The 57,671-nt window shown below is 37.9% G+C and carries 57 protein-coding genes and 1 other annotated feature (2 of these 58 running past the window's edge); of the genes, 13 read left to right on the top strand and 44 right to left on the bottom strand.

What is annotated here, in order from left to right; translation table 11 throughout:
• From J3U50_RS00820 to J3U50_RS00790, 7 genes are all read right to left on the bottom strand, one after another.
• Positions 1–544 carry the 5' portion of a methionine ABC transporter permease gene (locus J3U50_RS00820; RefSeq protein ID WP_034532587.1) on the bottom strand. The gene continues 149 nt to the left of window position 1, outside the view, so the window shows 544 of its 693 coding nt (coding positions 1–544); its start codon is at positions 542–544; its stop codon lies off the left edge, out of view.
• A gap of 3 nt (positions 545–547) precedes the next feature.
• Positions 548–1,618 carry a methionine ABC transporter ATP-binding protein gene (locus J3U50_RS00815; protein WP_301945369.1) on the bottom strand — a complete coding sequence of 357 codons (1,071 nt, stop codon included), beginning with the start codon at positions 1,616–1,618 and terminating at the stop codon, positions 548–550.
• A gap of 34 nt (positions 1,619–1,652) precedes the next feature.
• Positions 1,653–2,477, bottom strand: coding sequence for a MetQ/NlpA family ABC transporter substrate-binding protein (locus J3U50_RS00810; RefSeq protein WP_301945368.1), 825 nt, complete (start codon positions 2,475–2,477; stop codon positions 1,653–1,655).
• 81 nt (positions 2,478–2,558) lie between these two features.
• Positions 2,559–2,793, bottom strand: a binding site (T-box leader).
• Positions 2,794–2,923: 130 nt separating this feature from the next.
• Positions 2,924–3,415, bottom strand: a complete 492-nt coding sequence (locus tag J3U50_RS00805; protein WP_301945367.1) for a hypothetical protein — start codon at positions 3,413–3,415, stop codon at positions 2,924–2,926.
• 93 nt (positions 3,416–3,508) lie between these two features.
• Positions 3,509–5,437 carry a S9 family peptidase gene (locus J3U50_RS00800; protein ID WP_301945366.1) on the bottom strand — a complete coding sequence of 643 codons (1,929 nt, stop codon included), beginning with the start codon at positions 5,435–5,437 and terminating at the stop codon, positions 3,509–3,511.
• A 76-nt stretch (positions 5,438–5,513) separates the two neighbouring features.
• Entirely contained in the window at positions 5,514–6,278 is a 765-nt protein-coding gene (locus tag J3U50_RS00795; RefSeq protein ID WP_054608406.1) for a YibE/F family protein, read from the bottom strand.
• The gene (locus J3U50_RS00790) at positions 6,278–7,306 is read right to left on the bottom strand and encodes a YibE/F family protein (protein ID WP_237756987.1); all 1,029 of its coding nucleotides are present in this window, start codon (positions 7,304–7,306) and stop codon (positions 6,278–6,280) included. The genes J3U50_RS00795 and J3U50_RS00790 overlap by 1 nt, the downstream gene beginning before the upstream one ends.
• A 295-nt stretch (positions 7,307–7,601) precedes the next feature.
• Here J3U50_RS00790 and J3U50_RS00785 point away from each other — a divergent pair, with 295 nt between their 5' ends.
• The 4 genes from J3U50_RS00785 to J3U50_RS00770 all read left to right on the top strand — a co-directional run bounded on the left by J3U50_RS00785 (position 7,602) and on the right by J3U50_RS00770 (position 12,590).
• Positions 7,602–8,801 (top strand): glycine betaine/L-proline ABC transporter ATP-binding protein, encoded by a 1,200-nt coding sequence (locus J3U50_RS00785; protein ID WP_041153039.1) that lies wholly within the window; start codon positions 7,602–7,604, stop codon positions 8,799–8,801.
• On the top strand, positions 8,794–9,654 hold the full coding sequence (locus tag J3U50_RS00780; RefSeq protein WP_053792026.1) for a proline/glycine betaine ABC transporter permease: 861 nt from the start codon (positions 8,794–8,796) through the stop codon (positions 9,652–9,654). Before J3U50_RS00785 ends, J3U50_RS00780 begins: the two co-directional genes overlap by 8 nt.
• A gap of 14 nt (positions 9,655–9,668) precedes the next feature.
• Complete coding sequence (locus J3U50_RS00775) at positions 9,669–10,577, top strand: glycine betaine ABC transporter substrate-binding protein (RefSeq protein WP_054608409.1); 909 nt, start codon at positions 9,669–9,671, stop codon at positions 10,575–10,577.
• A gap of 90 nt (positions 10,578–10,667) precedes the next feature.
• Positions 10,668–12,590 (top strand): M13 family metallopeptidase, encoded by a 1,923-nt coding sequence (locus J3U50_RS00770; protein WP_301945365.1) that lies wholly within the window; start codon positions 10,668–10,670, stop codon positions 12,588–12,590.
• Positions 12,591–12,632: 42 nt separating this feature from the next.
• Here the strand turns inward: J3U50_RS00770 and J3U50_RS00765 are convergent, their stop codons facing one another.
• Positions 12,633–14,042, bottom strand: coding sequence for an MFS transporter (locus tag J3U50_RS00765; protein WP_054608422.1), 1,410 nt, complete (start codon positions 14,040–14,042; stop codon positions 12,633–12,635).
• Positions 14,043–14,123: 81 nt separating this feature from the next.
• A complete protein-coding gene (locus J3U50_RS00760) occupies positions 14,124–14,999 on the bottom strand; it encodes an alpha/beta hydrolase (RefSeq protein ID WP_301945364.1) in 876 nt (291 codons plus the stop codon).
• 151 nt (positions 15,000–15,150) lie between these two features.
• Here J3U50_RS00760 and map point away from each other — a divergent pair, with 151 nt between their 5' ends.
• Positions 15,151–15,945: a type I methionyl aminopeptidase gene (gene map, locus J3U50_RS00755; RefSeq protein ID WP_054608424.1), complete on the top strand. Its 795-nt coding sequence runs from the start codon at positions 15,151–15,153 to the stop codon at positions 15,943–15,945.
• A 54-nt stretch (positions 15,946–15,999) separates the two neighbouring features.
• On the opposite strand, the gene J3U50_RS00750 is transcribed toward map, so the two are convergent.
• The 5 genes from J3U50_RS00750 to J3U50_RS00730 form a co-directional block, all read right to left on the bottom strand.
• Positions 16,000–16,938: a phosphoglycerate dehydrogenase gene (locus J3U50_RS00750; RefSeq protein ID WP_034532572.1), complete on the bottom strand. Its 939-nt coding sequence runs from the start codon at positions 16,936–16,938 to the stop codon at positions 16,000–16,002.
• A 97-nt stretch (positions 16,939–17,035) separates the two neighbouring features.
• Positions 17,036–18,625, bottom strand: a complete 1,590-nt coding sequence (locus J3U50_RS00745) for a BCCT family transporter (RefSeq protein ID WP_054605804.1) — start codon at positions 18,623–18,625, stop codon at positions 17,036–17,038.
• A gap of 233 nt (positions 18,626–18,858) precedes the next feature.
• On the bottom strand, positions 18,859–19,410 hold the full coding sequence (locus J3U50_RS00740) for a sugar O-acetyltransferase (protein WP_054608426.1): 552 nt from the start codon (positions 19,408–19,410) through the stop codon (positions 18,859–18,861).
• A 49-nt stretch (positions 19,411–19,459) separates the two neighbouring features.
• Complete coding sequence (locus J3U50_RS00735) at positions 19,460–20,332, bottom strand: ribonuclease H family protein (protein ID WP_301945363.1); 873 nt, start codon at positions 20,330–20,332, stop codon at positions 19,460–19,462.
• A gap of 53 nt (positions 20,333–20,385) precedes the next feature.
• Entirely contained in the window at positions 20,386–20,508 is a 123-nt protein-coding gene (locus tag J3U50_RS00730) for a hypothetical protein (RefSeq protein WP_257719910.1), read from the bottom strand.
• A 167-nt stretch (positions 20,509–20,675) separates the two neighbouring features.
• Here J3U50_RS00730 and thiD point away from each other — a divergent pair, with 167 nt between their 5' ends.
• The gene (gene thiD, locus J3U50_RS00725; protein WP_034532569.1) at positions 20,676–21,476 is read left to right on the top strand and encodes a bifunctional hydroxymethylpyrimidine kinase/phosphomethylpyrimidine kinase; all 801 of its coding nucleotides are present in this window, start codon (positions 20,676–20,678) and stop codon (positions 21,474–21,476) included.
• A 33-nt stretch (positions 21,477–21,509) separates the two neighbouring features.
• Here the strand turns inward: thiD and J3U50_RS00720 are convergent, their stop codons facing one another.
• On the bottom strand, positions 21,510–21,689 hold the full coding sequence (locus J3U50_RS00720) for a hypothetical protein (protein WP_034530555.1): 180 nt from the start codon (positions 21,687–21,689) through the stop codon (positions 21,510–21,512).
• The gene (locus tag J3U50_RS00715; protein ID WP_301945362.1) at positions 21,689–22,393 is read right to left on the bottom strand and encodes an NAD(P)H-dependent oxidoreductase; all 705 of its coding nucleotides are present in this window, start codon (positions 22,391–22,393) and stop codon (positions 21,689–21,691) included. Before J3U50_RS00715 ends, J3U50_RS00720 begins: the two co-directional genes overlap by 1 nt.
• A gap of 411 nt (positions 22,394–22,804) precedes the next feature.
• Between J3U50_RS00715 and J3U50_RS00710 the strand changes: the two genes are divergently transcribed.
• Positions 22,805–23,002 carry a cold-shock protein gene (locus J3U50_RS00710; RefSeq protein ID WP_034530568.1) on the top strand — a complete coding sequence of 66 codons (198 nt, stop codon included), beginning with the start codon at positions 22,805–22,807 and terminating at the stop codon, positions 23,000–23,002.
• Positions 23,003–23,116: 114 nt separating this feature from the next.
• On the opposite strand, the gene J3U50_RS00705 is transcribed toward J3U50_RS00710, so the two are convergent.
• The gene (locus tag J3U50_RS00705; protein WP_034530570.1) at positions 23,117–23,641 is read right to left on the bottom strand and encodes a TetR/AcrR family transcriptional regulator; all 525 of its coding nucleotides are present in this window, start codon (positions 23,639–23,641) and stop codon (positions 23,117–23,119) included.
• 176 nt (positions 23,642–23,817) lie between these two features.
• On the opposite strand from J3U50_RS00705, the gene J3U50_RS00700 reads away from it, so the two are divergent.
• The gene (locus J3U50_RS00700; protein WP_301945441.1) at positions 23,818–24,045 is read left to right on the top strand and encodes a hypothetical protein; all 228 of its coding nucleotides are present in this window, start codon (positions 23,818–23,820) and stop codon (positions 24,043–24,045) included.
• 92 nt (positions 24,046–24,137) lie between these two features.
• Here J3U50_RS00700 and J3U50_RS00695 read toward each other — a convergent pair whose 3' ends face one another.
• Positions 24,138–24,449 carry a hypothetical protein gene (locus tag J3U50_RS00695; protein WP_053792037.1) on the bottom strand — a complete coding sequence of 104 codons (312 nt, stop codon included), beginning with the start codon at positions 24,447–24,449 and terminating at the stop codon, positions 24,138–24,140.
• 253 nt (positions 24,450–24,702) lie between these two features.
• Between J3U50_RS00695 and J3U50_RS00690 the strand changes: the two genes are divergently transcribed.
• Entirely contained in the window at positions 24,703–25,224 is a 522-nt protein-coding gene (locus tag J3U50_RS00690; RefSeq protein WP_301945361.1) for a hypothetical protein, read from the top strand.
• Between the two features lie 15 nt (positions 25,225–25,239).
• Here J3U50_RS00690 and J3U50_RS00685 read toward each other — a convergent pair whose 3' ends face one another.
• From J3U50_RS00685 to J3U50_RS00570, 24 genes are all read right to left on the bottom strand, one after another.
• Positions 25,240–26,979, bottom strand: a complete 1,740-nt coding sequence (locus J3U50_RS00685) for a hypothetical protein (protein WP_301945360.1) — start codon at positions 26,977–26,979, stop codon at positions 25,240–25,242.
• A gap of 102 nt (positions 26,980–27,081) precedes the next feature.
• The gene (locus tag J3U50_RS00680; protein ID WP_301945359.1) at positions 27,082–28,023 is read right to left on the bottom strand and encodes a DMT family transporter; all 942 of its coding nucleotides are present in this window, start codon (positions 28,021–28,023) and stop codon (positions 27,082–27,084) included.
• A 163-nt stretch (positions 28,024–28,186) separates the two neighbouring features.
• On the bottom strand, positions 28,187–29,125 hold the full coding sequence (locus J3U50_RS00675; RefSeq protein WP_301945358.1) for a DMT family transporter: 939 nt from the start codon (positions 29,123–29,125) through the stop codon (positions 28,187–28,189).
• Positions 29,126–29,166: 41 nt separating this feature from the next.
• The gene (locus J3U50_RS00670; protein WP_054483809.1) at positions 29,167–30,558 is read right to left on the bottom strand and encodes an amino acid permease; all 1,392 of its coding nucleotides are present in this window, start codon (positions 30,556–30,558) and stop codon (positions 29,167–29,169) included.
• A gap of 304 nt (positions 30,559–30,862) precedes the next feature.
• A complete protein-coding gene (locus J3U50_RS00665) occupies positions 30,863–31,786 on the bottom strand; it encodes a YitT family protein (protein ID WP_301945357.1) in 924 nt (307 codons plus the stop codon).
• A 141-nt stretch (positions 31,787–31,927) separates the two neighbouring features.
• Entirely contained in the window at positions 31,928–34,618 is a 2,691-nt protein-coding gene (locus J3U50_RS00660; RefSeq protein ID WP_301945356.1) for an MMPL family transporter, read from the bottom strand.
• Between the two features lie 14 nt (positions 34,619–34,632).
• Complete coding sequence (locus J3U50_RS00655) at positions 34,633–35,244, bottom strand: TetR/AcrR family transcriptional regulator (RefSeq protein ID WP_034532431.1); 612 nt, start codon at positions 35,242–35,244, stop codon at positions 34,633–34,635.
• 102 nt (positions 35,245–35,346) lie between these two features.
• Positions 35,347–36,258, bottom strand: coding sequence for a DMT family transporter (locus tag J3U50_RS00650; protein ID WP_301945355.1), 912 nt, complete (start codon positions 36,256–36,258; stop codon positions 35,347–35,349).
• Positions 36,259–36,358: 100 nt separating this feature from the next.
• The gene (locus tag J3U50_RS00645) at positions 36,359–37,267 is read right to left on the bottom strand and encodes an aldo/keto reductase (RefSeq protein ID WP_054608432.1); all 909 of its coding nucleotides are present in this window, start codon (positions 37,265–37,267) and stop codon (positions 36,359–36,361) included.
• Between the two features lie 102 nt (positions 37,268–37,369).
• Positions 37,370–38,359, bottom strand: a complete 990-nt coding sequence (gene galE / locus J3U50_RS00640; RefSeq protein ID WP_301945354.1) for a UDP-glucose 4-epimerase GalE — start codon at positions 38,357–38,359, stop codon at positions 37,370–37,372.
• Between the two features lie 115 nt (positions 38,360–38,474).
• The gene (gene fabF / locus J3U50_RS00635; RefSeq protein ID WP_041153063.1) at positions 38,475–39,713 is read right to left on the bottom strand and encodes a beta-ketoacyl-ACP synthase II; all 1,239 of its coding nucleotides are present in this window, start codon (positions 39,711–39,713) and stop codon (positions 38,475–38,477) included.
• Between the two features lie 13 nt (positions 39,714–39,726).
• On the bottom strand, positions 39,727–40,170 hold the full coding sequence (gene fabZ, locus J3U50_RS00630) for a 3-hydroxyacyl-ACP dehydratase FabZ (RefSeq protein WP_034532426.1): 444 nt from the start codon (positions 40,168–40,170) through the stop codon (positions 39,727–39,729).
• 368 nt (positions 40,171–40,538) lie between these two features.
• Positions 40,539–41,129, bottom strand: a complete 591-nt coding sequence (locus J3U50_RS00625) for a 4'-phosphopantetheinyl transferase superfamily protein (protein ID WP_301945353.1) — start codon at positions 41,127–41,129, stop codon at positions 40,539–40,541.
• Entirely contained in the window at positions 41,122–41,883 is a 762-nt protein-coding gene (fabI, locus tag J3U50_RS00620) for an enoyl-ACP reductase FabI (protein WP_041153065.1), read from the bottom strand. Before fabI ends, J3U50_RS00625 begins: the two co-directional genes overlap by 8 nt.
• A gap of 42 nt (positions 41,884–41,925) precedes the next feature.
• Positions 41,926–42,693, bottom strand: coding sequence for a carboxyltransferase subunit alpha (gene accA, locus J3U50_RS00615; protein ID WP_054605815.1), 768 nt, complete (start codon positions 42,691–42,693; stop codon positions 41,926–41,928).
• 15 nt (positions 42,694–42,708) lie between these two features.
• Positions 42,709–43,527: an acetyl-CoA carboxylase carboxyltransferase subunit beta gene (locus J3U50_RS00610; protein ID WP_191978845.1), complete on the bottom strand. Its 819-nt coding sequence runs from the start codon at positions 43,525–43,527 to the stop codon at positions 42,709–42,711.
• Positions 43,517–44,890, bottom strand: coding sequence for an acetyl/propionyl/methylcrotonyl-CoA carboxylase subunit alpha (locus J3U50_RS00605; protein WP_054608434.1), 1,374 nt, complete (start codon positions 44,888–44,890; stop codon positions 43,517–43,519). The genes J3U50_RS00610 and J3U50_RS00605 overlap by 11 nt, the downstream gene beginning before the upstream one ends.
• Before the next feature lie 20 nt (positions 44,891–44,910).
• On the bottom strand, positions 44,911–45,324 hold the full coding sequence (locus J3U50_RS00600; RefSeq protein ID WP_034534258.1) for a 3-hydroxyacyl-ACP dehydratase FabZ family protein: 414 nt from the start codon (positions 45,322–45,324) through the stop codon (positions 44,911–44,913).
• 2 nt (positions 45,325–45,326) lie between these two features.
• Complete coding sequence (locus J3U50_RS00595) at positions 45,327–45,764, bottom strand: biotin/lipoyl-containing protein (RefSeq protein WP_034532418.1); 438 nt, start codon at positions 45,762–45,764, stop codon at positions 45,327–45,329.
• Between the two features lie 46 nt (positions 45,765–45,810).
• Positions 45,811–46,551 carry an SDR family oxidoreductase gene (locus J3U50_RS00590; protein WP_034532417.1) on the bottom strand — a complete coding sequence of 247 codons (741 nt, stop codon included), beginning with the start codon at positions 46,549–46,551 and terminating at the stop codon, positions 45,811–45,813.
• A 2-nt stretch (positions 46,552–46,553) separates the two neighbouring features.
• Positions 46,554–47,453 carry an ACP S-malonyltransferase gene (gene fabD, locus J3U50_RS00585; RefSeq protein ID WP_034534262.1) on the bottom strand — a complete coding sequence of 300 codons (900 nt, stop codon included), beginning with the start codon at positions 47,451–47,453 and terminating at the stop codon, positions 46,554–46,556.
• A gap of 33 nt (positions 47,454–47,486) precedes the next feature.
• On the bottom strand, positions 47,487–47,729 hold the full coding sequence (locus tag J3U50_RS00580) for an acyl carrier protein (RefSeq protein ID WP_034532415.1): 243 nt from the start codon (positions 47,727–47,729) through the stop codon (positions 47,487–47,489).
• A 38-nt stretch (positions 47,730–47,767) separates the two neighbouring features.
• A complete protein-coding gene (locus tag J3U50_RS00575; RefSeq protein WP_054606926.1) occupies positions 47,768–48,742 on the bottom strand; it encodes a beta-ketoacyl-ACP synthase III in 975 nt (324 codons plus the stop codon).
• A gap of 272 nt (positions 48,743–49,014) precedes the next feature.
• Positions 49,015–49,671, bottom strand: coding sequence for an NAD(P)H-dependent oxidoreductase (locus tag J3U50_RS00570; protein WP_301945352.1), 657 nt, complete (start codon positions 49,669–49,671; stop codon positions 49,015–49,017).
• A 161-nt stretch (positions 49,672–49,832) separates the two neighbouring features.
• On the opposite strand from J3U50_RS00570, the gene J3U50_RS00565 reads away from it, so the two are divergent.
• From J3U50_RS00565 to J3U50_RS00550, 4 genes are all read left to right on the top strand, one after another.
• Positions 49,833–51,566, top strand: coding sequence for a phospho-sugar mutase (locus J3U50_RS00565; RefSeq protein WP_301945351.1), 1,734 nt, complete (start codon positions 49,833–49,835; stop codon positions 51,564–51,566).
• Positions 51,567–51,656: 90 nt separating this feature from the next.
• On the top strand, positions 51,657–52,454 hold the full coding sequence (locus tag J3U50_RS00560) for a methylenetetrahydrofolate reductase (RefSeq protein ID WP_054608438.1): 798 nt from the start codon (positions 51,657–51,659) through the stop codon (positions 52,452–52,454).
• A gap of 14 nt (positions 52,455–52,468) precedes the next feature.
• A complete protein-coding gene (locus tag J3U50_RS00555) occupies positions 52,469–53,680 on the top strand; it encodes a DUF2075 domain-containing protein (protein ID WP_054608439.1) in 1,212 nt (403 codons plus the stop codon).
• Positions 53,681–53,767: 87 nt separating this feature from the next.
• Complete coding sequence (locus J3U50_RS00550) at positions 53,768–55,573, top strand: M3 family oligoendopeptidase (RefSeq protein WP_301945350.1); 1,806 nt, start codon at positions 53,768–53,770, stop codon at positions 55,571–55,573.
• Between the two features lie 37 nt (positions 55,574–55,610).
• Here J3U50_RS00550 and J3U50_RS00545 read toward each other — a convergent pair whose 3' ends face one another.
• Positions 55,611–56,492, bottom strand: a complete 882-nt coding sequence (locus J3U50_RS00545; protein WP_301945349.1) for a C39 family peptidase — start codon at positions 56,490–56,492, stop codon at positions 55,611–55,613.
• 173 nt (positions 56,493–56,665) lie between these two features.
• Positions 56,666–57,671: the 3' portion of an ABC-F family ATP-binding cassette domain-containing protein gene (locus tag J3U50_RS00540; protein ID WP_034532404.1), read on the bottom strand. The gene runs 617 nt beyond the window's last position; 1,006 of the gene's 1,623 nt are visible here — the last part of the coding sequence; its start codon lies beyond the right edge, outside the window; the stop codon is at positions 56,666–56,668.

Below are 57,671 nucleotides of genomic sequence, written 5' to 3'. Positions count from 1 at the left end.
GTCCACCACCGGCAACGGTACCAGCCATTGCAGTTAAACTGATTAGACTAATTAATGTTACCACGGATGAACGGATAATTTTAGGTAATCCTTCCTTTAGATATACTCTAAAAACAATTCCCCATGTTGATGAACCCATGGCTTGGGCTGATTCAACGATTCCACTATCCACGTCTAGTAGTGCGTTTTGCACTTGTCGAGCGTAGAAAGGAATGACGGCGATTACCAATGGAACGATACAAGCGGTGGTACCGATTGCAGTTCCAACGATAATTCTGGTGAATGGAGCAATCACAGCTAATAGAATAATGAAGGGAATGGCACGGAAGAAGTTCACAATCTTATCTAGAACAGTGTAGAAGGGAATATTTTCACTGATTCCTTCTGGTCCAGTTAAGACTAGTAAAACACCGATAAACAAACCGATTATTCCACCAATTAGTGCTGTTACGAATGTCATGTACAATGTTTCGATTGTGGCTTGTTCAAAGTCTGGAATCATTGTCATCACGTTTGGTAAGTAATGTGTTAAAAATGAACTCATCTGCTATCCCTCCTTACTATTTCGGATTTTTTCTTGATCCAAATTGATGTTGGTTAAATGAACATCCTTTGAAGCAAGGTATTCTTTGATTTCTTTGATAGTTGATTCTTCTGCATCGATTGCGATAATCAAGTTACCTAATGGCACGTTTGAAATAAATTCAATGTTTCCATATACGATGTTAGCGACGGCACCAAACTTTTGGTACAAATCAACGATGATTGGTGTTTCAGTAGAAGCACCGATGTAATGCAATCTGAATAGTTGTTGGTTACGTGATAATTCAACGAAACGTTCTTGAGCGCTTAGTGTATCCACTGCTTCCTTGACGTTGTTGGTGGTGTCGATAAAGTCTTTGGTTAGTTGTGTCTTAGGGTTACTGAAAACTTCTAAGATACTTCCCTTTTCGACGACCTTACCAGTATCCATGACAGCTACTTTATTACATAGTGACTTAACTACGTCCATTTCATGGGTAATTAAGACGATGGTAACGCCTAGTTCCTTGTTAATCTTCTTTAGTAATTGCAAGATTGCTTGCGTGGTCTTTGGGTCCAACGCACTGGTTGCTTCATCACTAATTAGGATTTGTGGATTATTTGCCAAAGCTCTGGCAATTGCCACTCTTTGTTTTTGTCCACCAGATAGTTGGGCTGGGTAGAACTTTTCCTTCCCATTTAGACCAACTAGATTGATCAAACGTTGAACACGTTTTCTTCTTTCTTCATTTGAAGTCTTAGTTCCAACCATTGGGTATAGAATGTTGTCTTCAATTGTTCTTGCGTTCATTAAGTTAAAGTGTTGGAAAATAAATCCAATGTTCTTTCTTAATTGACGAATTTGCGCATGGCTGAATTTATCAATATCTTTGTTATCGATAATCACTTTTCCGGCACTTGGTTTTTGCAGGTGGTTAATTACTCGTACTAGAGTACTTTTACCAGCCCCTGAATAACCAACGATACCGTAAGCGTCACCCTTTTCAATTTGTAGCGATACGTCTTGTACCGCCTTTGAAACTTGGTGTTTTTGCTTAAAGGTGACATCGATGTGCTCTAGACTAATTTGTGCCATAGTTTCACCTCTACCTCTATTTTGTTTCTAAACCTTACTTGTTGAAGTTGATGTCCCATGCAGGAATGTCTTCACCCTTGTAAAGTTTCTTTAAAAGATCCTTAGTAGCTTGAGTTTGGTAAGCTTTTACAACCTTCTTGTAGTACTTGTTGTTAGCTTCACTCTTGTTAGCTGAGATGATGTTGATGTATGGGATTGAATCCTTGTTAGTTGGTTCCTTAAATAGAACATCCTTTGAACTTAGGTTTGAATCTAATGCAAAGTTACCGTTAACAACAGCAGCGTCTTCGTCAGATAGAGCTCTTGGAGTTTGGGCAGCATCTAGAGGAACAATCTTTAGGTGCTTCTTGTTTTCAGTAATGTCACTTGGAGTTGGTAGTGAAGTGTTCTTTAGCTTGATTAGACCGGCACTAGCAAGTAGCTTTAATCCACGAGCTTCGTTAGTAACGTCGTTTGCAACAGCAATTGATGCGCCATCTTTAAGATCCTTTAGGCTTGAAACCTTCTTGGAGTATAGAGTTAATGGAGTAAAGATAGTCTTACCAATAGCAACAATCTTAGTGTGGTGAGCAGTGTTCCAGTTGTCTTGGAATGCGTAGTTTTGGAATGCGTTAATGTCTACTTCTTTGTTAGTTAAAGCATTGTTTGGTTGTGAGTAATCAGTAAATTGAACTAATTGTAAATCAACGCCTTCTTTTTTAACACGTTGTTGAACAGCTTTCCAAACACGTGTGTCTCCACCCATGATACCAATCTTAACTGTGTGTCCTGAATCCTTACCACAACTTGCTAAAAGGGTTAGTGGTAATACCAATAAAAATGTAAAAGCCAATAATAATTTCTTGTAATTCTTCTTCATAAGAATAACCTCCTAAAAATATAAATGTATGTAACGGAATTTTTAACTTAGCCAACAAAAAAACTCCGCTCCTAGATTAAATCTAGAAACGGAGTTCCGTGGTACCATTCTAATTCAGTGGAAGCTTGCACTCCCACCCTCAATAACGTCTATATAAACGCGTGCAATTAATAATGGTTGCCACCCCATCATCGCTTAATTATCAGCGATGCCAAATTACAGGCCATATTCATTATCTTCTGATTCATTCACTTTCAGCAAACGTGAACTCTCTGCGCAATCATTGGATAACTACTCTCCTGATCATCTTGTTTTATTCGTATCGGTTAAGTTGTTTTATATACTACACCCATTTTCTAATATTGCAACATATTTTTATCATTATTTTCTAATTTAATATTTTCTTAATAAATAAAAAGGAGCCTAATTAAGGCTCCTTTAGTGTTTTATAGCAATCTTACATTCTGAGAAAATAGTAATTCAATGATTAAAATTAACACATCTACGGCTACGAAGAAACCGATGAATGCGAAAAATGTTAGACGAATTGCTTGTAGACGTTTCTTTAATACATCCCCGGTAAATTCACCATGCTTCTTTTCTAAGCTAGGTAGTTTTAACTCTAGGAAGATGTAAATTGCTTGTAGTACAAATAACACGATGATCAAGTAGTTGTTGGCCATTTCTGGGAAGATGATGCTTAAGATAAACGCAGTAGCGACGATTGCTAGAATCACGTATTGACCAGTAATGACGTTAAGCTTCTTTTCTCCTGACTTAAATGCGTCAATTTGTTTCTTATCTCCGCCAAATGAATCAAGTGTCTTTTGATTGATGGTCTTATTCAACTTGTGAATCTTTGGTAGTGTTTCATACGCACCGAATAGTAATAGAGCGATTACAACAAAAAATAAAATTAAATAAATAACAGTATCCATTATCAGTCCTGCTTTCTTTATGTAATGACTTTATTATGTCATTTTTAATTTAATAAAAAAAGCTGAATGTTTCCATAACAGCTTTTCTTAATACTATCTTAAATATTTATCAAACCATTCATAGATGTCTGATAGACGTTTGATTCGAAGGTTTGGTAATCCATTTCTTGAGAATCCGTGGAATGATTGTGGATAACGAATGTAGTCCACAGGTGTTCCGGTTTGCTTAATCGCTGTGAATAGCGCTTCACTTTGGTTAACCGGACAACGCATGTCAAATTCACCATGTTGAATTCTAGTGGGTGTCTTGACGTTGTGGGCGTACTTCAATGGTGAGCAATCCCAGTAGTATTCCAATCCGCCCTCATCGTATAGATCCTTGCCAAGTTCTTTTCTAATGAAACGAACTCCGATGTCGGATGTTCCATATAATGAGTGCCAATCAGATACAGGTCGTTGCACAATTGCAGCGTTGAAACGGTCGGTGTGACCAATTGCCCAACTAGACATGAATCCACCGTATGATCCACCGGCAATGAAGGTGTTTTGTTCATCTAGGTCGGCGAACTGACTCAAGGCAGCGTCTAGACCAGATTGAACATCGGCAAAGTCTTCCTTACCGTATCTACCGATGACGCCGGTTTCGAATTCTTGACCGTAACTGGTAGAACCACGAGGGTTGACGTAGACGATGGCATAACCACGACTAGCTAGGACTTGGAATTCATGGAAGAAACTTTCACCGTAGTTAGCTTGTGGACCACCGTGGACATATAGAATTACTGGAAGATGGTTAGAACTACCGGTGTACTTCAATACCCATCCCTCAACAGTAGTCTTACCGTCTTTGGATGGTGTTTCAAAAGGTGTCACGTCAGCGTAATCATGTTGGGCTGAGAAGTTGGCGTTAGGGTCAAACTTCACGTCTAGTTGCTGGTCAACTAGTTGGACTAATTGACTTGGTGTATTTGGTGTTGAAAGGCTGAAGTAGATCTCACCATCGATGGCGGTTAGGTCAACGACATGACAGTGGCCTTCAAATAACTTGGTGATATCGTGACCGTTGTATTCAAAGACAACGCTGTGGCCGTGAGTCACGCCACTAAAGACAAAGTTGGTGTCTGACATCCAAACTAAATGACTACCCTCATTTTGAATAAAGTCGGCGGTAATTGAACCGAATACTTCACCCTCGAAGTCCTCGGTAGCATCGGTTAACTTATCGCTTACTTCATCGTAGATGTATAAGTCATTGACGGTTGCGTTTGGATACTTGGCATCATTTCCGACAACGGCGATTTTTTTACCGTCTGGTGAATAACTAGCGTAGCTAAATTCACCCTTGGCGATACTTGTTGTAACTTGTTTTTCCGTATCCTTGGTCAAGTCAACATCGTAGACCGCCCTAGTTTCATCTGATTCGGTTTCTAAGGTTGGATTAGTTGGTTTGATTACCAACAAGCGATTTTGTTTGGCATTGGCATCTTGCAAACTCAAGTCGTACTTGGAGCTGTAGACAGCGTTTCTTTGGTTCATCTTAATGTTGTAACGGTAGATGGTATCAGTAGCTTGATCATCGACCCACCCAATGCCGTCATGACGGTTATCAAAACGGTGGACCCTTCTAGTTTCTGGGAACTTGGCAGTTTCAAACTTAGCGGGCACCTTACTATCTGATGATTGATAGAAAACGGTTTGGCCATCTTTTCCACTAACCAGTTTGGATATATTAGCATCCTTGGTAAGTTGTTCGGCACTACCACCGGATAGTGGCATTCTCATTAAATCACCATTATGTAGATAGACTAGGTAATCGCCCACTTGCACGGGGCTGACGTTCTTGCCACCATCGGTCCATTTCTTTACTTCATTCTTGTTGTTAATGCTGATAATATCAGCAAAATAGGTATTTTCTTGCTTATCGACACGGTTTAAAACAGCGAAAATATTTCCATTAATAGCAGTAACTTGGGTAATGGATTTCAATTCAAATAAGTCATTTGATTCTATTTTTTTATTCATTAACAACGCCTCTTTTCAATTTAAGTCTAGTATTAATTTTTATCGGCATAAATGCAATAAAAAAGCCCTAACAATGTTAGGACTTTGTTTGTTTTTGATTTTTAAATTGCTCGGTAATGACAAACGATGTAATTGGAATCGTGATGATAACACCGATTAGCGAGAATAAGATGATGATGAACTCGGCATCAAAGACCTTGTCGTTTAAGATGTCACCCAGTGAGTAGGATAATCCGTGGAACCAGACAAATAATGATAATGATCCACCGAATAGTCCAAAGAATAAGGTATTCAATGTCGTTCCAATAATTTGTTTTCCGACATAGACCCCATCGAAGAACAAACGGTTAGGTTTGATTTCCGGATGTTGTTCCTTAATTTCATCCAAACCAGACGCAATCGCCATGGTTGCTTCGGCAATCGCACCCAGTGTACTTAGGATGGCTGTGGAAATCGCAATATCGATAAAGCTAATTCCGATTGGTAGAGATAGCCCTTCTAAGTCATCACTATCTTCTAGACCGAATCCTTGCACCTGTGCCCAGTGTTCGACTGGCACAATCAATAAGACAAGCGCTAGTAGCACCAATACGGAAGCGATAAAGGCTAGACGACTGGTTTCATCATTGGTCCCACTCAAGAAGATGGTCAAGGCCAATAGAATCACTCCGGCAATCAAAGTGACGACGATTGGTGGGAAGTGAAATGCCATCAAGACAATCGCGAAGAATAAGAAGCCAAAGTTAAGCACCAAACTTAGAAATGATTGAAAACCCTGTTTACCCCCTACCAATACCATTAGCACTAATAGGACAAGGCCTAACGCGATAATTGCACTCATTATTTACGCCTCTTTTCTGCAAAAAAACTGGTTAATCCACTGGCAACCGGAACTGCTAGGACAATTCCAATCCCACTGATTAGACTTTGCACCATCCCCAACGACATGTTCATTGAAAATGAGTATCCCCAACTATTGCCATTCTTTAAGAATAGAAGAGTCATCGACAAAGTTTCACCCATAAAGATGAAGAATAAGACGTTAATTAGTGGTCCCATGATGGACTTACCGATGTTTCGACCTGACAAGAATAGTTGCTTTCTTGAGACGTCAGGACGTTCCATTTTCAACGCAAATAATGAAGAAATGATATCGGTTGATTCATCCATCACCGCTCCTAATGAACCAATAATGGTTTCAGCTAGGAACAATGGACGTGGTGGCTGAGTGACATATTGCATCGATTCGTAGAAAATCCCCTTTTCATGCGTAAAATGAAAGACAATTAAACTGATTAGAATCGACAAAAAGGTACATGCGACCGTTGAGCCGAGTGTCACAAACATTTGACGGTTCCACCCAATTACTAGCCAAAGAGTTATGGCAGAAAATAGCACCGCTAATATGGAGAAAATCCATAGGACGTTGGATCCGTTGTTAAAACCATCAAAGTATAGTGCCACCATGAACAAGATGGTGTTAATGATGATACTTCCGATGGCCGTAATTCCCGCCATTTTAAGGAAGATAAACATCAGAGCGATTGCTAGATAAATTAAAAAGACGACCGGTGTGTCTCGTTTGGCATCTCTAATTGTGCTTTCACCCTGTCCGTGTAAGACCACAAAGGCTTTTTGGCCGACTTTGTATTTCTTATCCATCGCCTTAGAGTCTGTATATGTATTGTTTAACGTGATGTGTTCACCCTTGTGTTTACCGTTGGTGATTACCCCGCTTAGTTTTTGTACATAGCTGTGATCAACATTTTGAAAAGTATCGACCTCCTTAGTCTTGCTAAGTTCTTCGACTTTTTGAATCTGCATAATTGGTTGAGTATATAAAAAGTCATCGTGACTGACAAAAAACATTAAAATTACCCCAATTAATGCAAAAATCCCCACCATTTTGATGGGGAATTTTTTCAATAAATTACCCAAAATAATTCCTTCTTAATTATCAAATTTTGAACCTAAAAATTCCAGTTTAGGTAATTTTAACACACTTTAATTAAATAAATCTTAAATGGCTCCATCATGCAAGCTTATGCCGTTTAAAGCCGGCAAATCGGCATTTTGCGAATGTAACTTATTTGACACATAACATTTTTCTTTGTAATAATAGTACCTATGCTTTAAACAAACTACAATTTCAAGGAGGAAGATCATGACCAAAAAAGTTGAAGTTAAACATCTAACCAAGATTTTCGGTCGTCATGTTGGTCGTGCCAAAGAAATGATCAACGAAGGAAAATCCAAAGATGAAATTTTAGCTAAAACTAACAGCGTGGTTGGTGTTCACGATGCCAACTTCGATGTTAACGAAAATGAAATCTTTGTTATCATGGGACTTTCCGGTAGTGGTAAGTCTACTTTAATTAGAATGTTGAACCGTTTATACGAACCAACTGATGGTGAAATTCTATTAGACGGGGAAAGCATTACTAAATTCGATAAGAAAGAATTACGTGAATTTAGACGTAAGAAGATGAGTATGGTATTCCAAAACTTTGCTCTATTCCCTAACAGAACCATTATCGAAAACACCGCTTACGGTTTAGAAATCCAAGGAGTCGATAAAGAAACTAGACATCAAAAAGCACATGAATGCTTAGAACTAGTTGGATTACACGGATATGATGATAGATACCCTAATGAATTATCTGGTGGACAACAACAACGTGTCGGATTAGCTCGTGGTTTAGCTAATGACCCAGAAATTCTATTGATGGATGAAGCATTCTCAGCATTGGATCCACTTAACAGAAAAGAAATGCAAGACGAATTGCTAGATTTACAATCACACCTAAAGAAGACTATCATCTTCATCTCACATGACTTAAACGAATCACTACGTATTGGTGACCGTATTATGATCATGCGTGATGGTGAAATTGTTCAAATCGGTTCACCAGAAGACATCTTACAACACCCTAAGAATGATTATGTTGAAAAATTCATCGAAGGTGTGGACAGAACTAAGATTCTTACTGCTAGCCGCGTTATGATTAGACCAGATGTTATCAACATCGAAAAAGACGGTCCAAGAACCGCTCTAAGATTAATGAAGGACAACCACAACTCAAGTGTTTACGTTGTTGATTCAGAACACCACTTCAAGGGATTAATTGATGCTAAGGATGTTATCAAACAAATCGAAGATGACAAGCGTGACTTAGAATCAATCCTTAGAACCGACGTTCCAACAACTACACCTGATACACCTATCAAGTCACTATTAAACGACATTTCCAAGACTTCAGTACCATTCGCGGTATTGGACGACAATGATCGACTACTAGGAATTATCATTAGAAGTTCCGTATTAGGCGCAATTTCTGGAAACGAGGTGCAAAATAATGGCTAATTTATTTTCTTTAACTATGCAACCAATTCCATTTGCGGATTGGATTAACAGTTTCGTTAACTGGTTAACTCAATTCGTTGGTTTCTTCAACGGTATCACTGATTTCATCGGTGCAATCGTTAACTCATTCCAATGGGTATTTGATTTACTACCCGTTTGGTTATTCATCGTCTTAGTTCTAGGTATTACTTACTGGGCATTACATGACAGCAAGCACTGGGGACTAATGATCTTCGAACTTATCGGTCTTGTATTAATTTACAACCAAGGTTACTGGAGAGATATGACTCAAACATTAACACTAGTTCTTACTTCTAGTCTAATTATCGTTGTTATCGGTATTCCTTTGGGAATCTGGATGGCAAAGAGTCACACTGTTAAGGTAATCGTTAAACCAATCCTAGACTTTATGCAAACAATGCCTGCATTCGTTTACCTAATTCCTGCCGTTGCTTTATTCGGTATCGGAATGGTACCCGGGGTTATTGCTTCTGTTATCTTCTCACTACCTCCAGTAGTTAGAATGACTAACCTAGGAATTGAACAAGTTCCTACTGATTTAATTGAAGCTGCCGATTCATTCGGTTCAACTGGTTGGCAAAAGCTAATCAAGGTTGAATTACCAATTGCTAAGAACACATTAATGTCTGGTGTTAACCAAGGTATGATGCTTGCTCTATCAATGGTAGTTATCGCTTCAATGATTGGTGCCGTTGGTCTTGGTTCAGAAGTATACTTCGCCGTAGGTAGAAACAACGCTGGTTCTGGTTTCACTGCTGGTTTTGCAATCGTAATTCTAGCAATCATCCTAGACCGTGTTACTCAAGCCTTTAACAAGAACAAAAAACACTAATTAGGAGGATTTAAATGAGAAAGAAAACTAGATATGTTTTAGCAACATTAACCATGTTTCTTATGGCAACAGTTCTAACTGCTTGTAGTAGTTTAACTTCTCCATACAATCCTCATAAGAAGTTAGGTCCTCAAATCAACTACACCATCACTGGTATTGATGCTGGGGCCGGTATTATGGCTTCTACACAAAATGCGTTAAAGGAATATCCTTTAGCACAAAACAAGTGGCAACTACAAACTAGTTCAACTGCTGCAATGACTTCTACATTAGCTAAAGCAATTAAGTACAAACAACCAATCGTAGTTACCGGATGGCAACCACACTGGATGTTCAAGAAGTTCCCTCTTAAGTTCCTAAAGGATCCTAAGAATGTTTACGGTTCTTCAGAACAAATCCACACAATTGCTAGAAAGGGTCTAGCCAAGGATAATCCTGGTGCTTACAAGATTCTAAAGCAATTCCACTGGACTCCATCTCAAATGTCAGACGTGATGCTACAAACTAATGCTGGTGTTGATCCTAAGGTAGCTGCTGATAACTTCATCAAGAAGAACCCTAAGTTATACCAAGAATGGACTAAAGGTGCTCCAAGAGGTAATGGTAAAGCAGTTAAGTTAACTTATGTTGCTTGGGATTCAGAAATCGCATCAACTAATGTGATGGCTGAAGTTCTAAACAAGATGGGTTACAAGGCAACTATCCAAGCCCTAGAAATGCAACCAATGTGGGCATCAATCGCAACTAACGCTGCCGATGCCTCACTATCAGCTTGGTTACCTAACACTGCCGGTTTATACATGAAACAATACAAGGATAAAATCGACGATGTTGGTCCAAACTTGAATGGTGCTAAGGTTGGATTGGCTGTTCCTAAGTACATGAAGAACATCAACTCAATCGAAGATTTAATCAACAAATAATAATAAAGAAAAGCTATTCTATTAACTTTAGAATAGCTTTTTTATATACTAGGGATATAGCAAAAAAATAAACGTAAATGAGGTGTCAAAATGAGTAATGACAAGATTAACGAATCACTAATCAAAGACGACTTCTATCAAGCCGTTAACGGTGAATGGGTTAAGAATGCAACCATTCCATCAGACCACTCTTCAACCGGTGGTTTCATGGACCTAGTCGATAACATCGACAAAACTTTAATGAATGACTTTGACGCCCTACTTGATGGATCAATGCAACCATCAAATGACGATATGCAAGAATTCAAGAAGTTATACGATTTAGCAATGGACTTTGATAAGCGTGAACAAGATGGTGCTAAACCACTAAAAGCCACCCTTCAAAGAATCGAAGACGTTAAATCATTCGACGATTTAAATCAGCAACTATCTGATTGGACTCTATCTGGTTTGCCCCTACCATTTGGTTTCGGCATTGAAGCAGACATGAAGAACGCCAAGTACAACGCATTGTACGCAAGCGGTGCTTCAACCTTCCTACCAGATAAGACCTACTATGATAAACAAAACCCGGCTGGTGCCAAACTAATGCCAGTGTTCCGTGACATGATGCAAAAGCTATTAACTATGGTTGGCTACGACGAACAACAAGCTAAAAACATCGTCGATGCCGCTGAAGACTTCGATAGAACCATCGCACCACACATCAAGTCAGCCGAAGAAAATGCCGACTTCGCTAAGATGTACAACCCAATGAGCTACAGTGATCTAGCTAGTCAAATTGACAAGTTTGATATGGATGACTACGTTACTGGTCTAATTGGCCAAGTGCCTGATCAAGTCATCGTGACTGAACCAGACTACTTCAAGGCATTCAATGAAATCGTCAACGACGATACATTCTCCAAGATGAAGAACTGGATGATTGTGAAGGTCGTTAAGGGGGCTGCTGGTCTACTATCAGAAGAATTCCGTCAAATCGGTGGAACTTTCTCACGTACCCTTTCAGGTAAGAAGGAAGCTACTAAACCTAAGAAGGCCGCATACTACCTAGCATCCGGATTATTCGACCAAGTCGTTGGTGACTACTACGGTCGTAAGTACTTCGGTGAAAAGGCTAAACAAGATGTTCACGACATGGTCGTTAAGATGATTAACGTTTACGAAAAGCGTCTATCACAAAACGACTGGTTGAGTGAAGACACTAAGAAGATGGCTATCACAAAGTTAAACGCTCTAGCTATTCACGTTGGTTACCCTGATGAAATCAACCCACTTTACCACCAATTCAAGGTAGTTGGTAAGGAAGATGGCGGTGATTTATACACCAACGTTGAAAACATCGACAAGATTATCACTAAGGATAAGTTCAGCAAGTGGAACCAACCAGTAGATAATAGCATCTGGGACATGAGCGCTAACACGGTTAACGCTTACTACTCACCTCTGGAAAACGTGATTGTCTTCCCTGCTGCTATTTTACAAGCACCTTTCTATAGCCTAGAACAATCATCAAGTCAAAACTTTGGTGGTATCGGTGCCGTTATCGCCCATGAGATTTCTCACGCGTTTGATAACAACGGTTGTCAATTCGACCAATACGGTAACCTAAACAACTGGTGGACCGAAGATGATCATAAGCACTTCGATGCCCTAGCCGAAAACATGATTAAGGAATTCGATGGTTTAGACTTCGCCGGACAAAAGGTTAACGGTAAGTTGACCGTTTCAGAAAATATCGCCGATGCTGGTGGTCTAAGCTGCGCCCTAGAAGCTGCCAAGGGAGAAGCAGACGTAGACCTACGTGACTTCTTCATCAACTGGGCAACCATCTGGCGTACCAAATCAACTGAACAATACAAACAATTACTACTATCAATCGATGTGCACGCTCCAACCGAACTAAGAGCACAAGTTCAAGTGAAGAACCTAGAAGACTTCTACAAGACCTTCGACGTTCAACCCGGGGACGGAATGTACTTACCTGAAGATAAGCGAGTAAATATTTGGTAATAAAAAAAGACCTGACAAAAGTCAGGCCTTTTTATTTAGCTTTTATTTTTTAGTGTTCTTAAGCATTAATGCCATTGCTAAACCGAATAGTTCAATCACAAAGAATGTAATGAAGACGACATGGAAACCACCCATTTGGGCAATTGCATGGCTCATTCCCTTAGCAATGTTGTTGTTCATAACGTTAGATAAAATCAAGGTAGCAACCAAGACACCAGTTGATCCAAGAATTTGTCTAAATGTTGAAATAACTGCTGTACCATCTGAGATTAAATCCTTTGGTAATGAGTTAGCACCCATTGTAACGGCCGGCATCATGACAAAGGCGTTTCCACCTTCGATGATTGCAGCAATTACCATCATTGGTACAAGACCCAATGTAGCGCCGGTGATGCTCAATACTAACCATCCGGCTAGAATCATGAACATCCCTGTTAGCATGGTTGATTTGAAACCAATCTTATCTGCTAACTTACCAGTTAATGGGTTTAACAAACTCAATACGATGGCACCAGGAGCTAGTGCTAAACCAGAAACAGTCTTGCTTACTCCCAATACGTCTTGGTAGTAAAGTGGGAAAATGATTGTCACAACAATTAAAGCGATGTATGAAGCACCTGTTAAACCAACTGATAGGTCATAGTTAAAGTCCTTTAACACTCTCAATTGTAGTAGTGGTTGATCCATCTTGAATTGACGAATTGCAAACATCGCAACCATTAAGATACTTACAACCAAGATGATAATGGCTTCAGTCAAATCAATGTTGGTCTTACCAATCATGTTAACCACGTATAGGATACCAATCAAACCAACTGATAGGATGACTGATGGGAAGTCTAGGTGACTTTCCTTTTGTGGCATGACATTCTTAATTGCAAATAGTGAAATTACAAATAGAACTGAAATGATAACGGCAAAGACGATGAATAATCCACGCCATGCTGAGAAGTGTAGAACGATTGCTGAAAGAATTGGACCACAAGCAAGTGCTGAACCCATGATTAGGCCAGCAAATCCCATGGTAGTCCCCCTTTTTTCTTCAGGTGTAATGTATAACAACACTGATTGGTATGATGGGAATAAAATACCAACAGCAATTGCTTCCATTGCACGACCTAACATCATCACTGGGAAGTTAGGTGCAACTACCACAATCAAAGTTCCGATATCAAAAATTGCTAAAATCAATAAGAATAATTGCTTAAACTTAACATTGTTAAGTAACCATGGACTAACCGGCATCATGACACACATGATTAGCATAAATCCGGTAGTTAACCATTGAACAGTCGAAGCATCAATTCCAAATGAGCTCATTAAGGTAGGATAAGCGGTTGAAATTGATGATTGGCTCATTGACATTGTAAAGCTACCCAAAAGTAATACAATGACGAACAAAAAACGATTGTATGGCTTACCATTTAAATCGTAATTCTTCAAAACCTTCATCTCCTAATTTAGAATCATTATAATTTAATACTTTTTCTATTTTATCGATTTAGGTTTAATAAGTAAACTATTTTGCTTTGCTTAATTTTCGTCGAACAAGAACCTTGCGATGATGTGATCAACGAAGATGTTGTGGTGCAAACGACTGTGTTGACCATTGACCCCATTAACTGGGATTTCTTGGTAGTTCTTAGCACGTTTACCAATCAAGTACTTCAATGATCGAGCTGAGGCAACTGAAACGACACCGTCTGATTCTTGTTTGGTATTATCGTTACCATATATATTCAAAACAGAAACATCTTTAGGGAATGTCTTACAATCATTTAAAAGTAATTGATATGATGGGAACCACTTGTTAGCTTGTGAGTAAATCATGGGTTTACCTTGTGCATCAACGTAATTATCATTACCCGTACTGCCTAACTTGATGATACCGTCGTATGGTCCGGCGATTGAAACAAATTTTTGTAATTTTGGCATGTCTTCATCGCTGTTATACCTTGCAGCTGTATCTAAGATAGTAACGGCTCCGGTAGAATGACCGACAGCATTGTAGTAATTAAATCCATAATGGTCTTTTAGTTTTAATAGAATTGCATGTAACCAACTTACTTGTTGATCAACCGGTGTAAACTTTTTCTTGAAAATAACTTGAATAATTGGTTTTCTGGTATTTAGTTCAAGATTACCCTTATATTTTATTTTACCTCGTTTATTAACTAGTATAATTAGAGAACGGTTACCTCCATCACGTGATGCAATTGTTGCCAAGTGATTAGTGGATTTACTAGATCCTCCCAGACCATGAACATACAATGTTGGTGTGTTTTGACCACCTCTAGATGATCGAGACATTAATAGGTTGTCACTTCTAATCGCAAAGAAAACTGCGAAAAACGCAACAATTAATGTCACAATAATCAAAATAATATTGGTCTTAGCTGTTTTACTCAAGATGATTCCCCTCTCTTTTCTTCTACTCTCTATCATACTAGAAAATCACAAAATTTACATCCATAATTATGTGCATTAATTAGCCAAATCTAGTAATTTGTAGTAGATTATAGGTATAGACTAAATATGAACGAATAAAGGAGAATTTATTTTGATTACACTTAAATCACCACGCGAAATCGAAATGATGGCCAAATCCGGTGAAGTCTTAGCTGGCGTTCACCTTGGCTTACGTGACATGATCAAACCAGGTCTAGATACTTGGGAAATCGAAGAATTTGCTGACAAATACATCACCGAACATGGTGCAAAGGCATCAGAAAAAGGTTTTGAAGGCTACAAGTTTGCTACTTGTGTTTCAGTTAACGACGAAGTAGCTCACGGAATTCCACGTAAGGGCCTAAAGCTTAAAGATGGTGACATTGTTAAGGTTGATATGACCGTTAACAAGGATGGCTTTGAAAGTGACTCTTGCTGGACTTATGCAGTTGGAAACATCTCAGAAGAAGACCAAAAGCTAATGGACGTATGTAAGGAAGCTCTATACCGCGGTATCGACCAAGCCGTTGTTGGTAACCGTTTAGGTGATATTGGTTTTGCTTGCCAAGACTTCATTGAAAACCAAAACCACATGGGTGACGTTCGTGAACTAATCGGTCACGGAATTCAACCTACTATGCACGAACAACCAAACGTTCCTGCATACGGTGAACCTGGTAAGGGTCTACGTCTAAAAGAAGGTATGACCATTACCATCGAACCAATGGTTAACCTAGGAACTTGGGAAATCACTGATAGATACGATGCTAAGGACGACTGGACTTACTACGTATCATCAGATGGTACTAACTCAGCTCAATACGAACACACCATTGCTATCACTAAAGATGGTCCAAAGATTCTAACCTCTCAAGGCGACGACATCGACGAAAAGTACAAACTATAATAAACAAAAAAGCCTCGTAAGATAATTCTTACGGGGCTTTTTATTTTGGTTGAATTAGTCCAAACCGTTAACACAGTGTTCAGGCTTTTCACCCTTTAGCACGTGGTTTACTTCACTACTTGCCATGTTAGAAATCTTAGTAAATGATTCTACTGAGAATCCTGAATTATGTGGAGTCATGAAGACGTTTGGTAGTTTTCTTAGTTCACTATCCATTGGAAGTGGTTCTTTTTCGAACACGTCTAGACCTGCTCCGGCGATTTCACCAGACTTCAAGGCTTCAATCATGTCTTGTTCGTTAATCACTGCACCTCTAGCAAAGTTAACGATAAATGCTGAATTCTTCATCATCTTGAATGTGTCTTTATTAACAGAACCGATAGTTCCCTTCACTGCTGGTAGATGTAGTGAAACGAAATCAGAACGTTTAAATAGTTCATCCCATTCAACGAATTCACCGTATTCTGAAGTCTTAGGGCTTCTGTTCCAGATCAATGTCTTAACACCGAAACCTGAAAGCATCTTGGCAGCTTGTTGACCAATGTTTCCATAACCAACAATCCCAATTGTCTTACCCTTAATATCGTGTGATGGGTGATGGAATGCGTATGAGTCATCACCTTCATGCATTTTTTGAGAAACTGTGTATAGGTTCTTAGATAAAATTAAAATATCGGTAACGGCACATTCAGCAACCGCCACTTCGTTTCCACCAGGTGTATTGGTAACGTAAATTCCACGTTCCTTACAGTGGTTTAAATCGACATTATCGTATCCCACACCAAAACGTGCGATAACCTTTAGGTTAGGCATTTGGTCGATAGTGTCATTGCTTAATGGAGTCGCATTAATTACCATTCCATCAGCATCTTTGTGTTGAAGTAGAGAGTCTGCGTATTGATCTTCTAATTCCACTACTTCAAAGCCATAATCCCTAAGTGGTTCGCCTAAATAATGAGCAAATTCTTTAGGAATAATTACTTTTTTAGCCATTTTCTCTTCAACTCCTCATTTTTTATAACATATAAATATTATCACAAAAAAAGCCACTACATGGATTTTTTATATCCATTAGTGGCTTTTAGCGACTTTAATGTCTATTAATTGTGTTTTTTGGCCATAGGATTAATTTACCCTTAATGGCACTCTTTCGTTCAACAGTAACTGGTTTCTTCCCGCGACGTGGCGTCCATCTTGGATTTCTAATTACGGTAGGATCATTTTTAATCATCTTAAAGACTGACATAATGATCAAGATGCAGACGAACATCAATGGGAACCCGGCTAAGGTACAGAAAGTTTGAACTGTCTCAAATCCCCCAACGACAACTAAACTGAATGAGAATAGGATAAATACAACTACCCAGGTCATTCTGTTAACACGACTAGGTTCTTTACCAGGACCAAGTGGCAAACTGGTAAATGAAGAAAGCACGAATGCTGATGATGAAATCGTGGTTGCCAAGAAGATGAAACAGGAAATAAAGTAAAATGCAAACATGACATACTTCATAGGTAAGGTTCCAAGAACGGCTGAAATAACAGCGGCTTGGCCTTGCGTATTTAAGATATGTGTTAAATTCAATGTTCCGGTCTTTTGTAGCCATAGTGAGTAACCACCAAAGACGGCATAAAAACTCATGCATCCCAAAGCACCATAGGTAAGCATCCCCATGACGATTTGTCTGATTGTGCGTCCCTTGGAAATCTTAGCAATGAATAGTCCCATGAATGGCATGTATGATAACCACCAACCCCAATAGAAAATGGTTTCTTGTTGGGCAATTCCGGGACGACCGTTTGGCACGGTATTCATACTCATTGGAATGAATTTTTGAATCAATAATCCGACACTGTTTGTTTCTGAATTTAGAATGTATACGGTTGGACCAACTAGCAAGACGATTGCTAGGAAAATAATAGCGGTCCAGATGTGGGCATTACTTAACTTATCAATTCCACCGTTTAGTCCCTTAAAGACGGTTAGTGCAAAGATAATGAATAATACCAAGAATAATCCTAGTTTCATATTTAGATTATCAGGAATTCCGGTTAAAGAACTTAAGACTTTGGAAATGATTGGAATTTCCAAACCTACGGAGGCTCCTACCCCTCCCATGATTCCAAATACTACTAGTAGGTTGACGATTTTTCTGGCAATGTTTTGCCAAAGTTTTTCACCATCTAAGATGGTAATCGCATCACTTAGAGATTGAATTTTGCGTTTCTTGTTATACATCATATAACCAATAGCAATCGTGGGTGCCGCGAACATCAACCAAGCCATTGGACCCCAATCGTATTGACCATACATGTGAGCTAAGTTGTAAGCAGTCACTGAGTATGGTTTAACAGATCCTTCTGGATGTTGAACGTATCTCAATGGGTCCACCATGCTAAGCATTAGAATACTTGCATCGATGGCGGTCGCAAAGACCATTGAACCCCATTGGAAGTTCTTGTACACCGGCTTATCCGTAGGTTCCCCTAAACGAATATTGCCATACTTTGATAACATCAAATATACAAAAAACAAGAAATTGATGATGTAAATCCACATGTAACCCCAACCCATATTGCTGGTTACCCAGTTCAATACGTTGTTTAGAAGTCCTTGTAGTGAAGAACCACCAATTATCAAAAATACTGAAACCCCTAAAAATAATACGACAGTAGGAATAAAGACGAGCTTGTCGATATTTTTACTTTTAAAAATAATAATCCTCCTCTGAGATTAAACACAAAAAGCTGCACAAATAAGTGATTCGTATATAACGAATGACCATCTGCACAGCTTTTCTAAGGTTATACAAATTAAATTCGAATTATTTTTGCATTTCAATTATATTATACACAAATAACAATTTATGTAAAATGTGGCCGCACGGGCGTTTGAAAAGCATATTTTAATTCCTATTTGACCGTTTTAATAACACGAGCTGGATTACCTACAATGACCACATTGTCGCCAAATGATTTGGTAACAACTGATCCAGCACCAACGACAACATTTTCACCCAATGTAACACCGGGCAATACAGTCACATGTCCTCCTAGCCAGCAATTATCACCGATGGTAATTGGTTTTCCCATTTCGACATCGGCCTTTCTTTGGTCTGGGTCCAATGGATGTACCGGTGTGTACAATCCAACGTCTGGACCAAAGTAACAATGATCACCAATTGTGATTGGGCATGTGTCCAACAATGTTAAGTGGTAGTTGGCATAAAAGTCGTCTCCAACATGGATGTTGTATCCATAGTCGAATTCAACGCCGGTTTCAATCCATAGATTATTACCACTATCGCCAAGCAATTTAGCTAGTCGTTGGTTTTGTTCTTTATTATCTGATAGTGAATTAATGGCGCTTAACTCTTTTCTAACAACACTACGTCTTTGTTGTAACTCTTCGTCATATTGTTGATAAGGTTCTCCTGCCGTCATTTTTTCACGTTCTGTTTTCATATTTTGCCAGCTTTCATAACTTATTCAATTATTATTGTATCATATGAAATTATTTATCAAAAAAACCTAAATCACGAAGGCTCTTCTCAATGTCAGATACTGACTTATCTCTATCGATGTATTCCTTAGCCGTTTTTGATTCAGCTGGTTTAACTGTTATATCGGGATTTTTCCCCTTTTTCTCAACGATTTTAGGCTCTTCGGTACGCTTCTTAATTGTTGAATGAACACTTGTCTTGTTTGGTTGATTTAATTTCATATCATCCATTTTTTCATTCAAAAGTTTATCAACAAAATTGTTTCCAGAGTTATCAGCATGACCCTTAGTCCATTTGAAGTTTAAGTGCTTAAATTGGCCTAGTAGTGCTGATAGTTGCATGAATTCATTTTTGTTTTTGATGACTGTTCCATCGCTTTTCTTCCAACCACGACGACGCCAAGAGTTTAGCCATCCCTTAGTGATTGAATCTAAGACGTACTTAGAGTCCAATATAGCGTCAATAGACTCGTTTTGCCATCCCTGGTCTATGATGTACTGCAAGGCGTTAACTAGCCCTAAGACTTCCATTTTATTGTTTGTAGCACCGAATTCACCATCAGAGGCATAATGCTTCTTACCGTCTTTGATAATTAAATATGCCCAGGCAGCCTTGTCGTCATCCTTAACGTGTTGGCCGAGCTTATTTCCATGGTTTCTAGAACCACCGTCACTATATAGTGTGATTGATCCACTCTTGGTCATCTTAGGCACAGCCTTCTTAGCTGGTTTTGCTAATCCCATGTAGGCTTTGGCTTCTGATTGGGTCTTAAAACTTTTATATTCGGCGCCAGGAAAACCGTTAACTTGGTTCTTACATTCGTCCCAAGTGCTATATATACCAGGCTTTTTTCCTTTTCTTACTGCATAAAATTTACTAGCCATCTTTTTCTCCTTTTATGTACAAAAAAAGACCCAGAAAATCTGAGTCCAAAAGATTATTTAGCAGGCTTTGACTTCAAGAATTTTTGTAAGTCAGCAACTTCTTTTTGTTTCTTGTTACGCTTGTTGTTGTTGATTGGACGACGTCCTTGAACACCATTTGGATGACAAATTCTCACTAGAGACACCCCTTCCTGTTAACCATAAATTAATTAGTACCATTATAATATAAAGACGGTACCTAACGCAAATTAGAATTATTCACTCATTATTATATCGATATTGTTTACAATTTACAAGTTTGTGTTAAAATAACTTCAATTTAATAATAAGAGGTGGCAATTTTATGACAAATGATTTTCCCCAAGTTTTAACCATTGCAGGTTCAGACAGTGATGGAAGTGCAGGAATGCAAGCCGATTTACATACTTTCTTTATGCATCATACTTACGGTGCTTCCGTAATTACAGCGTGTGTTGCAGGTAACTCATTTGGTATTCATGACAGTGTCTCTATGCCAGTTTCATTCATCAACCAAGAATTCAAAGACTTAGCTGATGACTTTAAGATTTTAGCATCAAAAACAGGAATGTTAGCTGATGCTGAACTTATTCGTACCGTAGTTGAAAACTACAAGAAATACGATTTTGGTCCATTAGTTGTAGATCCTGTTATCATGACTAAACATGGCGCTATGTTACTTGAACAAGCCGCTTACGACACTTTGAAGGAAGAATTAATTCCTTTAGCCACAGTCTTGACCCCTAATTTCTACGAAGCACAAAAGTTAGCTGATATGGAAATTAACTCAGACGAAGACACCAAGGTTGCCGCCAAAAAGCTTCGCGAATTAGGCGCTAAAAACGTTATTATTAAAGGTAAACACGTCGCTGGTGAAACAGACGTCGTTAAAGATTACGTCCTATTAGAATCTGGAGAAGACTTCTGGATTGAAGGACCTTACTACCATACAGAACATAAGAATGGTACTGGTGATTCTCTATCAGCAGCCATCACATCTGAAATTGCTAAAGGCACTTCCATCGCCGATGCTATCAGAATTGCTGACGACTATGTCGACAAGGCAATCAAGAACGAAATTTCAGTCGCTCACAAATTCGGTCCAATTAACCACTGGGCTCAATAAAAAAAGAAGACTCGCATAAGCGAGTCTTTTTTATTACCATTTATCGGGACTCCACATTCTACCGTCCAATTCATCTTGGGCTTGTTGGAGTCTTTTTTGTTGTTCTTTATTAATGTCTTTAATCCCATCTAAAAAGGATAATAATTTAAAACTAGTTTCATCTTTTTTTAGTTCTTCGATTTGTTGGTCCAACCATTCGTTTTGACTAGCCATTATTCATCATCCTCCTTCTTGATTAGATCAATTTCCCATTTTAATTCGTCCAATTGGTCGTAGTTGGATTGAAGATAATCGATTAAGATATCCATTCTATTTTGTTTGTCATCATCTAAGGATGCCTTTAAAACGGTTAATTGGTTGATGTACCATTTTTGCAAACTGGCAAAGCTATCAAAGTTATCATTGGTCAAATAACTGCGGTAATCAATTAATAGCTTTTGCTTTTGCGCATCAGTCATGTAGGCAAATTGTGAAATTACAAATGGTTTCAAGAATTTCATTTGGCCACGTTGGGCGATTGCTTGGTATGGTTTCAACAATTCAGAGATACTAAAACCTTCCCTGCCACCAACTTGGTAGTCCTTGATTGGGTCACCCAATGTGGTAATGATTCCCATTTCTTTACCCTTTAAAACGCCCTCTTGTTCAAAAGCGATGAAGTTCTTGGTAAAGACATCGTCTTCATACTTCTTCATCAAGGCTGGTGCACTGTACCAATACATTGGAAATTGAAATAAAATGCGATCGTATTGTGCTAATCTTTGTTGTTCTTGTTCTTTATCAAAAGTAAAGTCTGTTTGGATATTATCTAAAACGACCCAATCCACATTTTCAATATCAGACTGACATTGTTTTAAGAATGCTTCGGTCATTGAATTATCATATTCAGGATGTGATACTAACACCAAAGTTTTCATATTCGTTCCCTCGTTTCTTTAATAACACTATTTTAAATGATTTAGCGCAAAATTTACACTATAACGAATTTACGTATATTTCAGATTAAAAGATTGTAATCGTTCGTATATTTTAAAATTATTTTTTAAAAATTTTTTCGTTATTTTTTAAGAATTAAGGGTAAGATAATGCTAAAAAACGCCTTTATATCAATAGTTTATACACGATGTATATTATTAAAAATAAATAAAATTATTATTCTGATATTAGTTGACATCACCCCCTATTTCGGGTATATTATTACCAATGTGTTACATAGTTTCGATTGTTAAGGTTACTTGTTTTATAGTTTTATGAAATGACCCCTTGATTCAGGCTTTTGATACATTAAGATTTTATAACGCACGATATGTGCAAGGAGGTTTCATATTATGAAACAAGGTACTGTTAAATGGTTCAACGCTGATAAAGGTTACGGTTTTATCACTACTGAAGACGGTGACGTATTCGTTCACTTCTCAGCTATCAACAAAGAAGGTTTCAAGACTCTAGAAGAAGGCGAAAAGGTTACATTGGACGTTGAAGACGGCGACCGTGGACCACAAGCTGCTAACGTTACTCCTGCATAAGGATAACCTCTTAGTTAACTTTTAGTTTAAAAAGAGATCAAAAACACCCGAGATTTTCTCGGGTGTTTTTTATTGTCTCGAAATAAAAAACTCCCTATCAATTACGATAGGAAGTTAGTTAATCTTGAAATGCATGTACTTAGAAACGAAGATTACCAATGATTGAATTGGTTCCTTCATTCCGTCCTCAGTCCAAGTAATAATGATTTCTGTTAATCCACCGGCAATCAATGAAACTAACATCTTGGAAGATTCTTCTCTGGTTTCCAAAACGTTTTCATCAATTAAGTCGGAAATGTAGTATTTTAGTCGTTCTAATAAGATCATGGATAAATCATTTTTCATAATCATTTCCATCATGTCTTGATCCTCTTTGACAAGTTCGAAGAAGATGGTCGCGATATCGGTTAGATTGTGTGACTGACTTGATGCTAAACGTTGGATGAACGTGGTAAATGAGCTATCAAATCTGTAAATAATGATATCTTTTTTATTATGAAAATTTCGATAATACGTCATTCGTGAAACATCAGCTTGTGCACAGATATCTTTCACATTAATTTCATCAAATGGCGTGGTCTTAAGTAGTTCGAACATTCCATTAACAATTTTATTCTTTGTTGCAAATTTATCTCTCATAAACTTTTGCCTCACTTCAGTATATTTATGAATATATACGAAATCAGGTTTAAATGCAAGTTAAGTCGCCCTTCTTTACTTTTGATAAATTATCAAAGCATAATTTTTAACAAATAGAAACATTAGAATTATAATGTAATTGAGCTTTAAAAATAAGGAGGAAATTTATTATGGCAATGACTGCTGAACAAAAAGTAAACGATAGAGAAAGAGTATTGGACACACCAATGAACAAGGAATTCGATTGGTCAAATGATACTACACCTGTTCGTGATGCTTTATGGAATCACTACATGGAAGAAGATGGCAAGGACACCATGGCTACTGAAGCTAAGATGCACCCTTACCTAGACATGTCTAATGACGAAGTAGCAGCAAACGCTGAAAAGATTCTAAAGAAGTAAGCATTTGCTATTAATTTCGACGCTTAACAAAGCTCAACTTACTTATTAATAAGCTCAACTGGTTATAACAACGCCACAAAAAAGACTTGATATTAATCAAGTCTTTTTTTAGCTTCATTTAATTGTTCATCGCTTAGGACTTCACTGGTAAATCTTTGCAATGGTGTAAATTCATGACGATCCTTGAACTTCACAGGTTCGTAGTCGACAACTGCCACTAGCATGTTGTTTTCAGTTAGAAACAACTGACCGACGCCTTTGAATTTACCCTTGGTATGCTTCCCGGTTCGCCAATCGTGAAGTTTGAATTCACCCTTGTCGTCCTTCTTAATTACATATTGGCCTGATTGATCTTCATCAACCACGACACCAATATATCGATTTACTTCATATTTACCCTTCATATCAATCACCTTTCTTATACTTTACCATAATTACACTGCTATATGTGATATCATTAAGTTACTTAATTCACTTTAGGAGATGATCGTTATTCGATCTGTTAATACATTAAAAACAAGAATTATAGCACTAATCTTTGGGCTATTATTAAACGCCTTCGGAAATGCCCTTACAATTGTATCCGGCTGTGGTTCCGGTATCTGGACCGCCGCATGTGTAAACATCCATCAATTGTTTGGCGTCGACGTTGGAATTATGATTTTTACATTTGGAATCATCAATGCTTTGACCAATCAAATCTTGATTAAACACATTGATGTCTTACGTTTTGTTGAAGAAGTCATCTTTATCATCTTCTTCAGTTCATTCATTCAAATCTTTACCAACTACTTTGAATCACTAGGTTGGAATCACCTATCACTATTCATTAGGGTGCCAATGGCATTGATTGGGGTTTGCTGCTTCTGTACAGCCATCTCACTATACCAACGTGCCAACATCTTCATGCATCCCAACGATGATACAACCAACATTCTTCGTTTTGATTACTTAAACGGTAGTGCCATCAAGTCTCAACTATTGGACTTCGCACCACCTATCACAATCATTTTAATCTGTGCGATTTTCTTACACCGTATTTACTCTGTAAGCATCGGGACTTTGTTCTCAATCGCATTTAACGGTATCTTGATTCAAACCGCTGACAAGTATGTTTTCCCATCTCTAAAGCATAACGAAAACATTAATACCCAAATTCAAAAACATTTTGAAAAATAAAAAAGAAGCGTTTCTTTACGAAGCGCTTCTTTTTATATGCTTTTTCCATCTTAGAATTAGATAAATCATAATTCCAGCAATCAATCCCATCCAGCTAAATACGGTAACCCATAGTAAAGCTAATAAGATTGGTGTTGCATGATAGTAAATTTCAAGTTTATTATGACCAGGCTTTGAGTTAACGATTACACTACCGATTTGAGTTTGTTTAACATTGCTAATGTGCTTACCGTTTAAAATCAGTTTGGTATCGTCATACTTAAAGATTGGTAATTGCATTGTCTTGTTGTCGTCTGAGTCATTATCCCAAGTTAACAATAAGTGACCATTACGTTTGATTGTCTTTGTAACCTCACCCTTATAGTTGATGATTTGATCACCGTAGTTACCATATGGATGATAATCAAAGTAGTTATAAGCGGTCATCTTGTATTGCACCGGTAAGTAGTCCGGAGTGGCCTTCGTTAACATCTTAAGAACGGCACCAGTATCATGAGATGACAAACTATCTCTGATGGAGTTGGTGTCCGTTGTTTGATAATGAAGGTTGTAGTCGTTTTGAACCACCTTAGGTGAGAAGAAGTGATGCACTCCCTTTCTCACTGGTCCACCCGCATTGTAGATAATGAAGAAGGTTAAAATCAACAATGCGTAGTTCTTAAATGAATTGATCCATTGCTTTTTAGAAGTGTCATTAATCATGATTCCGGCACAGATTAATAACAAGATGAATGGAATCACGACAAAACGACGTGGCATTTGAATTAGGTATGAAATGCTTGGAAACTTCTTGTCTAGTGGCCCCCATGGGAATAACACAGAGGAAATCCACATGAAGAATAGTCCGGTAATAAAGATAATTTTTCTAGATGAGCTAATCTTTTTGAAGTTAATCGCGAAGTAAATCGCCACGATGATAAAACCAATCGAGTAAATTGGTGGTAATACGAACACGTTCTTACCAAACAAGGCAACGGAGTCTTCATACATATCAAGTTGTGGTGCCACTCCTAACGCATGGTTAGTGAATGATATTTGCATCATTCCGTACCAAACGTTGGCTGTCAAACACAATGTCAGTAAAACTGACAAGATGGCGTTACGCCACATTTTTAACTTTTCATCACTATGAATCACACCATAGATAAACATTGGAACTAGTGCTAACGCACCAGTCAAACTGCTTAGCATATGAGTCTGCAACAGAATCGACATCGGAATCGCCAGTTTTAATATGTTGATTGATTTATAATCAACCATGTCGAAACCGGCCGCTAGTAGCCAAGGTAATAAGGCAGCTCCCCATCCGGTGAATTGCATCCCTACAACCCATCCCATAATCAAATAAGATGACATGTAAGCAATTCCGACAAAGACAGCATATATTTTCTTAATGTGAGTTCTGATTGCTAGGTTATACATTGTCATTCCGCTGACGCATAACGTTAGCAATGAGGCGACAATCTGGTATCTTACCCAATTGCCGGCAACCAAGAGAATTAAACCATTAAAATAAGCCGCTAATGGCCCATATAAAGCGTTAATAATTCGTCCTGACTGTTGGTATCCATAAATGGATATAAAGTAACTTAAATGGCCAGTTTTTAGTTGCATCGCCGCATCGTAGAATCGATTCATATGAAAAATGGAGTCGACCCCCAAAATATATGATCCGGTCACGATTTGTGGCAACATTATTAACACGGCAACCAAGAAGATTGTCATGTATGGCCAAAACTTAATCGCTTTTTTCATCGATATTCTTCCTTAAACTATAATTTACAAGTTCAATATTAACACATAAAAAAGAAGCGAACCTTAAAATTAGGCCGCTTCTTAGTGTAATATCAATATTTTTTAAGCTTCGCTATGTTTATCAATCGTTAATTTACGATGTGACTTTTGTAAAATGAAGATTGCTAAAATAACTAGAACCGCACCGACGATTTCAATAAAGCTAATTGAAATTTGGAAGAAGATAATACTTAAAATAAAAGTAACCACAGGTTGTGTTGCGTCGACTAGACTAACAACTTCTGATGGTGCGAAATTCAAAGCATGTAGCAATAGCATGAATGGAAGAATTGTTCCGAATAGAATAATTCCACCAACTCCGAATACGATACCAGTAGTTAGATGTGGCATGTGCACCCAGATTGGTTGTTTTAAGTTGAAGATAATTCCGGCAATTAGAGTACCCCAACCTAGAATTACCATTGGTGAACTTTGTCCAACAATCGGACGTGGTAGCACAACGTATAGCGCTGCGGTTACACCAGATAAAATTCCCCAGATTAATGATGCAGGAGTAATTGAAAGTGATGAAAAATCACCCTTAGTTAGAGATAAGACAACCCCTGCCAAAGCAATTACGAAAACCATGATATCAATTGGTAATGGTTTTCTGTGTTGGAAGATGATTGATCCCAATAGAATAAATAATGGTGCTAAGTATTGCAAAATAGTTGATGCATTGGCGTTACCAGTTTGTACACTCATGTAGAAAGTGTATAGGTTGGCACCTAGACCAAATATCCCGTAAGCCACGATACAAATGAATGATTTCCATGACTTAAAGACATTGAAAATGTGTCCTTTATAAATAATTGCAGAAATAATCAATAACACAATTCCAGAGATCATGGTTCTAGTTGATAAGAACCAGTTAGCTTCCAAACGTTCTGTTTGAGATACGAATTGTAAAATTGTACCTGATACACCCCAAAGTGCTGAAGCTAAGAAAGCCCAGAAGATACCTTTCATGACATTAGTCTCTAAAAGGCCTGTTTCGTTTTCCATATTTTCACCCCATATAAAGCTATAATTCCAGTAGATGTAAAGTTTTCTTACTTGAAACCTATATTAAAAAGATATCACAAGTAAGAAAGCTTGAAAATAGAAAAAGACCATTTCCACGAAATAATACGTAAAAACGGTCTTTTTGATAAGTTTTTTATACAAACTATCTAATATCTGGATCTTCCTTGTCTTTCTTTTGGTGAGATCTTTGTAGGAAGTAGATAGATACGATAATGATGATTGCACCAAGTGCTTCGATTGGTGTTGGAATCAAGTGGAATACAATCATACTTAAGATGATAGTAACCACTGGTTCTACGGCATCAACGATACTTGAAACTTCTGATGGAGCGAACTTCAAACTGTATAGAACAGCTGAGAAAGCAAAGATGGTACCAACTAAGATAACTCCACCGATACCTAATACGATACCTGGTGTAATCTTAGGAGCATCAGTCCAGAATGGGTGGTATGCGTTAAAACCGATACCAGCAATCAAAGTACCCCAACCTAGAACAACGAATGGTGAGTTTTCCTTTGATAGTGGCTTTGGAACTGAGTAGTATACGGCAGCTGAAACAGCTGATAGTAAACCAAAGATAACGGCAGTCAATGGAACTGATAGTTCACCGATGTGACCGTTAGTGATGATCAAGAACACCCCTACTAAAGCTAGTAAGAATGAAATAACATCAGCCTTTAGAGGCTTCTTCTTCATGAAGATTAAACCATATAGAACAATAAAGATTGGTGCTAAGTATTGTAGGATTGTGGCAGTAGCAGCATTACCTTCTTGAATACTTACATAGAAAGTTGACATGTTAACTGCTAAACCAAAAATTGCATAGATGAATAATCTAATGATTGATTCTTTTGACTTCCAAACATCAAAAACATGTTTACCAACGTGAATTGAACCAATAGCTAACAATAAAATACCTGCAAATAATGTACGAACTGAAATGAACCATTGAGTAGGAACTGCTTCGTTTTTAGCAACGAATTGCATGATAACTCCTGAGAAACCCCATAGGGTTGAAGCCATCGCAGACCAGAAAATACCTTTCATGACGTTTTCAGTCGTTGTATGTTGTTTTTCCATTTTTTAAAACTCCCCGTTTTTTCATAATAGCAAAATTGTTATTATGATTTGTTTGATCGGCTATGTTTAATTCCATAACCGAAGTAAATACATAATCCTCCAGCAAACCAAATGATTGCTAAAATCCATGTATCAAGCGGTAGTTGTGTTAATAGGTATACACAAGCTATCGCAGATACAATTGGTAAGACTGGATATAATGGAACTTTGAATCCATCATTTTTAATGTCTTTACGTCTTCTTAGGAATAAAATCCCAATTGACATGAATGTAAAGGCGATTAATGTCCCAATATTAACTAAGCTTGCTAGCTTATCTAGTGAGAAGATACCACCCATTAGGGCGATCACAATTGTTACGAAGATAACACTGTGAATTGGAACGTTCTTCTTGGTGTCTATTTTACTCAAGTTTTTAGGTAAAAGTCCATCACGACCGATGGAGTAAATTAGACGTGAACTACTAAATACCATGTTTACCATCATTGTAAACATACCTGCTAGCGCACCCAATGAAATTAAAATTCCAAGTTTGTCCAAGTGAATCATTTGTAGTGCAAATGTTACTGGATCTGAAACGTTTAATTTTGTATAAGGTACAATTCCTGTAAGAACAATTGAAACTAATATGTACAAGATTGTACAAATGATTAATGTCCCAATAATTCCGATTGGCATCGTTTTTTTAGGGTTCTTTACTTCACCTGCAGAGGCAGCAATAACATCAAAACCTAGGTAAGCAAAGAATACTAATGAAGCCCCTGTGAAGACCCCACTAACACCGAATGGCATAAATGGGTTCCAGTTGGTAGGCTTAACAAAGAATGCCCCGGCAACTACAAAGACAATAATGATCGCAATTTTTACTAAAACCATTATGTCGTTTAAACGTGTGGATGATTTAACACCCCTAGTTAAAATCCATGAAATCAATAACACTACTAGAATCGCAATCAGATTAACGTATGTGCCGTGATTCGGATCATAGTTAGCTGATAAGGCCTTTGGCATGTGGATTCCGAAATTAGCCAGTAATGATTGCAAGTAAGCTGACCAACTTGATGCAACAGTTGCTACTGAAAGCATGTATTCAAGAATTAATCCCCATCCGATAATCCATCCGGTAATTTCTCCGAAGATAACGTTACCGAATGTGTATGCACTCCCTGCAACCGGTAATGCTGATGAGAATTCAGCATAACACATTGCACAAAGTGAACATACGACTGTCGCAATTATGAATGAAAGGATGATTCCTGGTCCAGCAGTGGTAGCTGCAACCGTTCCTGGTATTACGAAAATTCCTGCACCAATAACCGCACCGATTCCCATCATGATTAAATCTTTAGTGCCGATAGTTCTTTGTAAATTTTGATCCCTATCGATGAACTTAGCCAATGATGTCTTACGATTCACCTTAGACAGAATATTCATAAAAATCCCCCTTTTTTACATGAATAAATAAAAACCGCACTAGTTTTCCTAACTAGTGCGGTAAAAAAAGCACTAGAAAGAATAACTGCTTACCAGTCATTTTTCTAGTGCTTCCGAAGTTTTCATAGCGAAATAATCTCTTCTACGTACTATACTAAACGACTAGTTCAGATTAAAGAAGAAATTATTATTATCTTGTTTTATTGTCAGAATATAACAAGTAGCCATGATTGAACCTCCAATTTTTATTCGTTCATTTATTTGTAATAATCTTACCGAAAATATATGGATAATGCAAGTTTTTTTATTTAGCTTTATCTTTTCTTTCCTTTAATTCAGCGTTTAATGATTCCAAACGCTTATTAAGAATTAATTGGACTTGTTGATTTTTTCTCATATTATCGTTAGTTTTCTTAATTAGTTCTTCAATCTCGGTATTAGTGTAACCAGACATTTGTTTTTGCATAATGTAAGTATCTTTATAAGCACTGCTTACGATATCGTAACCACGTTTACCTAAGCTAACTAGTCCACCAGCGGCATCATGTAGGCTTGGTCTTTGACTGAAGTGATCGATATGAGTCATTAGTTCACGACTAACGGTGTTGTTCCAGAAACTAATCAATGAACCAGCAAAGAATGCAGTAAAGATGGTCATGATTCCGAATGGTCCAGATACAACAATAGCCACAATCATGAAGATAATATCTTGAGCACTTCTAACCTTTCTGTATTCGATGTGAGTCTTTTCTGAAATAATTGGTGCTAATGCATCATAAGGTGATACCCCTAATTTGGTAGCCATGTAGATAGAAGTACCTAATGTAAACACTAAAATACCGACAATCGCATCGAAAACCATCATTGGAATACTAATCTTACCGGGGAAAATCATTGAGTAAAAAGTACTGAAGTATTCAATTTCATATCCCACTAGGACCATGTTAAAGATGGTCCCTAGTCCAATTTGTTTACGATCGAAAATTAAAACGATAATGAATAATACTAAGTTAGCGAATAGTTGAAATGAACCCAATGAAGTTCCTAACTTTGTAGCCATCCCTGCATTCATTGCGGTGAATGGGTCAATACCGACATATCCTGAGCGCATAAAGGCGGCACCTAAAGCAATTAAGGTAACCCCTATTAATGACATAATCGCACGTAAAAAGAAGTCTAGCGGCTTATTAATCACGTTTTTTGAGTTATCGTATGAAATGTTTTCCATAATTTTATACCTTCTTAATGTTTATTATTTCAATTATGATTGCGCTTTCATTATAACTCTTTTATAGTTCCAAATGAAATGATTTATACCAAAAAAAGAGGCGATGGAAAATCCATCGTCTCTCATTCGTATTATTTTCATCTATTCTTTATCTTCAGATTGACCATAAGTCAATTTGATCAATGCTGAGATTAGCATTGGGATGATAAATACTAGGATGATTAATCCAACAATTACCCCAATAGCAACTTGAATTAGAGTTAATACTCCTGATGGCATTAGAGCCGCAAAAGTACCACCTAAAATGATAGCTGCTGAGATAACTACCGTACCGATAACGGCACAGGCATGTTGAATTTGTTTTTCAGCTGTAGCGTCAACGCTACCGAATTCACGGTATTTCATCATCAAGAAGATACTGTAATCAACACCCAATGCGATTAGCATTACGAATGTGAAGAATGGTGTGTTCCAAGTTAGGAACTTTTCACCTAATACAGCAGAGCTAATTAGCTTAGTGATGCTTAGTGATGAAATGTAAGCAATGATTAGAGTACCTAAGATGTAGAATGGTTGAAGAATTGATCTGGTAATAACCATTAATGCAATCATAATTCCGATTACCATGATAACCGCAGTTCTCAAGAAGTCAGAACTTGCGATGTGGTGAGTATCAGAAGTAGTTGCGGTTTGACCACCAATTGCAACCACACTGTGATCTAATGAGGTACCTGAGATATTGTTGTATACCTTGGTTTGTAGGTTATCAACTTGGTTCATTGCACTTTCAGAGTTAGGGTCTTTATCTAAAACGACAGTGATCTTAGCGGTTTTCTTATCTTCTGATAGATAAGTGTTAACTGAACGCTTGAATGTGTCACTCTTTAGGACGCTTTCTGGAATGTTGAATGAATCAGAAGCTTGTGAGTTTGATAGAGAACTTAGGTAAGAATTAGCACTACCCATTCCCTTTTCGATTTTATCTAGACCAACGCCAGCCTTCTTTAGCTTAGCTTGGGTTTCTTTCAATTGAGCGGCTAATGCCTTGGCATTGTCACCAATACCTTGGGTATTTGAAGCAATGCCTTGTAGTTGTGATTGTAAACCACTCATTAGTGTTTGTTGCTTAGTTGCGCTTTGTTGTAACAATGCACCTACAATTTGTAGTTGTGCTTGGCTTAGTGGTTGACCCACTGAGGCCATCTTTTGTTGTAGTTGAGTCAATACAGCTTGACCATTGGTATTACCAGTTTGACTACTCATTGCTTGAATATTCTTTAGGTATTGGCCAATTGTCATTGCTGAAGAACCGATATCTTCCAATGGAGTAGCGTTAAATGATGAGTTCTTGGTACCTTGTTTGATGGTACTAATACCCTTCTTAGCTGTCTTCATCTTGGAATTTAGTGTTTCTAGTTGGTCGTTTACGTAAAGTTGGTTAATTGGCATCCCACTTGGTTGAGTGACTGATGCCACAGTCTTTACGCCTGATTGTTTACCCAATTGTTGGGTTAGTCGATCAATTTCATTCAAGTCTTTTTCGTTATTTAGCTTGTGGTCGGACTTAATGTAAATAGTTGAAGGTTCTGCAGTTCCCTTTGAGAAGTGTTTTTGAACAGTCAATAGTCCTTGTTTAGCAGGAACGTTATTTTGTAGTTCCACACTGTTGTCGTAGTTTAGGTTGTTCTTGTAAGTAGCCATGAATGGAACAGTTACAACTAGTACCAAGACGATAGCAGGAATTGCCCACTTGGTTGACTTGTTTGATAAGAAGCTCCATAACTTATTTTCACCTTCTCCATCGAAGTTCTTTGATGGCCAGAAGATGTTCTTACCTAGAACTGACATGAAGAATGGGTTCAATGTTACCAATACAAGTAATAATACGGCAACACCGACAGCCACACCGACGGCTGATTGGTAAATTGAGAACTTAGCTAGTGCTAATGTTGCAAAACCAATCAATACTGATGTTCCTGAGTATAGGATGGTCTTTCCGGCAACTTTTCTTGCGTCGATAGTTGCTTGGATTTGATCCTTACCCCTACTCAATTCTTCCTTAAATTGGTTGTATAGCAAGATGTTGTAGTCAGTACCGATACCGAATAGTACAACTACCATGAATACACGAGTGAAGTTTGAAAGTGGGAAACCGAAGTATTGAACAAGGTTCATCACGATGCTCAATGAAACGATGAATGAGACACCCACAGTCAATAGTGATACCAATGGCACGATTGGTGATCTAAAGACAATAATCAATACGATTAAGATAAAGACAGCGGCGATAACTTCAGTCTTTTGAATTCCTTCTTGTGTAGAAACTCTAAAGTCATCGTTTAGGATATCCCCACCTGTAACGTAAGTCTTAATTCCTGAAGTCTTAACAGCATCCTTAAGTTGGTTGTTAACACTTTGGATTGAACGTTTCTTAGTTACGTTTAATTGCACAATTTCAGTTGTCTTATCCTTTGAAATTAATTGCTTCTTAGTTGCATCGTTATCAAATGGTGCTGTTACACCCTTGATACCGTATTCGGACTTGTTGTCCTTTAATTTTTGAATTGTAGCATCGATTTTCTTTTGGTCACTTGAAGTGATTTTACTATTACCGTTGTTGAAAACAACAACTGTATCCATGGTATTACTAATACCATGACCCCAATGCTTTTGAATAGTTTCAGCGACTTGGCTTTGTGAAGTAGCTGGAATCTTAGTTTGACCTTTTTGTGCTACTAAGTTAGACATGTTTGGTAAGAAGACTACACTTAGGATTACTACAACCAGCCATGCAATCAAGCTACCAGTATACTTCTTAATAAACTTTGGCATTTGAATTCTCCCCCTTATTTTTTGATATTAATTAAATCTTGAGGCGCTGTTCTTTGCGTCGTTTTAATGATTTCAGCGATTTCACTAGGAGACTCTGGATGTTCTTTGCTCATCCAATAAACAACAATACTCATCAACCTATCTAAAATGATTTCCATCACATAATCTTTGGGAATTCCTGGGTGGAATTCGATTTCAGAAGGTGCGGCATGAAATGATTCAACAATCACTTCTTTAAACATCTTCTTAATCTTACCGATTAAATATGGATCACCGTCTGGGCATAACAATGCAGACAATAATTTGGAATTTTGGTAAAAGTAATCAAGTGTCTTAATTACTAATTCAGATGGAGTATTTTCACTATTTTCAGAAAACGCCTTTAATTCTTCTGGAACAATAGCATTTAAAATATCCTGAATTTCACCTAATAAACGTGTTTCTGTCTTTGACAATAAATCAAACTTATCTAAATAATGAATGTAAAACGTACCACGACCAATTCCGGCTGTTCTGGTTAAGTCAGTAACATTTAAATTATTGAAACCCTTAGTATGAATCAATTCAATTAAGGCTTCAGTAATTTGGGACTTGGTTTGGATCGTTCTACGATCTTGTTTAACCATACCTACGTCTCCCCTCAAAAATCACTTTATCTAATAATTCAATTACATTATAAAAACAACGTGCTGAGAAAGTCAACACGTTGTTCATTATCTTTTTTATTTTTATTCGTTTTTATTTCCTAAAGCCAGGATAAACACAGTACTTAGCACCAAAATTCCCCCAATGACTTCTGCACCATTAAATGATGTATTAAGGAAAATGACGGCACCAATGGTTGCTGATAGCGGTTCAAACGTATCTAACATCCCTGCAACAGTAGGTGAAATGAATTTCAAACTGTTGATGAAACAAATAAATGACATCATCGTTCCAAAGAAGACGATAAATCCGACCCCTAATACAGTTCCTAAGGTTAGTTTAGGCACATCCACCCAGAAAGGATGAACGATGGTAAAGATGACTCCACCGACTAGCATTGCCCATCCGACAACGACTAGTGTTGAAAAACGTTTCAATAGGTTTACCGGTAGCATCGTTTGAATGGCTCCCGCTAACGCTAACAATAGTCCGGCAGTTAATGCTGGCGTGGAGATTGCTAACTGGGTTAGATGTCCCTTAGTTACCAATAACCATGTTCCGATTAGTGCAACCAACACGGCGGTTGCTTCGTACTTATTAGGCAACTGATGATAAAAGATGGCGGTAAAGATAACAATCAGTACCGTTCCCAAACTTTGTAGCACTGTTGCAGTTCCGGCATTACTTAGGTTAACTGTCACTAGGTATAAGTATTGCACAGCAGCTAGACCAAATACGGCATAGGCGGCAAACACACCCAGATTCTTTGGTTTCTTCCAAAGATCCATTACTGGTTCTTTTTTTACAAAGTTAGTGAATAGTAAAATCACAATTCCTGAAATTCCCATCTTAATTCCCATTAACCATTCAGGTGATAGATGATTATCTTGGAATAAAAATTGTGATACTGGACCTTGAATCCCCCAAAGAATCGCCCCGGTCACGGCAAGAATTCCACCGATTAATCTCTTTTGCGCTTGTGTCTTATTTTCCAATCCAATTCTCCATTTCTCTAGTTGTTTAATACCATTATAGGACAAAAGAAAAAGCGTTGTCATTAAAGACAACGCTTTTTTCTGAATAGTTAGTGTATAACTAGTCTTTGTAGTTAGCAGGAGAATCGTCCCACTTATCAACAGTATCTGTCATTTGTCCGGTAGTGTGCCATTCAAAGTCTGGGTACCATAAACTACGCTTTTGCTTGTCGATACCTTCAATGGTCTTCATGTCATCTTCTGATAACTTGAAGTCAAAGATATCTGAGTTTTGAATAATTCTTTCTTCATGTGATGACTTAGGAATAGTTACTACACCTTTTTGCCAGTCCCAACGAAGAATTACTTGAGCAACTGACTTGTTGTACTTGTCAGCAATCTTCTTGATTTCTTCGTTAGATAATGCTTCCCCACCACCAAGTGGTGACCATGCTTCTAGTTGAATACCGGCATGATTATTGAATTCTAGGATATCCTTTTCTTGGTTAACTGGATTGAATTCCATTTGGTTAACGGCAGGAACGATATCACTGTGGTCTAGTAGATTTTGCAATCTTTCGTTATCGAAGTTTGAAATACCGATAGCTCTAATCTTACCTTGACGGTAAAGTTCTTCCATTGCCTTCCAAGTATCAATGTACTTGCCATCAACTGGCCAGTGCATTAAGTATAGGTCAATGTAAGTTAAGTCTAGACGTTTTAGTGTACCATTTAAGGCATTGATTGTACTTTCATAACCTTGATCACCGTTGAATAACTTAGTTGTGATAAATAAGTCTTTACGGTTTTGTCCGGTTGCAGCTAAACCTTCTTTAATTCCTTCACCAACACCAGTTTCGTTACCATATTGCTTTGCAGTATCAATTAAATGGTAACCCTTGATGATTGATTCTTTAACTGATTCTTTAGCACTTGTATTATCTGTCTTCCAAACACCTAATCCAAGACGTGGCATTTCAACGCCATTGTTTAGAGTGGTTGTTTCTTCAAGTCCTTCTAATCTGTTCATAGAAAATTCAGCCTCCTATTTCTTAAGTTCAACTTCATGGTAAAGCCCATAGATTTGATTTTCAAGAAAAAAGAAATGATTATAATCAAATATAATTAAATATTAATCTTCATAACCGTGTGGGTGTTTTTGAGTCCACGTCCATGCACTAGCGATGATGTCTTCAACGTTGTCATGTTGAGGTTTCCAGCCTAGTACTTCACGAGCCTTAGTTGAGTCAGCAACTAGTGTACTTGGGTCACCCGCTCTTCTTGGTGCGTCTTCGGCAGGAATTTCCTTGCCAGTCACCTTACGAGCGGTTTCTAGCATTTCTCTGTTTGAGAAACCAGTTGATGAACCTAGGTTAAATGCTTCTGAGTCTCCGCCCTTCATCAATCTGTCTAGGGCTAGGATATGAGCATCAGCTAAATCGACAACGTGAACGTAGTCACGGACGTTAGTACCATCTTTGGTTGGATAGTCAGTACCAAAGATTTGTAGCTTATCACGAGTGCCTTGAGCAACTTGTAGAATAATTGGGATTAAGTGCGTTTCTGGACCATGGTCTTCACCAATTGATCCATCCATCTTGGCACCACCAACGTTGAAGTAACGTAGTGCAGTGTACTTGATGCCATAGGCAACGTCAGCCCACTTCATCATCTTTTCCATCATTAGCTTACTTTCACCATAAGGATTGGTAGGTACTTGAGAATCAGTTTCCTTAACTGGAATGCTTTCAGGTTCTCCGTAAGTAGCAGCAGTAGAAGAGAAGATAATGTTGTTAACGTTGTGTCTTTGCATTGCTTCTAGTAGAGTAATCATTCCACCAGTGTTGTTATCGAAATACTTCAATGGTTTTTCCATTGATTCTGGAACGATAGAATTAGCGGCAAAATGGATAATTCCATCAATCTTTTCGTTGTTAAAGATTTTGTCTAGGAAGTCAGTATCTCTGATGTCTCCTTCGTAGAACTTTGCCTTTTTGTTGACACTAGCTAAGTGTCCAGTTGCTAGGTTATCTGCAACGACAACATCGTAGCCTTTTTCAATTAAACGATCTACGGTGTGAGAACCGATGTAGCCGGCTCCACCTGGTACTAAAATTGCCATATAAGAATGCTCCTTTTAAATTACTTATATTATCATTATCAAACAGGAACCTTAAAAATTCAATAAATTCCAGAAAAAAAGACGCGGTATTATACCGCGTCTTTTAATTGTTTTATTAGTCGTTTTCGTACTTCTTGAATACAAGAACTGCGTTGTGACCACCAAAACCAAATGAGTTTGAAATTTCGTAGTTAACTGGTGACTTCTTGTTGTCTTCGTTTACTAGGTCTACTTCAACTTCTGGATCGATGTTCTTAACACCGTAGTTAACTGGCATTTGTTGACGTTGTAATGCACCAACCATGATAACAGCTTCTAGTGAACCGGCAGCACCTAGAGCATGACCAGTCATACCCTTTGTACTACTTACCTTGATGTGGTCGTTGTCAGCAAATACTTTCTTGATAGCTTGTGATTCAGCTGAATCATTAGCATGAGTACTTGTTCCGTGGGCGTTAACGTAGTCAACGTCCTTAGGATCAACGTTAGCATCCTTAAGAGCTAACTTCATAGCATCAACAGCACCTGAACCGTCAGGTCTTGGAGCAGTTAAGTGGTAAGCATCTGAGTTAGTACCGTAACCAACAACTTCGGCTAAGATGTTAGCACCACGAGCCTTGGCATGTTCTAGTTCTTCAAGAACTAAAGTACCGGCACCTTCACCCATAACGAATCCATTTCTATCCTTATCGAATGGAATTGAACCACCTTCAACAGTTTCTGAAGTTGAAAGTGCTGATAGAGCAGCGAAACCTGCAATACCTAATTCGTTAACTGAGGCTTCTGAACCACCAGTAATCATCATCTTGGCTTTACCAAAACGAATGTAGTCAAATGCATCACCAATAGCGTTAGTACCTGATGAACAAGCAGTAACGATAGCTTGAGAAGTGTTTCTAGCATTTAAGTTAATTGAAATGTTACCAGCAGCCATGTTAATGATTGAGTTAGGAACGAAGAATGGAGATACACGACCTGGACCCTTCTTTGACATCTTAATAGCTTGTTCTTGGATAGTTGTTAAACCACCAATACCTGAACCATAGATAACACCTAATTCATCTGGATCAAATTCGCCTTCTTTTAGGCCAGCTTGTTCCATAGCTTCGTAAGCTGAGTATAAAGCGTAACGTGAGAAGTCATCCATACGTTTTGAAATCTTCTTGTCGATACGTTTTAGTGGATCAAAATCTTTAACTTCGGCAGCTAGAGTAACACCAGTTTCTGAAGCATCAAACTTTGAAATTGGAGCAATACCTGTCTTTGAAGCAAAAATATTGTCTAAGAATGTGTTAGCGTCGTTACCCAAAGGACTAACGGCACCAATACCTGTAATTACAACACGCTTTTCCATAGAGTTATCCTCCTTATTTACGTTTTACGTCTGGAACGATAAATGTTAGTTGAGCTGAACAAGCCTTCTTGTCGCCAACGTAAGCAGTACAGTCAACTTGTCCCATGTTTTTCTTTTGTTTACCCATAGTAACTTCGAAACGTACAACGTCACCAGGTTTAACCATCTTTCTGAACTTAGCACCCTTAATTTCACCAAGGTAAGCAGTCTTATCCTTGTATTGTTCACTCTTCAAAATAAGGATTGAAGCAGTTTGAGCCATAGTTTCAATGATTAAAACACCAGGCATAACTGGGTTTCCAGGGAAGTGACCTTGGAAATAGTTTTCGTTGATAGTAACGTTCTTGGTAGCAACTACCTTTTCACCAGGGATTAATTCATCAACCTTATCGATGTATAGAATTGGGTATCTGTTTGGAATTAAATCCATAATTTCTGTTGTATTTAAAACACTCACAATAAGCACTCCTCATATATAATTCAAAATTTTAACAATTAAACGTCTTTTATTAATCTAATTTATGCTCCTAATCCAATAGGACTATTGATTACCTCTTCATCTAGTTTTGACATCTAGATGAACTAATCAACATAAATAAGTTTAACAATTACCATACTAAGTTACAACGTACAAGACTCTTTTTATTACTTAAAATAAATAAAACGTTGTTATAGCGGTGTTTTACGTATATTTCCTTATGTGACACATGGTTGAATGTATATCTATTTTGCCGTTTTTTCATTAGAGATTATCTAATTTTCATGATTTGATTCGTTTAATGTTTGAACATCCCATTACCCCGGAAAATCATTTAACAGCAGATATTAATCGTCATATGTAGCAAGGGTTCCAACGTAACCATCAGCTACCTCAATATCGGTTAATTTAATTTTACGATCTAATCGTTTAGCAGATTTCTTGGTATCAACATCAATGTCGACACTCTTAACCTTACCGGATAAACCAGTACCGACTAATTTTAATGCTGCTTCCTTGATTGTCCATAATTTAAGGGTTTCATCCCCTTCTACTGATTCGTCTAGATTACTTAGGTAATTTAGTTCGTTATCAGTGAACGCACGAGTAATTCGTTTGTAAGTAAATGGACGCAACTTCTCAATGTCTATTCCAACCTCTTCATCAGAAACCGCAAGGATTACTAAATCGTAAGAATTTGAAATATTGTATTGAAATTGTTTTGACTTTAGAAATGGTTTGCCGTGATCACCGTAGTAGAAAAGGTCACCATGCAATAATTCATCAATACTAATTCCCATGTAATCTGCCAGCATCAAGTTACCGACAATCGCTTGACGTTTATTATACTTAGTAAAATCAACATCAGCCTTCTTGAAGATTTCTTGGTACTTTGGATTTTGAATAGAATCGATAAAAATTTCTGTATTATTAAGCAAGTAAATGAACACCCTTATCAGCGTAAATCAAGTCACCAGTAACACCTGATGATAGGTTACTCATTAGGAAAGTAGCAACGTCACCAACTTGGTGGATGTCAACAGCTTCACCGTCAACAGTTCTTGCTTCTGATTCCTTCAATAGGTCACCGTGGTTCTTGATACCAGTAACAGCTAGAGTCTTGATGGCACCAGCTGAGATAGCGTTAACACGGATCTTCTTAGGACCTAAGTCTGAAGCTAGGTATCTAACGTTAGCTTCTAGAGCAGCCTTAGCAACACCCATCATGTTGTATGAAGGGATAGCACGAGTTGAACCCATGTAAGTTAGAGTAGCAATACTACCTTGTGGGTTCATAACACGACTTGCGTAGCGTGATACTGAGATTAGTGAGTAAGCTGAAACGTCTTGAGCTAAGTTGTAACCATCTTTCTTAACATCAATAACGCCACCTTCAAGAGTTTCCTTGTCAGCGTAAGCAATGGCATGAATAACACCATCGATGTTACCAAATTTAGCTTGAATGTCTTGGAAAGTCTTTTCAACGTTTGCATCTTCAGCAACGTCACATTCAATCATTTCAGTTCCTTCTGGAACAAGCTTGTCTAATTGACGCTTTAATCTTTCGTTTTGGTAAGTAATGATAACTTTAGCACCGTTATCCATTAGTGACTTAGCACAACCCCAGGCAATACTACGCTTGTTAGCAACACCCATAACAACAATTGTTTTTCCATCTAATAAGTTTGACATTATGATTTGGCCTCCTAAAATATACAAATCAATTAAATTACATTAGTTGAATTTACGGTAACGTTCGTGACGTTGGGCCAATAATTCTTCTTTAGGTAATTTGTTAAGTTCATTAATTTTTTCAATTAAAGCTTCTTTGAAGTTTTGCATTGATTTTGCATCTTTGACTTCGGGAATAATCTTATCAATGATTTCATTGTCTAATAGTTCCTTTGGTGTAAGTTGCATTTGTTCAGCAGCTTCGGCTGCCTTACTTGAATCTTTCCACAAGATTGTGGCGTAGCCTTCAGGTGATAGTACTGAGTAGATACTATCTTCTAAGGCCCAAACGGTGTCACCAACAGCTAGAGCTAAGGCTCCACCGCTTCCCCCTTCACCAATGATGACACTGATATATGGCACTTTTAACTTAAGTCCTTGCATGATTGATTGAGCAATCATGTAACCTTGACCCTTGTATTCAGCGTCCATACCAGGATATGCACCAGGTGTATTAATCAAGTTAATGATTGGACGGTTAAACTTTTCCGCTTGTTTCATCAAACGTAAAGCTTTTCTATATCCAGAAGGTTCTGCTGAACCGAAATGTCTTTCGATATTTTCGTCAGTGTCGTTACCCTTTTGGATACTTGTAATGGTAACTGGTTGACCAGCAATAGTTCCGATACCAGCATATACTGCAGGATCATCGCTGTAAGCACGGTCACCGTGTAGTTCCATAAAGTCGTCAGTAATTCCAGCAACTAGGTCTTGGATACTAATCTTATCAGCACTTCTAGCCGCTAAAACACGATCATATGCTTTTCCCATAATACTAATATCCTCCTAATTCCAAGCCAATAACTTGGCTAATACTGATTTCATTTCATCTCTTTTAACAATGGCATCTAAGAAACCATTCTTAAGTAGAGTTTCTGCACGTTGGAAATCCTTTGGTGGACGTTGTTGAATTGTCTTTTCAATAACTCGACGACCAGCAAAACCAATTAATGTGTGTGGTTCAGAGATGTTGATATCTCCTTCCATGGCATAACTAGCAGTAACACCACCGGTAGTAGGATCAGTTAATACAGAAATGTATAGTAATCCTTTTTCGGCGTGATCAGATACCGCTTGTGATACCTTGGCCATTTGCATTAATGAGTGGATTCCTTCTTGCATTCTGGCACCACCAGAACATGAGAAGACAACTACTGGTAAGTTCTTTTCGGTTGCTTGTTCGAATAATCTAGCAAGCTTTTCACCTGTGGCAGTACCTAAACTACCCATGATGAAACGAGAATCCATTACACCTAGGGCAAATTCAGTATCACCAATCTTGGCGAAACCGGTTTGAACACTTTCGTTTAGGTCAGTGGCCTTCTTTGACTTTTCAAGCTTTCCAGCGTACTTTTCGTCGCTTAAGAAACGCTTTGGTGCACTAATTTCAGAATCGATTGGTGTGAATTCGTCCACAGTCATGTTGATTCTTTCTTGTGCGCCAAGTCTAAAACCATAACCACAGTTAGGACATAGCTTGTATTCCCCTAACTTCTTGTTGTAAAAGCTTTCTTCACAAACTGGACATTTGATAAACAAATGATCTGGAACTTTGTCCATTAGAGTTTGTAAATCTTTGGTTTCTTCTGATTTATTATTCTTCAACGTTTTTCAACCACTCTTTCAAGAATGATTTTTCAATGTATAGATTATTGAAATCTGAATCATTGAAATGTTTGTCTTGTAACAAATCATTTAGGAATTGACGGTTAGTCTTTACTCCATCAACCTTAAATTCATTAATTACTCTTCTCATTTTTACGACAGCCTGAGGCTTGTCAGGCATATGTACAATGATTTTAGCAATCATTGAATCATAGAAAGGAGAAATGGTGTCACCTTGTTCAACACCTGAGTCAATACGAACACCCTTAGTTCCGAATGGGAAGTTAACCTTACGAAGAGTACCTGGTGCTGGTAAGAAACCATGTGCAGGGTCTTCGGCGTTAATACGGCATTCGATTGCGTAACTATCTACCTTAATGTCATCTTGTGTGAATGGTAAAGCTTCACCAGCGGCAACTTGGATTTGAGCCTTGATTAATTGAACTCCAGCAACTTCTTCAGAAACTGTATGTTCAACTTGTAATCTAGTGTTCATTTCCATGAAGTAGAAATTGTTGGTCTTTTCATCCAATAGGAATTCGAAAGTACCAGTGTTTTCGTAACCAATTTCCTTGGTTGCTTTAGCAACAAGCTTACCTAGATAATCACGTTGAGATTGAGAAACTTCCATACATGGAGTTTCTTCAATAATCTTTTGATGACCTCTTTGTAGAGAACAGTCACGTTCAGGGAAGTAAACAACATTTCCCTTTTGATCTGCGATAACTTGCATTTCAATATGCTTAGCATCACTTAAATCTTTTTCCATGTACAATGAATCGTCATTGTATGAAATTCTTGCTTCACGCTTGGTAGTGTTAAAGATTTCCTTTAATGCTTCTTCATCGTCACATTCACGAATACCTTTACCACCACCACCGGCAGCAGCTTTAAGCATAACTGGATAACCAATTTCATCCGCTAGTTTTAAAGCATCTTCTAGACTATCAATGGAGCCGTCTGAACCAGGAATGGTTGGTACTCCACTGTTCTTCATCGCTGCCTTGGCATGAGATTTATTTCCCATTAAATCAATTACTTTTGAACTTGGTCCAATGAACTTAATTGAACATTTTTCGCAAAGTTCAGCAAATTCAGCGTTTTCAGATAAAAATCCGTAACCGGGGTGAATAGCTTCTGATCCAGTTAAAATTGCAGCGTCAATCACTGCAGCCATGTTCAAGTATGATTCGTTTGGTTGTGGACCACCAATACATACTGATTCGTCGGCTAATTTAACGAACATGCTATCCTTGTCGGCAGTTGAATAAACGGCAACAGCTTTAATGTCCATCTCATGAAGTGCTCTTATGATTTGCACCGCGATTTCACCACGGTTAGCAATTAATACCTTTTTAAACATTTCACTCATCCTTTATGAACTTATTCAATTGCAAAGATTAAAGTACCTTCACAAATAACTTCGCCATCTCTAGTAACTGTTCCATGACCTTCACCAATGTTTCTCTTTAGCTTTGTCATTTCAACAGCTAGTTCCAACTTGTCGCCTGGTCTAAAGCTGTCTTTGTAAGTAGCTTCCTTGATACCACCAAAGAAAACATTATGTCCTTTGTATTCAGGCATTGATAGTAATGCACAAACTCCAGTTTGAGCTAGCATTTCCATCGCGATTGGTCTTGGCATTCCAAATTCAAGATGTTGTTTTGAGAAGAACCATTCGTTAACAGTTAAAAGCTTTTCAGCCTTTGCACCTTCACCAGGTCTTACTTCAATAATCTTGTCTAACATTTGGAATGGGAATCTTTGAGGAATGAAATCTTGTACGTTATAGTCCAAAATTAGTCCTCCTCAATTTCAAAAATTGGTTGATCGTATTCAACCATGTCACCATTTTCAGCAACCTTCTTAGTAATAGTTCCAGAAACGGGACTCTTAACTTCGTTGATAACCTTCATGGCTTCGATTACACAAACAGTGTCGCCCTTCTTAACGTGATCGCCCACTTTTTTGTAGACTGGTTTTTCAGGACTTGGGGCAAAGTATACGATTCCAACAAGTGGAGCCTTAATCTTTGCACCTGAAGCTGCTGGTTTAGCAGCTGGTTGTTCACTTGCAGTTGCGCCAGCAGCTGGAGCTGGTTGAGCAACGTTTTGAACTGCAGCGTGTTCTAACTTACTGAAGTATAAGTCAGTACCATCATCGGCAGTAATCTTAAATTCTTTCATGCTGGACTTATCGAACTTGTCCATTAACTTTTCAATGTCTTTTTGTTCCATGTTTTTATATCTCCTGTTAATTAAGAATGTTCTTACTTAACTTTGATTACATAGTTAATCCACCGTCAACGGTGATTACTTGTCCATTCATGTATTCGTTCTTGATTAAGAATTCAACAACTTGAGCAACTTCGTCTGGAGTACCAAAACGTTTTGCTGGGATCTTTTCTTCCCAATCAGCGATGTAACTGTCGCCTAGTTTAGCTGTCATAGCAGTCTTAATCATACCTGGAGCAACCGCATTACAACGGATTCCACGTAGAGCACCTTCTTGGGCTGTAGTCTTAGTTAAACCTACGATACCGGCCTTAGTAGATGAATAGTTAGCTTGACCTAAGTTACCGTGTAGACCTGCGATACTTGAAAGGTTGATAATGCAACCCTTACGAGCTCTTTGCATCTTCTTCATAGCAAACTTAGTCATGTTAAATACACCAAACAAGTTAGTGTCTAATACTTGTTTGAATGAATCACCCTTCATTCTAGTTAATAGAGTGTCTTGGGTGATACCGGCATTGTTAACCAATACGTCTAGTTTGCCGTATTTTTCAATAACACTGTCAATCATTGCTTTAGCGTCATCTTCTGAAGCAACGTCTCCAACCAATACATCAATTTCTGAATCGAAGTTAGCTTGGAAAGCTTTCAATTCTTCTTCATTCAATTGACGGTGTGAGTTAGCGATTACGATATTGTTTTCATCCTTAGCTAGACGAACTGCGTCAGCTAAACCTAATCCCTTAGTAGCACCAGTGATTAGAATTACTTGTTTTTCGTTATTTTCCATAATTATTCTCCTAACTTATCTAATAAGGCATCTAGAGTTTCAACACTTTCTACATTGTATGTATCAGCCTTTAATGTCTTTTTAGCAAGCTTACTTAGCGTATTTCCTGGACCGATTTCGATAAAAGCGTCAATGTTTTTGTCTTCCAATGAAGCAACATCTTGCATGAAGTGTGTAGGATTGATTAGTTGGTTAACTAATGTTTCCTTGATGGTGTCCTTAGCAAATGGTTTTACGGTAGTATTACTGATTACATCTACTTGAGGTTCATCAAATTCAACACTTTCAAGACGTTTAGCTAATTGATCTGATGCAGGTTGCATCAATGGAGTATGTGAAGCGACGGCAACTTGTAGTGGAACTACACGTTTTGCGCCTTTTTCCTTCAATACTTCCATGGCGTTTTGAACCCCTTCTTTAGTACCACCAATAACAACTTGTGACTTGTTATTGTAGTTAGCTGGGTAAACGTCATCAATTTCATCACAAACGCTCTTCACAAAATCAGGGCTAAGACCCAATACAGCAGCCATAGAACCTGGATTTTGCTTACCTGCTTCATCCATGTAATGTGAGCGATCGTGTACTAGCTTTAGCCCTGATTTAAAAGATAGTGCTTTAGCAGCAACTAAAGCACTATACTCGCCTAAACTCAATCCCATCATTGCAACAGGTTTCTCTATTTTGTCTTCTAAAATACGATGAATAGCTACACTCATCGTCAAAATAGCGATTTGAGTATTATTAGGATTATCAAAAATTTCCGGATCAGCTAAGTTTAAATTCAATGTTTCTGAGGCCTCGTCAATTGTACGTTTATACACAGGGTTTGACTTGTACAAATCCTGTCCCATTTCCTTAAATTGACTACCTTGGCCACTAAATAGATAACAAATATTCAAACTTAAACACTCCTAGTTAATTAAAACTAATTATTATTCTTCAACTTTACCAGCAACGTAGTCAACTAATTGTTGTACAGTTGCGATGTCGTTGTCACTGTCAATTTCGATGTCGTATTCGTCTTCTAGAGCATCGATGATTTCAAATAAGTCTAAACTGTCTAGGTCTAGTTCTTCTTTGAAGTTAGTGTCCATCTTGATGTCTTCAGCCTTAACGTCTGATTGATCTACAACGATTTCTTTTACCTTGTCAAAAATTGCGTTCTTGTCTGCCATAATATAATTCACTCCATATATAAAATTAAAATAATAAATTAATACCTTAAAATAATAGTTCCTGTGGTTAGGCCACCACCGAAACCAGAAAGGGCGATAATATCTCCCTTAGCTATTAAACCATTTTCCATCATTTCTGACAACAAAATAGGTTCACTAGCTGCAGAGGTGTTCCCATAAAGATTAATATTGATAGGGAATTTGTCCTTACTAACGCCTAATTTACGGGCTACTGATTTAATAATTCGAGCGTTAGCTTGATGTAACACAAAGTGATTTATGTCACTTAACTCAATCCCAGCTTTTTCTGCTGCTTCTTTAATTGATAATGGAACATTCTTGGTTGCGAAGTTAAATACTTCTCTACCATCCATATGCAAATAACGATCTGTGTCGTCATCATCTCGTGGTCCAAATGTTTCATTTCCCAATATATGACCAGCAAGAAGAGCTTCTCTTCTATCTCCATAATTCTTCAAGTTACTGGATAATACTTCTCCATCACCTTGGTTCGAAACTAGCATTCCACCAGCACCATCACCGAATAATACGGCGGTGGTTCTGTCTTCCCAGTTAATCAAGTTACTCATTTTTTCTGAACCAATTACCATCCCTAAAGCATTAGGCTTTAGTTCAAATAATGAGTGCATCACATGAGTAGCGAAAACAAATCCAGAGCACGCAGCACTGATATCAAATGCAACAGCATTCTTAGCACCAACAATACCTTGAACTGCAGAAGCAGTTGATGGCATATGGTAGTCTCCAGACATCGTAGCTACAATGATAAAATCAATATCATTCGCATCAACGTTTCCGTTCTTAAGTAATTGCGAAGCAACCTCAGCACTTAAAGAAGTGTTAGTTTCCTTAGTGGCGATTCTACGTTGCTTAATCCCGGTTCTTTTGCTGATCCATTCATCAGAAGTATCCATGATTTTAGCTAAATCGTCATTGGTAACTATCTTTTCAGGAACAGCTTTAGCAGTAGCTAAAATTGAAAAACTGCTCATGATATCTCCTCTAAACTGAATTTAGTTTACTTTCTCGATAGTATCTATAAAATACCACTCATTTATTTTTAATTAATTTCCCCTTTTTTTCAACTGATAAAAACTCATATCAACGTCTTGTCAATCGATAAACATTGATATATCAACGGTTTAGCTATACTTTATATCCATATTTTTAAAAGTTACGCATTATATATTATGTAACTCATTAAATATTGGTGTTTCTTATAAAATTAAAAAGCCACCTATAATAGGTGGCTTTTTGTTTTTGATTATTTGATTACTTTATATACTTCATCCATTGGTTGGCGTTTCTTTGGAGTAATGTCTTGGTCACGGTAACCGAAACCAGCCATCACTGAAACACCCCATTCTTTAGGATCTAAGATACCCTTTTGAGTTAAGATATCTTCAATCTTTGAACGGTTGAATCCTTCAATTGCACAACTATCGATATCTAATTCTGCAGCTGCAGTCATCATGTTAGCTAATGCAATGTAAGTTTGTTTGCATGCCCAGTCAAATTGCTTTCTGTCATCAGTTAAATCAAATTGGGTCTTTTGGAAATCATCAAACTTCTTTGAGAATGGTGAGTCAGGTGCAAAATGGTGTCCACTAACATCTTCAGTAATGTGTTGAACATACTTACTTGTAGCAGTGATGCCCTTCTTAGCTAAAATGATTAAGAAGTGGCTAGCACCGTTTAGACTGTTTTGAGCACCCCATGCATCTTCATAGATGTCTTTTTTAACATCATCATTTTCAATTAAAAGGAACTTCCATGGTGAAAAACCAAAGGCACTAGGTGAAAGTCTACCAACTTCCATGATTGTATCCCAGTCTTTGTCAGAAATCTTCTTGTCAGCGTCGAACTTCTTTGTAGCGTAACGACGGTGAGCAGTTTTAATAATTTCTTCGTTTTTATCCATTATTATCTACCTCTTTTACGTATATAGTAGATGTAACTTAACATAAAGATTTATTTAAGTTCAACAATATACACTTAATAGAAGCGTAATAGAATTGACGCGCTATGCTGATTTAACTATACTTAGAATGTAATTTAAATAAGTTTATTGGAGACTTTATTATGAACGCACAAGACTTATATCAAAAATGGGTTGCTCAACCCAACCTAAATGAATCCGTAAAACATGACCTAGCAAAAATCGCTAATAATAATGAAGAAATTAACGATGCTTTTGGTACTAACATGTCATTTGGTACTGCCGGTATGCGTGGCTTAATTGGTGCTGGTATCAACAGAATGAATATCTACACCGTTAGACAAGCTACCGAGGGTCTAGCATCTTACATGGATACTTTAGATGAAGAATCAAAAAAACGTGGTGTTGCCATTAGTTTTGATTCAAGATATCACTCAAAAGAATTCGCATACGAAACAGCTCGAGTATTAGGCCAACACAACATCAAATCATACGTGTTTGATGACATCCGCCCTACTCCTGAATTGTCATTTGCAATTAGACACCTACATACTTTTGCCGGTGTTATGATTACTGCAAGTCATAATCCAATGCAATACAATGGATACAAAATCTACGGCCAAGACGGTGGTCAAATGCCTCCAAAGGCTTCTGACATGATTACCGACTACGTTAGAAAAGCCGATGATGTATTTGCAATCGACGTTGCTGACGTAAAAGACTTAAGAGATAAAGGACTTCTATCAGTCGTTGGTGAAGACGTTGATGATGCATATCTAGCAAACGTCAAGACAGTTAACGTTAACCACGACCTAATTAAAGAAGTTGGTAAGGAACTAAAATTTGTTTACACCCCTCTTCACGGTACAGGTAAGATCATCTGCCGTCGTGCCTTAGATAATGTTGGTTTTAAAAACTACTCATTAGTTAAGGAACAAGCAATTGCTGATCCAGAATTTCCAACTGTGGACTTCCCTAATCCAGAATTCCCAGAAGCATTTAACTACGCTATCAAGTTAGGTAACGAAGAAAACGCCGACGTTTTAATCGCAACCGACCCTGATGCTGATCGTTTGGGTGCTGCCGTAAGACAACCAGATGGTTCATACGAATTAATGACTGGTAATCAAATCGCATCAGTACTATTGGACTACATCCTAACCGCTAAGAAGAATGCTAACGAACTACCAGCTGATGGAACAGTTGTTAAATCAATTGTTTCCACTGAACTAGCTACTAAGATTGCTAACAACTATGGTGTTGAAATGCAAAACGTTCTTACTGGATTCAAGTACATCGCTGAAAAGATTAAGGACTTCGAAGAAAACAAGGATCACACATTCCTATTCGGTTTTGAAGAAAGCTTTGGTTACCTAATCAAGCCTTTCGTTCGTGATAAGGATGCTATCCAATCAACTGTATTACTTGCAGAAGTTGCTGCTTATTACAAGCAAAAGGGCCAAACTTTATACGACGGTCTACAATCAATCTACAAGAAATACGGTTATCATGAAGAAAAGACCATCTCAAAGACCTTTAGCGGTATTGAAGGAAAAGAAAAGATGGCTAACATCATGAACGAACTACGTTCAAACCCATTAAACGAATTCAACAATCAAAAAGTCGAATCACTTGAAGACTTCCAAACATCTATCAAGACCAATGCTGATGGTTCTACTGAAACAATCGAACTACCAGAAGCTAATGTATTAAAATACTGGCTTGATGATGGCACATGGTTTGCTATCCGTCCTTCAGGAACAGAACCAAAGATTAAGTTCTACTTAGGAACTGTTGATGATTCTGCTGAAGCTGTTAACAACAAACTAAAGACATATGAAGATGCAGTTGATCAACTGATTGAACAACTAGTCTAATCAAAAGCGTTATTAACATGATGTTAATAATGCTTTTTTTGTGTTTCGTGATAGAATGTTAGTATAAATTCAAGTTGAAAGGACATTTCCATGAGAAAGCAAACATTCTCTGTTGAAATTGAGGCCAATCCCGGCGATTTGCGACAAATGAAGCATTACTTGCATAAATGGAAACCTGATTTTGTTTCAATTAGCAATCTTAGTCGCTATTCATACGAAGAAATGGTCCAATGTGCCAGATACATTCAGACGGATTTACACATCCCCGTTGTCATCCACCTAACTGGATTAACACATACAAAAGAAGAAGTAAAAAAGGCTTTTAATCAGTTAATGGACTTAAATATCCGTAACTTTTTATTAGTTCGTGGGAACATCCATCATAATATGCATATCGAAGATGACTTTAACTACGCTAGCGATTTGATTAAATACGTGAATCAACTAGATACGGATTCAAAAATCAATGTCGTTGCCGGTTGTTATCCTGATATTCACGTACTCGCTGACTCACTTACAGAAGACATCGAGTATTTAAAACAAAAGGTGAATTCTGGAGTCGATAGCCTAATATCATTAATGTGTTTCGATAACAAACGAATCTATAAGTTTCTAGATAAGTCTCGTGAATTCGGCATCAATGTGCCAATCCGTATTGGTATCATGCCAATCACCGATCCGTTTAAAAAAGATTACCTAGCGCATAATGATGTTAAGATGCCCGAATTCTCTAAAGAAGAGGACAATCTACTCGAGGATGGAATTGATTATGCCGTTAATCAAATCAACGATTTGTACGAACACAACGTTAACGGTATTCACCTATATACTCACAATGATTGGATGGTATCCGATCGAGTATTTGAAAACATCAAGCAAAACCTATAAAGGAGCATCATCCAATGGACAACAGTAATGCTGCTGACAATAAGCTTGCACCAACCAAGCAACTTACTGACGAGCAATCTCGCCTAGTCGAACAAATCAAACAGTTTGCAATCAATCACTTAAATGATGACACCCACGCTGTCTTCACCATTTACGGTGATGCCGGAACTGGTAAGTCCGTCATTTTAAGTAAGTTATTCTACGACATCCAACAAATGGCGCATGAAAAAAGCAGTCCGTTATATCAAACTAGTAACTATTTCTTGGTTAACCATCCCGAAATCCTAAAGGTTTACAAGAAGATGGCCGGAAGTCAGGATAATGTATTAAAGAAGAACTTTAATCGCCCTACTTCCTTTATTAACCAAAACGACAAAAACCATCAAAATGTGGATATCACAATTATCGATGAAGCCCACCTATTATTATCACGTGGGGATCACTACAATAATTTCTATTACGATAATCAACTATCTGAAATCATTAAGCGTTCTCAAATCACCATCTTGGTATTTGACCACCGCCAAGTTCTTAGAACTAAATCGTTTTGGAACTTAGACAGATTGCACCACATAATTGATCCATACACCAATGGTGAATATCACCTAACCCATCAATTCAGAATGACCGCCAGTGACTCGTTGGTCAAATGGATTAATACCTTTACTGATGGTAAACTCACCCCACTTCCTGCTGACGCTAAGAAAGATTATGATTTTCGTATCTTTGATAACGCTGAGGAAATGCGGAAGGCCATCTTTGCTAGAAACCAAGAAGTCGGCCTTTCTCGAATCGTTTCTACTTCTGGATACCCATCAACACTTGATGGTGGCAAACACTATGTCACTGAACCAGACTTCAAGATGCCATGGGATCAATACAACTACACACAAACCCCATGGGCAGAAATTCCAGAAACCGTAAACGAAGTCGGTTCCATGTTTACCTGCCAGGGATTTGACTTGAACTACGTTGGAGTCATCTTAGGACCACCAATCTATCTAGATGGTGATGACGTCCACGTTGAAATGAGTAAGTTCACTGATGTGGAATCACTCAAGAAACGTAAGGACATGGATGATCCAGTCGAGTTTGAAAAGATTAAGGAACAATTGGTATTGAACTCAGCCAACGTCTTACTAAAACGTGGTGTGAAAGGTTTATACATCTTTGTTCATAACCAAGAACTACGCAAACGTCTCTTAGACGACTACAAGAAGTTATAAAAAATGTCACTCAGATAATCATTTCTGGGTGGCTTTTTTGCATAAACTGATATAATTGTTTCAATTAAGTTTTTTGGAGGGGAAAATATGAAATACTCGCTTAACTGGGATTTAGATTCAATCTTTCCCGGGGGATTACATGGTAAGGAATTAACGGATAAACTAGCTGTCATCGGCGAATCCATCGAAACATTTCGCCAAGCCATTAACGACTACGAATTCGATGATGATGACGCGCAATTCTCTAGATTTTCAGAACTAACCGACTTCTTACAAAAAATTCAGGCCGGAATTATTCAAGCTTCAATGTACATAAACGGTAAACATTCCGACGATGTAAACAATGAGGAAGTTCCACCAATGATTGATAAGGTTCAATCACTAGATGTTAAAGCCGCCCAAATCGCCCAACTACTTCAAAAGAAGTTAGCCGATTTATCAGATGATCGTTTCAATGAACTAATCAAACAACCTGGTCTAGACACCATTGCCTTTTCTTTGCAGGAAAACAGACATTTTGGAAAAGAACTACTGGATGACACCCAAGAAACCATCATTTCAGAAATGAACCTAGAAGGTTTAAGCTCATGGTCCAACCATTACAGCACACTAATTGCCGGCGTTAACGTCGACTTTAGAGACGAAGACGGTAACCCTAAAACCCTATCAGCTGGACAAGCCGATAACGAAATCTTGGGTAACTCAGATGCCAAATATCGCCAAGACCTAATGCCTAAATGGGAAGCTGCCTTTGAAGAAAAACAAAACCTATTTGCGGACACATTAAACCACCTATCTGGTAGTCGTCTTCTAGACTACAAGTTCCATGGTACTGACGATTTCTTGAAGTACCCTTTGGAACTTAACCGCATGTCAAAACAAACCCTTGATACAATGTGGAAGGTCGTTGACGACAACAAGGACGTCTTGATTAAGTTCTTAAATCGCAAGGCCCAATTAATCGGTAAGGATAAGATTGGCTGGGAAGACGTCGCTGCCCCAATCAACATTGGAAACGAAAAATCAAAGACATTCACATACGATGAAGCTGCCGAATTCATCATCAAACAATTCAACAGTTTCTCACCTAAGATGGCTAAACTAGCTCAAAAGGCGTTTGAAAACAGATGGATTGAAGCAGAAAACCGTCCAGGAAAAGAACCGGGTGGATACATGCAAGACCTACCGGAAACTGGCGAAGCTCGTATCTTTTTAACCTTCACCGGTTCACCAAACGATGCATCAACCATCGCCCACGAACTAGGACATGCCTTCCATAGTAGTGTGATGAATGATCTACCATACTTCCGCCAAGACTACGCAATGAACGTTGCTGAAACCGCATCAACATTCGGTGAACTAATCGTTTCTGACGCCAACGTTAAGGAAGCAAAAACTGATGAGGAAAAAATTAGCCTACTAAACGCCAAGATGGATAACCCTGTCGCAATGTTTCTAAACATTCGCGCTCGTTTCCTATTTGAAACTCGTTTCTACGAAAGAAGACAAGACGGCGTTCTAACCGCTAATGAAATTAACGACTTGATGGTACAAGCTCAAAAGGATGCCTATGGTGAATCACTATCTACCTACTCACCTCACTTCTGGGCAAGTAAGATGCATTTCTACATCGACGACATTCCTTTCTACAACTTCCCATACACATTCGGTTACCTATTCAGTCTAGGAATCTACGCCAAAGCGCAAACTACCGACGACTTCGAAGATCAATACATCTCGTTACTAAGAGATACTGCTAACATGACTACCGAAGAGTTAGCAAGCAAGCACTTAGTTGTTGATTTGACCAAACCAGACTTCTGGGAAGCCGGAGTTAAGTTAATCGAAAAAGACGTTGATGAATTCATCAAACTAACAGAAAAATATGTATAAAAAAAGAAGCGCTCTTATCGAGTGCTTCTTTTTTTGATTAACGAACTACAACGGCCATCTTACCTTCGTAGTTGTATAGGCTCATAAATTGTGAAGTTGAAACCCAGAATACTGGATTACTCTTACCAGTCTTGAATTGGTATCTCCATGATGATGGATCTGCCATCTTGAAGAATCCATTCTTGTATCCAACAACCACTAGAGTGTGTCCAGTAGGCTTCTTCATACGGTATCCAGTGTATGCGATCACTGGGTTACCATGTTTGATTTCATTGATAATTTGGTTCTTTGATGCACCACTGAAATTGTAAACAGTCTTTCTGTAGGTACGACCGTACTTAGCTAAAGCTCTTGGGAAGATCGTCCAGTTTTGGCTGGTGTTGTTCTTAGCGAATGGGTCTCCTACGAAACCGTAGTTTTGATTGGTAGATCTTGGCATTCTATCTAAGAAGTATTTAATTCCCTTGTCCAAGCCGATGCTTCTAGTTGAAAGAGCCATCTTTAAGGCAGTCCCTTCACAACCGTTTGGTGCATCGAATGGGAAGTGTTGACTTGTATATACGAAAGGAATTTCGTAGACACTAGTCTTGCTTAAATCTCTTGAGTTAATCCATCCTTGGTTAATTCCTTGGTAACTAATCTTGTAGTAAACAGATTTATTTAATTTAGCTACTTGAGTTAGTTGAACAAGTTGGTTTTGAAGATTGATCTTCTTCATCACCTTTACTCCTTCTTTGTAAGGAGAAACGTAAGTATCTACGTTGTTTTTGTTAACGATTCTTGCATTTTGGTTTCGCGCTGAACTAATGGTATAGTTCTGACTTTCTGCGTTTGATGTATCAGAATGAGCTACGCCCAATGCGACGATAACTACACCTAAAAACATTATCACACCAAGTGCAGATAATATTTTCTTCATTATGTCTCCACTCCATCCATAAATTATTATTTATATTAATAATATAATACAAACTAATTTCAAATACTTAGAATAAACTGTTCTGTAAATAAGTTTTAACATTTTGGTAATATTTTTGATATTTCATTAAAAAAAGACATGATTAGTAAGATAATCACGTCTTTTTTACTACATTAGTATAATTCTTCGACTTGTTTTTGAACGTCTGGATGATTTACGAAATCATCGTAGTGGGTGTCGGCTCTTTGAACCATCCCTTTATCAGACACTTCAATGATGTGGTCAGCGATAGTTTGAACAAATTCTCTATCGTGAGAGGTAAAGATTAGTGATCCATCGAATGGAATTAAAGCATCATTTAGTGCAGTAATTGACTCCATGTCCAAGTGGTTAGTAGGATCATCTAGCATCAATACGTTCCCCTTTTGTAGCATCATCTTGGATAGCATACAACGGACCTTTTCTCCCCCTGATAATACCTTGATTTGTTTTTGGATATTATCACCAGAGAATAGCATTCTACCTAGGAAACTACGTAGGAATGGATCATCACTTTCTTCTTTCGAAGCGAATTGTCTTAACCAATCAATGATGGTTAATGAATCATCTTCGAAATCAGAGTTGATGTTCTTTGGCATGTAGCTAGTACGAGTAGTTTGACCCCATACTACTTCACCTTCATCAGGTTCCATCTTACCGGCTAAGATTTGCATTAAAACAGTAGTAGCAACGTCGCTTCTACTGATAATGGCAGTCTTTTCACCAGGACGTAGTGTAAATGTGATGTTGTCTAGAATCTTCTTACCATCAATTGTCTTTGAAACACCCTTTACAGAAACTAGGTCGTTTCCTAAATCACGTTCCTTTTCGAACTTGATGAATGGGTATTTACGTGATGATGGTTGAATATCATCTAGTGTAATTTTGTCTAATTGTTTCTTTCTAGAAGTAGCTTGTTTTGACTTAGAAGCGTTAGCAGAGAATCGAGCGATAAATTCTTTCAATTCTTTGATTTGGTCTTCCTTCTTAGCGTTAGCATCTTGGCGCATCTTAGCGGCTAATTGACTTGATTTCAACCAGAAGTCGTAGTTACCAACGTATAGTGAAATCTTCTTAAAGTCAACGTCACACATCATTGTACATACTTGGTTTAAGAAGTATCTATCATGGGATACAACG

The organism is Lactobacillus sp. B3795 (assembly GCF_026535805.1).
Classification (GTDB): Bacteria; Bacillota; Bacilli; order Lactobacillales; family Lactobacillaceae; genus Apilactobacillus; species Apilactobacillus kunkeei_C.
Note: the sequence above shows the minus strand (reverse complement) of the source record. Positions and strands in the feature narration are given on the sequence as shown.

What these genes read in the sequence shown, in the direction of transcription:
- J3U50_RS00815 (WP_301945369.1), bottom strand. Translation starts at nt 1,618, where the DNA reads ATGGCACAAATTAGTCTAGAGCACATCGATGTCACCTTTAAGCAAAAA.
- J3U50_RS00810 (WP_301945368.1), bottom strand. Translation starts at nt 2,477, where the DNA reads ATGAAGAAGAATTACAAGAAATTATTATTGGCTTTTACATTTTTATTG.
- J3U50_RS00805 (WP_301945367.1), bottom strand. Translation starts at nt 3,415, where the DNA reads ATGGATACTGTTATTTATTTAATTTTATTTTTTGTTGTAATCGCTCTA.
- J3U50_RS00800 (WP_301945366.1), bottom strand. Translation starts at nt 5,437, where the DNA reads ATGAATAAAAAAATAGAATCAAATGACTTATTTGAATTGAAATCCATT.
- J3U50_RS00795 (WP_054608406.1), bottom strand. Translation starts at nt 6,278, where the DNA reads ATGAGTGCAATTATCGCGTTAGGCCTTGTCCTATTAGTGCTAATGGTA.
- J3U50_RS00790 (WP_237756987.1), bottom strand. Translation starts at nt 7,306, where the DNA reads ATGTTTTTTGTCAGTCACGATGACTTTTTATATACTCAACCAATTATG.
- J3U50_RS00785 (WP_041153039.1), top strand. Translation starts at nt 7,602, where the DNA reads ATGACCAAAAAAGTTGAAGTTAAACATCTAACCAAGATTTTCGGTCGT.
- J3U50_RS00780 (WP_053792026.1), top strand. Translation starts at nt 8,794, where the DNA reads ATGGCTAATTTATTTTCTTTAACTATGCAACCAATTCCATTTGCGGAT.
- J3U50_RS00775 (WP_054608409.1), top strand. Translation starts at nt 9,669, where the DNA reads ATGAGAAAGAAAACTAGATATGTTTTAGCAACATTAACCATGTTTCTT.
- J3U50_RS00770 (WP_301945365.1), top strand. Translation starts at nt 10,668, where the DNA reads ATGAGTAATGACAAGATTAACGAATCACTAATCAAAGACGACTTCTAT.
- J3U50_RS00765 (WP_054608422.1), bottom strand. Translation starts at nt 14,042, where the DNA reads ATGAAGGTTTTGAAGAATTACGATTTAAATGGTAAGCCATACAATCGT.
- J3U50_RS00750 (WP_034532572.1), bottom strand. Translation starts at nt 16,938, where the DNA reads ATGGCTAAAAAAGTAATTATTCCTAAAGAATTTGCTCATTATTTAGGC.
- J3U50_RS00740 (WP_054608426.1), bottom strand. Translation starts at nt 19,410, where the DNA reads ATGAAAACAGAACGTGAAAAAATGACGGCAGGAGAACCTTATCAACAA.
- J3U50_RS00735 (WP_301945363.1), bottom strand. Translation starts at nt 20,332, where the DNA reads ATGGCTAGTAAATTTTATGCAGTAAGAAAAGGAAAAAAGCCTGGTATA.
- thiD (WP_034532569.1), top strand. Translation starts at nt 20,676, where the DNA reads ATGACAAATGATTTTCCCCAAGTTTTAACCATTGCAGGTTCAGACAGT.
- J3U50_RS00720 (WP_034530555.1), bottom strand. Translation starts at nt 21,689, where the DNA reads ATGGCTAGTCAAAACGAATGGTTGGACCAACAAATCGAAGAACTAAAA.
- J3U50_RS00715 (WP_301945362.1), bottom strand. Translation starts at nt 22,393, where the DNA reads ATGAAAACTTTGGTGTTAGTATCACATCCTGAATATGATAATTCAATG.
- J3U50_RS00710 (WP_034530568.1), top strand. Translation starts at nt 22,805, where the DNA reads ATGAAACAAGGTACTGTTAAATGGTTCAACGCTGATAAAGGTTACGGT.
- J3U50_RS00705 (WP_034530570.1), bottom strand. Translation starts at nt 23,641, where the DNA reads ATGAGAGATAAATTTGCAACAAAGAATAAAATTGTTAATGGAATGTTC.
- J3U50_RS00700 (WP_301945441.1), top strand. Translation starts at nt 23,818, where the DNA reads ATGACTGCTGAACAAAAAGTAAACGATAGAGAAAGAGTATTGGACACA.
- J3U50_RS00695 (WP_053792037.1), bottom strand. Translation starts at nt 24,449, where the DNA reads ATGAAGGGTAAATATGAAGTAAATCGATATATTGGTGTCGTGGTTGAT.
- J3U50_RS00690 (WP_301945361.1), top strand. Translation starts at nt 24,703, where the DNA reads ATGATTTTTACATTTGGAATCATCAATGCTTTGACCAATCAAATCTTG.
- J3U50_RS00685 (WP_301945360.1), bottom strand. Translation starts at nt 26,979, where the DNA reads ATGAAAAAAGCGATTAAGTTTTGGCCATACATGACAATCTTCTTGGTT.
- J3U50_RS00680 (WP_301945359.1), bottom strand. Translation starts at nt 28,023, where the DNA reads ATGGAAAACGAAACAGGCCTTTTAGAGACTAATGTCATGAAAGGTATC.
- J3U50_RS00675 (WP_301945358.1), bottom strand. Translation starts at nt 29,125, where the DNA reads ATGGAAAAACAACATACAACGACTGAAAACGTCATGAAAGGTATTTTC.
- J3U50_RS00670 (WP_054483809.1), bottom strand. Translation starts at nt 30,558, where the DNA reads ATGAATATTCTGTCTAAGGTGAATCGTAAGACATCATTGGCTAAGTTC.
- J3U50_RS00665 (WP_301945357.1), bottom strand. Translation starts at nt 31,786, where the DNA reads ATGGAAAACATTTCATACGATAACTCAAAAAACGTGATTAATAAGCCG.
- J3U50_RS00660 (WP_301945356.1), bottom strand. Translation starts at nt 34,618, where the DNA reads ATGCCAAAGTTTATTAAGAAGTATACTGGTAGCTTGATTGCATGGCTG.
- J3U50_RS00655 (WP_034532431.1), bottom strand. Translation starts at nt 35,244, where the DNA reads ATGGTTAAACAAGATCGTAGAACGATCCAAACCAAGTCCCAAATTACT.
- J3U50_RS00645 (WP_054608432.1), bottom strand. Translation starts at nt 37,267, where the DNA reads ATGAACAGATTAGAAGGACTTGAAGAAACAACCACTCTAAACAATGGC.
- galE (WP_301945354.1), bottom strand. Translation starts at nt 38,359, where the DNA reads ATGGCAATTTTAGTACCAGGTGGAGCCGGCTACATCGGTTCTCACACC.
- fabF (WP_041153063.1), bottom strand. Translation starts at nt 39,713, where the DNA reads ATGGAAAAGCGTGTTGTAATTACAGGTATTGGTGCCGTTAGTCCTTTG.
- fabI (WP_041153065.1), bottom strand. Translation starts at nt 41,883, where the DNA reads ATGTCAAACTTATTAGATGGAAAAACAATTGTTGTTATGGGTGTTGCT.
- accA (WP_054605815.1), bottom strand. Translation starts at nt 42,693, where the DNA reads ATGGGAAAAGCATATGATCGTGTTTTAGCGGCTAGAAGTGCTGATAAG.
- J3U50_RS00605 (WP_054608434.1), bottom strand. Translation starts at nt 44,890, where the DNA reads ATGTTTAAAAAGGTATTAATTGCTAACCGTGGTGAAATCGCGGTGCAA.
- J3U50_RS00595 (WP_034532418.1), bottom strand. Translation starts at nt 45,764, where the DNA reads ATGGAACAAAAAGACATTGAAAAGTTAATGGACAAGTTCGATAAGTCC.
- J3U50_RS00590 (WP_034532417.1), bottom strand. Translation starts at nt 46,551, where the DNA reads ATGGAAAATAACGAAAAACAAGTAATTCTAATCACTGGTGCTACTAAG.
- J3U50_RS00580 (WP_034532415.1), bottom strand. Translation starts at nt 47,729, where the DNA reads ATGGCAGACAAGAACGCAATTTTTGACAAGGTAAAAGAAATCGTTGTA.
- J3U50_RS00575 (WP_054606926.1), bottom strand. Translation starts at nt 48,742, where the DNA reads ATGAGCAGTTTTTCAATTTTAGCTACTGCTAAAGCTGTTCCTGAAAAG.
- J3U50_RS00570 (WP_301945352.1), bottom strand. Translation starts at nt 49,671, where the DNA reads ATGGATAAAAACGAAGAAATTATTAAAACTGCTCACCGTCGTTACGCT.
- J3U50_RS00565 (WP_301945351.1), top strand. Translation starts at nt 49,833, where the DNA reads ATGAACGCACAAGACTTATATCAAAAATGGGTTGCTCAACCCAACCTA.
- J3U50_RS00560 (WP_054608438.1), top strand. Translation starts at nt 51,657, where the DNA reads ATGAGAAAGCAAACATTCTCTGTTGAAATTGAGGCCAATCCCGGCGAT.
- J3U50_RS00555 (WP_054608439.1), top strand. Translation starts at nt 52,469, where the DNA reads ATGGACAACAGTAATGCTGCTGACAATAAGCTTGCACCAACCAAGCAA.
- J3U50_RS00550 (WP_301945350.1), top strand. Translation starts at nt 53,768, where the DNA reads ATGAAATACTCGCTTAACTGGGATTTAGATTCAATCTTTCCCGGGGGA.
- J3U50_RS00545 (WP_301945349.1), bottom strand. Translation starts at nt 56,492, where the DNA reads ATGAAGAAAATATTATCTGCACTTGGTGTGATAATGTTTTTAGGTGTA.